A 56,318-nucleotide genomic window follows, 5' to 3' on the forward strand; every position below is an offset into this window, starting at 1 on the left:
ACGCCACTGACATGTCAAGCAACGCCCCCTCCCCCCGAGTTCGCCACGACTACTTGCTGCTGCACAAGCCTCTGATTTCAGCGCGTACAGCGTTGGAAGCGTTTGCGACCCCAGAGGGAGTTGAGGCATATCGCGGGTTTCCGAACCTCATTTCCAAAGCTCAGACACTGCTGCCGGACTTGCAGCAACTCATCGAGACGATGCCGCCGGAATTTGTGGCTGCCAGGGTCCGCATGGCACTGGACGGGGTGCCACTCATTGCACCGGTAGACCACGACATACCCACCGGCCTGATGGGGGATTGAAAAGCAACCTCTCAGAGAGCCAGGAGCTTTGCACGCCTGGACTCGTCCACGCGTTGACACAGACCGGGAGACTCCTCCTCGGCAACCGTCAACCATTGGCCTCGCGCGGCTTCATCGACCCAAACTCCTGCGAGGGCGGCCACCCAATCCATCCAAACCACTTCAATGCGGTCATCCATGAACATTTCCGCAGTGGTCTGGACGTTTTCCCAGCAAGGTGCAATGACCAACCCTTGCTGCTCCACAAAGAATGGCCAGACAGCATCGTCATCAACGACTTCCGTCACGGCGCCGAACTTCATTAGATGGCGCCTGATACCGAGGATGCCCAGGCCGTTTTTGCGTGAGGCAGCTGCGTTATTGGCAATCGGCAGGTGCTCCATGGACGGGAAGGGATTGGGTTGGCTGATCGGCTCTCCGGCGATGTACTCGACCAGGGTGCTCGCCAGGTACTTGACCTCTTCGCCTTTTTTACCGCCAGACCAGTTGGGTGCTGGTGGCGGCGGCTTCGACTGCTTGCGCCGTTTTTCAAGCGTGCTCACAGACATATCAAGCATCAGCGCAGCTTTGGCGGCTGATAGCAACTTGACCCGCCGTACTTCCGGCGAAAGTGCCATGACCTCGGCAAGCAGAGCGTTTTGCCCCGCATCCAAATTCTCAATGCTCACTGACTGCCTCCCCATCAAGTCTTGGCAGCACTGTGGCATGCCGGAGTATTTCGTCTTCTAGCTTCTGCATGTATCGGCGCAGGGTGTCCTGACTGGGCTTACCGTAGCGCGCGGTTACGTTGCCCATTTGCCCGTGATTCATGAGCTGCTGGACAACAGCATAAGGCATGCCCTCGATATTCACGGCGACGGTGCAAAAGGTCCGCCTGAGATCGTGCATGGTGAACACCCACTGGGGTCGGTATCTCCGCTCAAACTCCTCTTGGGCTTCTACTGACGCGGCAATCTCCGCACCCCGGCTTGCGGCGTAGTCACTCCAAGCCACCTGCATGCTCTTTTTTTCCAGCGTTGACCGAAGGGATGCGACGAACTCACGAGGGCTGTTGTAGTAGGCAGACTCGGTTTTTGGGTTTTTGGACGATGAAGGGAAAACGTAGAGCTGGTTCGGCTGCTCTTGCTGGCGCAATCTCATTAGCCAGGTGGCAAAGCGTCCAAGGGGAACACTGTGGGTGATGCCAGACTTCGTTCCCCTGAGAGTAACTTGGCCGCATTCCGCCCCCTCGGGCAGCGATAGCACGCTGAATTCCGTCTCGTCCAAGCCCTCCGCCAATAGCTGATCACGCCAAACCAGCTTGGCCGTCTCACTCTTGCGTGCACCCAGTAACAAGGTCAGAAGCATGTAGTCCACTGCATGGCGGTTGCTCTGGCGTTTTGCCCAGAGCGCATCAAGCCATGTTCCGAGCTTCTCGGGAGTGTTTTCCAGGGGGTTGCGGACTTTCCGGTCTTCGTACTCAGCTTCTAACTCTGCGCGCGTGCGCATGTGTCTGCGAGCAATATTGAACGGGTTGACCAACAGCTCGCCATCGAAGGATGCCCGGTTTCGGTTAGCCTGCTGGTCTTCAATGTGCACGTTAAACGCAGCGCGGCACCACATCAAGGTCTGTTCTGCTGCGGTGCGATGTCCCTGCTCCTTGGCAATGCGTTGCCAGATTTCTTGAACAGACTTCACGCCGATCGTGCGCAGTGACTTTCCAAGCCACGGTTTCAATCGCCGGATGGCCGCCTCAATGGCTTTCACGGAATTGGGCCGGGGGTCTTTCCCCTTCTTGTACTGCTCCAAGTAATTCGCCATGACGTGGCCCAGGGTGGTGGCCACAATTCCCCGCTCTTCGGCACGGAGTTCCTGAATGTCTTCACCCCGCTTCATCGAGAAACGCACATCCCCCGCAATCTGTCGAACATCTGTGAGGGGGTCGTCGGTGTTCACATTCAGCCGGGGATAGTCACCCAAGGCCACCTTGGTGACCTTTCCACCCACGCGGACTTGGAGGTAGAAGGTCTTGCGCTTCGTCCCCACATACAAGCACAGGCCTGGCGGCGTGTTGGGCGCACTGTCAGAGACAATGTAAGCCTTGGGCTCGTCAACGTCAGTTAGGCCGACCATCCTGCCGTTTTCCACCACAGGGCGCACGGACGGGGCCAGCTTTTTGAGGTTGTCGCGTGTGAAGATGAAGCGCATATACCCACCCAAAATTGCGTGATGAGGGTCTCTATTTTGCTACATTCTTGCTACGCAAAAGTGGTGGTTCTGTGTGGTTCTATGCGATTCATGGCAAAACAAGAAAGCTGAGCAGTGGAAAAAAATATAGAAAATTCAACAGCTTACGGACAAAAACCAGCCATGGAGAATGACTTCTCAAACCACACCCCCATGATGCAGCAGTACCTGCGCATCAAGGCCGACCACCCGGATACCCTGGTGTTCTACCGCATGGGCGATTTCTACGAGCTGTTCTTCGACGATGCGCGCAAGGCCAACCGCCTGATCGACATCACGCTGACGGTGCGCGGCCAGTCCGCCGGTCAGCCCGTGGTGATGGCCGGCGTGCCCGTGCATGCGCTCGACACCTACCTGGGCAAGCTGATCAAGCTGGGCGAATCCGTCGCCATCTGCGAGCAGGTGGGCGAGGTGGGCGCCTCCAAGGGGCCGGTCGAGCGCAAGGTGGTTCGGGTCGTCACGCCCGGCACGCTCACCGATGCCGAACTGCTGTCCGAGCGGGCCGATTCGCTGCTGGTATCCGTGGTGGTGCAGGCCACGCGAGCCAACTCGACCCGATCACCCGAGAACACGCCCTGCGCCCTGGCTTGGCTGGGCATGGCCAGCGGCACCCTGGGCATCACCGAATGCACGCAGCGCGACCTCGCTGGCTGGTTGGCCCGCCTGCAGCCCGCAGAGGTCATTTACGACCGCGACCGGGTGCCCCCAGCCTTGCTGGCCCTGATGTCGCAGCCACGTGGCACCGCCTTCACATCGCGGCCCAGTTGGCAGTTCGATGCCGGCCTGGGCGAACGCAAGCTGTGCGAGCAGCTCAAGGTGGCCAGCCTGAAGGCCTACCAGGCCGAAACACTGGCCCTGGCCCACAGCGCGGCTTCGGCGCTATTGAGCTATGCCGAACACACACAGGGCAGGGCGCTGGCCCACGTCGCCACGCTCAGCGTGCCGCGCAGCAGCGACCTGCTCGATCTGCCGCCCGCCACGCTGCGCAACCTGGAGCTCACCCAAACCCTGCGCGGCGAGGACGCACCCACGTTGCTGTCCCTGCTGGACACCTGCCGCACCGGCATGGGCAGCCGCGCCCTGCGCCACTGGATAACGCACCCCTCGCGTGACAAGCGCGTGGCTCAGGAGCGCCACGAAGCCATTGACCTGCTGCTCAACCCGCCCGCGCTGCACCAGGGGCACGAGAGCATGCGCGAAGCCCTGCGCCAGTTGAGCGATGCCGAGCGCATCACCTCCCGCATCGCGCTGCGCCAGGTGCGCCCGCGTGAGCTGGCCGGCCTGCGCGACACCCTTCGGGCCTTGCCCGAACTGCGCCTGCGCGTGCCCGAAGGCAGCCGACTGCTCGATGATGTGCACGCCAGCCTGCAACCCGACCCGGCCATCGCCGAGCGCCTGTTGCGCACCGTGGCCGAAACACCCGCCGTGCTACTGCGCGATGGCGGCGTCATCGCCACCGGCTTCGACCCGGATCTGGACGAGCTGCGCGCCATCTCGCAGAACTGCGACGCCTTCCTGCTCGACCTGGAAGTGCGCGAGCGCACCCGCACCGGCATCGGCAACCTGCGCGTGCAGTTCAACAAGGTGCATGGCTTCTACATCGAGGTCACGCAGAGCCATGTCGACAAGGTGCCGCTGGACTACCAGCGCCGCCAGACGCTCAAGAACGCCGAGCGCTACATCACGCCCGAGCTGAAGGCCTTTGAAGACAAGGCCCTGTCCGCGCAGGATCGCGCCCTGGCCCGCGAGAAGTTCTTGTACGACCAGTTGCTGGACGAACTGCAAGGCCACCTGGGCACGCTGGGCTCGCTGGCCCGCGCCCTGGCCAGCCTGGACGCTCTGGCGGCCCTGGCCGAGCGCGCCGCCACCCAGGGCTGGTGCCAGCCCGAGTTCGTCAGCATGCCCTGCATCGAGATCGACAAGGGCCGCCACCCCGTGGTCGAGGCCCGCCTGCTGGAATCCACCGGCGTGGCCTTCATCCCCAACGACTGCCGGCTGGACGCCAACCGCCGCATGCTGATCGTCACCGGCCCCAACATGGGCGGTAAATCGACCTTCATGCGCCAGGTAGCCCTGATCGCGCTGATGGCCTACATGGGCAGCTATGTGCCGGCCAGCGCCTGCCGCCTGGGCCCGATCGACGCCATCCACACCCGCATCGGCGCCGCTGATGATCTGGCCAACGCCCAGTCCACCTTCATGTTGGAGATGACGGAAGCCGCAGCCATCGTGCACACGGCTACCGAGCACTCCCTGGTGCTGATGGACGAGATCGGGCGCGGCACCTCTACCTTCGACGGCCTGGCCCTGGCCGGCGCCATCGCCAGCCACCTGCACGATCGCAACAAGGCCTTCACCCTGTTCGCGACGCACTATTTCGAGCTGACCACGCTGCCCGAAAAGCACCCCCGCGCCGCTAACGTGCACGTCGAGGTGGCCGAGGCGGGCGACAACATCGTCTTCCTGCATGAGCTGCAGCCCGGCCCCGCCAGCCGCAGCTATGGCGTGCAGGTGGCGCGCCTGGCCGGCATGCCGCCCAGCCTGATCCGCCAGGCCCGCACCGCACTGGACGTGCTCGAAACCCAGCAACGCCACAACGACGACCAAATCGACCTGTTCGCCGACATGGGCGCAGCCACCAGCCAGGGTGCCGCCTTGCCGGATGTGGACGTGCTGCTGGAACAGGTTTCCGGCAGCTCTGCGGGCAAGCCACACACCACAAGTCCGGCGGAATCCGCCACACTGTCGCTGCTGGTCAGCATCGACCCGGATCAGCTCACCCCACGCGAAGCGCTGGACGCGCTCTACAAACTCAAATCGGTGATCACGTCATGACTTACTGTGTCGCCATGCGGCTCAATGCGGGCCTCGTCTTCCTGTCGGATTCGCGCACGAACGCCGGCATGGACCAGATCAGCACCTTCCGCAAGATGACGGTCTACGAGAACGCCGGTGACCGCGTCCTGGTGCTGCTGTCTGCCGGCAACCTGGCCATCACCCAGGCCGTCAAGCAACTGCTGGGCAACGAGGTGATCGAGGGGCCGGATGGCGATCCGATCACCATCTGGACGGCCAAGAGCCTGTTCGACGTGGCCCGCATCGTGGGCAGCGCGGTGCGCAAGGTCTATGCGCGTGACGCCGAAGCCCTCAAGAAGCACGGCATCGACTTCAACTGCAGCCTGATCGTCGGCGGCCAGATAAAGGGCGAGCCGATGCGCCTGTTCAGCGTCTACGCCGCGGGCAACTTCGTCGAGGCCGGCATCGATGGCGTGTGCTACTTCCAGATCGGCGAATCCAAGTATGGCAAGCCGGTGATCGACCGTGTGGTCACGCCGCACACGCCGCTAGAAGAGGCCGCCAAATGCGCGCTGATCTCCATGGATTCCACGCTCAAGTCCAACCTGTCGGTGGGCCTGCCGCTGGACCTGCTGGTCTACCAGACGGATGCGCTCAAGGTCGACAAGCTGATCAACATCGACGAGACCAACGCCTACTTCCGCATGATTCGCAGCAGCTGGGGGCAACGCCTGCGCCAGGTGTTCGACTCCATCCCGGATCCAACCTGGAACGGCGACCAACCCGACCTGGCCGCCAGCAACGGCCATGCGCAACCGCAGGCCATGAACCCGCTGAGCAAGATCGCCGCCCCTCAGGGCTGACGAGCGGGCAGGGCGCCCGCCCGGCGCCCTCAATGCACTCAGGGCAGGATGACCAGGCCCTTGACGTCGATCTCGGGGCTGGACATGAATTCCTTCTCCACCTCGCCCCTGATCTGCACCTTCGTCTTCTCGCTGATTGGCGTGGGCGGGAAGTACTTGGCGCCCACCTCGACGCGGATCTCGGCGCTGCCGTCCGAGAAGATGTATTTTTCCTTGCCGACCTTGCGCAGCAGGTGGCCGCTCAGCACTACCACCGTGTCGTCCACGGGGTTCTTCAGGATCTCGGCGACGTTCTTGTAGTTGGTGGTGGTCGACGGGCCCACGTACTGGGCTTGGGCCACCGAGGCGCCCAGGCACAAGGCGGCCACCCTGGCCAGGGTGCTGATCGGGTGACGCAGGGATTTCATGATTTCGCCATTTCTCCAGGTGACATGACCCCGGTGTGAGGGCCCCACCCTGACTTGGTTTCATCGCTGAAGCAAGTTGTCCGCTTGTCCGGGCGCTTGTCCTCTTTGCGCCGGGCGGGCGTGCACGATCTGCATCAAAGGCTGGTGGCCTGGCGTGATATGCCTACAATGGGCCAGATCTTCTGGAGTCGCTGATGAGCATGAATCCCCGGACACGTCGACCTGCAGCCTCTGCCGAGGGCGCCCCAGAGGCCGCGCCTGGTGAAGGTGCGACGCCACCGTCCGGCTTGCGCACCATCAAGAAGTACCCCAACCGGCGCCTGTACGACACGCAGACCAGCAGCTACATCACGCTGGCCGACGTCAAGGACATGGTGATGGCGGTCGAACAGTTCATCGTGGTCGATGCCAAGACGGGTGAGGACCTCACGCGCAGCATCCTGCTGCAGATCATCCTGGAAGAAGAAACCGGCGGCGTGCCGATGTTCTCCACCCAGGCCCTGGCGCAGATCATCCGCTTCTACGGCCACACCATGCAGGGTGTGATGGGCAACTACCTGGAAAAGAACATCCAGAGCTTCATCGACCTGCAGTCGCGCCTGACGGAAAACTCCGTGGTCAACCTGCCGAACCCGATGCAGAGCTTCATGACCAGCTACGTGGAGCAGTCCAGCCAGATCTTCACGCAGATGCAGGAGCAGATGGCCAAGCAGGCCGAGACCCTGATGGGTGCGATCCAGCCCAAGAAGTAAGGCGCAGCAGGCCCCTGCGATGGGGCCGTGCAACGGTCAGAGCAGCGGCGCCAGCACCGGCCAGACGTTGTCCAGCATCACCGGGTGGGCCTTGGCCAGCGGGTGAATGCCGTCGGGCTGGAACCAGTCCCGGGCATCAGGGCGGTCCGCCACGCCCTTCAGGAAGAAGGGCACCACGGGCACCGACCTCGCCGAGGCCACAGCCGGGAAGATGGCGGCGAAATCCTCGGCATAGCGGCGTCCGAAGTTGGGCGGCATCATCATGCCCACCAGCACCACCTTCGCCCCGATGGCCTGGCACGAGCGCACCATCGCGTCCAGCGTCTCGCGCGTGGCCTTGAGCGGCAGGCCGCGCAGGGCATCGTTGCCCCCCAGTTCGATCACCACATGGGTGGGTTGATGCGTCTTGAGCAGGGCGGGCAGGCGCGCGGCGCCACCCGAGGTGGTGTCGCCACTGATGCTGGCGTTGACCACCTTGGCCGGCGTGCCAGAGCCAGCAGCCAGACGCTTTTCCAGCAGGGCGACCCAGCCGCTGCCCCGCACCAGGCCGTACTCGGCCGACAGGCTGTCACCCACGATCAGGATCGTGGCCGGGCCCTTGGCGGACTTGGATTTGGCCGGCGCGGCCCAGCCGGCCGAGGGTAGGACGAGGGCACAGGCCAGCGCTGCGGCCCAGTGCGCTGCGCCACTGAACCATTCGCGCCTGGCAGGACTCTGCACAAGGGCGGCGTCTCCCGAGGATGTTCGCCATCCTTTAGAGTGCATAGTGTGGCGCCTGGCGCGCTGCATCAGATTCATCCAACTGTTCATCCGCATGACCGTGGTTCGCAACAACAATGCCTCGACAGAGGTCGCCACCATCCTGAAAGTTCAAGGCCTGGACAAGACCGTGCAGGACAGCAGTGGCGCACTGACCATTTTGCAGGAGGTGAACTTCGAGCTGGCCTCGGGGCAATCCTTGGCGGTGGTGGGGGCATCGGGCTCGGGCAAGAGCACCTTGCTGTCCCTGCTGGCCGGGCTGGACACCCCCTCGCATGGCAGCGTGGTGCTGTCAGGGCAGGATATGTACTCGATGAACGAAGACCAGCGCGCGGCCCACCGGGCCCGCCACGTCGGCTTCGTGTTCCAGAATTTCCAGCTCATCGGCCACCTCACCGCGCTGGAGAACGTGATGCTGCCGCTGGAGCTCCGGGGCGAACGCCAGGCACGCCAGCTGGCGTCGGACATGCTGGCCCGGGTGGGCCTGTCCAAGCGCCTGGAGCACAAGCCGGCCCTGCTCTCGGGCGGTGAGCAGCAGCGCGTGGCCCTGGCGCGTGCCTTCGTGATGAAGCCCGACATCCTGATGGCCGACGAGCCCACGGGCAGCCTGGACCACGCCACCGGCCAGTCCATCATCGAACTAATGTTCGAGCTCAACCGAGAGGCCGGCACGGCCCTGGTGTTGGTCACCCACGACATGGGCCTGGCACAGCGCTGCGAGCGCCTGGTCCGCATCGAGGCCGGGCGCCTCAGCGAGATGGTGAGCGCCCTGGCCTGAGCAAGCGTTTCCCCCTGCACAGCCTGCCTGCGGTGGGCTAAGCTGTGCCCATGGATCGCCTGTTCATCGACCAACTCTTGATCGATCAACTGCTGCACTTGCTGGGCGCGGTGCTGGCCGGCGGGCTGATCGGGCTGGACCGCAGTTATCACGGCCGCCCGGCGGGCTTTCGAACCCACACCCTGGTGTGCATGGCATCCAGCCTGCTGATGCTCGTGTCCGTGTATCAGCACAAGTGGTTCCCGTCCGGCACCGGTGATGTCGTGCGCATCGACCCCACCCGCATGGCCCAGGTCATCATGACCGGCATCGGCTTCCTGGGCGCAGGCGTGATCTTCAAGGAAGGGCTGTCCGTCCGGGGCCTGACCACCGCGGCCTCCATCTGGATCACGGCCGCCATCGGCGTGCTGATCGGCATCGGGCTGTATTTCGCGGCGGGCACGGCCACCTTGCTCACCCTGGGCGTGCTGGGGCTGTTGCGCCGCATCGAAATGCTGATGCCCACCAATCGCTTCGCTCAGCTGGTGATCCGCTTCCGGCGCGATGCCGTGGTGGTGGAGCCCGCCCTGCGGGCCTTGCTGCGTGAGCATGGCTTCAGCATCGCCAACCGGCCTATCGACTCGATGCCGACGACCAGGCGTTTGAACACCGGATGATGCTGAGAACCGTCAAGGCCGACAATCTGCGGCTGCTATCGACAACCTTGCCGGGGCGGGCTGACGTGCTTGAATTCCGCATCTCGCCCACGGGCGACTGACGCTGCAGGCCCCGCCACCCGTGTAGGATGCCGCCCCATGAGTCTGAAACTGCTGTTCGGCTTCCATGCCGTGTCCGTGCGCCTGAAAGTCGCGCCCAAATCCATCCGCGAGTTGTACGTGGATGCCACCCGCCGTGACCAGCGCATGCGCCAGTTCCTGGCCAAGGCCGAGGAAGCGGGGCTGGAGCCCATCGAGGTCGACGATGACCGCCTGCAGAAGCTCTGCGGCACCCACCGACACCAGGGCGTGGCCGCCCGGGTCGAAGCGCTCAGCCAGGCCCGCTCCATCGATGATTTGCTCGACGAGCTGGGCAGCGAGCCGCCCCTGCTGCTGGTGCTCGATGGCGTGACCGATCCGCACAACCTGGGCGCCTGCCTGCGCGTGGCCGATGGTGCGGGTGCGCATGCCGTGATCGCTCCCAAGGACCACGCTGTGGGCGTGAACGCCACCGTGGCCAAGGTGGCCAGCGGCGCGGCCGAGACGGTGCCTTACTTCATGGTGACCAACCTGGCGCGCACCTTGAACGATCTCAAGGAGCGGGACATCTGGGTGGTCGGCACCTCTGATGACGCACCTGGCAACCTGTACCAGGCTGATTTCAAGCGCCCCACGGCCCTGGTGCTGGGCGCCGAGGGCAGCGGCATGCGCCAACTCACGCGCAAGCACTGCGACGAGTTGGTCAGCATCCCGATGATGGGCGCCGTGGAAAGCCTCAACGTGTCCGTGGCCAGCGCCGTCGGCCTGTACGAGGCGCGGCGCCAGCGCGGGTTCTGAAGGGCCAATCAGCCAGGGGCAACGCCCCGCGCATCCCGCCGGACCTGTTCGCGCTGAGCCCAATGGCTCAGCCCCCAGGCCACCAACATCCACATCAGCCCCAGCCAGTGCAGGTTGCCGTAGCCACCGGCGTGGTCCAGCACCCAACCGCCGCCTGAGGCGCCCACGGCATGCCCCAGGTAGATGCCTGAGGTGTTCAGCGCCATCAGCGCCGGCGCCAGCCGTGGCGACAAGCCACCCAGCCGCGCCTGCTGCCCCGAGTTGGTGGCAAAACCGCTGATGGCCCACGGCAGGAAGACCAGGGCCAGCAGGGGCAGGGTGGTGGCCAGCGGCCAGATCAGCAGGCTCAAGGCCATCAGGCTTAACGTAATCGTGACGGCCCGGGCTGCGCCAAAGCTGTCCACCACCCGGTTGAGCACCAGGTTGCCGGCCAGCGCCAGCCCGCCGAAGTAGGCAAACATCAGGCTGATCTGCTCCGGGTTGGCGCCAAAGCCGTTCTTGAAGTATGGCGCCGCATAGGCCAGCACGGTGAACTGCCCCGCGCTCTGGAAGGCCGTGACCAGCACCACCGCCATCAACAGGGGTGATTGCAGCACCTTGCGCCAGGCCCGCAGCGACAGCGCTGGCGGGCGGATGCCCTTGGGCATGCTGCGGTGAACCATGGCGGCGGCCACCAGCCCGCCCACGGCCACCAGGCCCATGGCCACGCGCCACCCCAGCCGTTCGCCCACCCAGGCGGCCATCGGCATGCCGGCCACCGAGGCGACCGACCAGCCCATGAACACGAAGGTGATGGCGCGCCCTCGATGGGCTGGCGTACTCATGAAGCCCATGGCGGCGGCGGCCTGCGGCGTGAACACCGCGGCTGACAGCACGGTCAGCGCCCGAACCGGCCAGAGCCACTCATAGCTGGGGGCCAGGGCGCACAGCGCGTGCCCCAGGGCGTACCACAGCATGGCCAGCGTCAGCAGCTTGCGCCGGTCGATGCCGGACACGATGGTGGCCAGCACCGGCGCGCCCACGCCCATCATCACCGCCGCGATGGCGATCAGGTGCCCGCCCTCGGTCACGCTGATGTTCAGCGAGCGGGTGAGGTCGTTGAGCGTGCCGCCCACCACCATCACCCCGCAACCGATGACGAAATTGCCCAGCAGCAGGGCCCACTGCGTCGACCTCAGGTGCTGCCTGGGCAGCGAACGTTCAGCTTCCATGGCCTGCTGCGCTCAATGCTGAACGCGCAAGGCCTCTGGATTGACGATGTTGCTGGGCGTGCCAGCGATGAAGTTCAGAAGGTTGTCGAAGGCCACGCTGAAATACTGCTCATAGCTGTCATGTTCGACGAAACCTATGTGCGGCGTGCACACGGCGTTCTCCAGGCGAAGCAGGGGGTGGCCCTGCAGGATGGGTTCGCTCTCGAACACATCCACCGCGGCCATGCCTGGGCGGCCACGGTTGAGCGCTGTCACCAGCGCGTTGTCTTCCAGCAGCTCGGCACGGGAGGTGTTGACCAGCAGCGCCGTGGGCTTCATGCGGTTCAGGTCTTCGAGCTTGATCAGGCCGCGTGTCTCGTCGGTCAGGCGCAGGTGCAGGCTCAGCACGTCGCAGGCCTCGAAGAAAGCCTCACGGTTGGGCGCCGGGATGCAGCCATCGGCCTGCGCCTTCTGGCGGGAGGCTTCGCTGCCCCACACCGTCACGTGCATGCCAAAGGCCTTGCCGTAGCCCGCCACCACCTGGCCGATCTTGCCGTAGCCCCAGATGCCCAGGGTCTTGCCCTTGAGCTGCATGCCCAGCCCGAAGTTGGTCGGCATGGAGGCCGATTTCAGCCCCGCCTGCTGCCAGGCCCCGTGCTTGAGGTTGCCGATGTACTGCGGCAGCCGGCGCATGGCGGCCATCACCAGGGCCCAGGTCAACTCGGCCGGGGCGATCGGCGAGCCCACGCCCTCCGCCACGGCGATGCCCAGGCGTGTACAGGCTTCCACATCGATGTGGTTGCCGACACGCCCGGTCTGGCAGATCAGCCGCAACTTGGGCAGCTTTTCGAGCAGGCCGCGCGGGAAGTGCGTGCGTTCACGGATCAGCACCAGCGCTTCGGCATCGCGAAGCCGCACGGAGAGCTGTCCGGTGCCCTTCACTGTGTTGGTGTAGACCTTGGCATTGAGGCCATCGAGCTTGCTGGCGCATTTGAGCTTGCGCACAGCGTCCTGGTAGTCGTCCAGAATGATGATGTTCATGGGTCTGCTGCGTAACAGACGCCATTGTGCAACGGTCTGAGGCTGCTTCGCCCGGCCAGGCGTCAGCACATCTGGGAACAGTGTCGCGGGATGTGACTGTGTCGGGTGCCGATCAGGCTCCGATGTCCGTCTTCACTAACCAATCATCAGCGCCGCCTCAAGGTCTCACCATTGTGAGACCTTGCTGGGCACCGGCTGGTCGCAGGCCGTGGTCACGCGCACAGGGAAGTGGCGGTTCAGGCTTTCCATGCGGCGGTAGGCTTCGGCCTGGCCGCGGTGGACGGCGATCACGCGGAACACGTCCGCACGCAGGTGCCACAGCTCGCGCAGCGAGCGGGCCTGCGAGATCGATTCACGCGCGCGGGTGGCCGTGTAGGACTGAAGATCCCACACCACGGACAGAAACTCGGTCTTGACCTGGTTCAGCCCCTGCAGCACGCGGGGGTGGTCTTCCAGATCCTGGTCATCCCACAACCAATGCCAGGCCGTGGCCACCCAGCGGCGCCATTGGGGTTGCGATCGGGCGAACAGGGCGGGGGGGCGGACTTCCTTGCGGAAGCTCGACGACGGCGCCCATTCGGTCGCCGGTACTTCCTGCGGCGCGGCCGAACTGGCCATCATGGATTCCCGAGCGACAGGGGTCGACGTTGCGCGCGCCGCCGTCTTGCGGGCGGCGCGCGCAGGGTGGTCATCGAGAAAGAAGAAAGAGGCCATGTCATTCCCCGTCAGGCACACGTCCCGCGACGATGCGAGACCCTGTGAGAGCTTTCGACAGAACAGGGGGTGACTTGAGGCCGAACTGGGCGGGTTTGCCCTGCCAATTCGTGAGGAAGAGGTGGCCCAGGCGTGACAAAGGCGCCGCAGGGGCGCCTTTTAAGGGGAGAAGAGAGGCCGTTCTGGCTGGCGACGCCTCAGGCGGCGGCCAAGGAGCCCATCATCACGATGGGGCGCTCAATCATGGCTTGCCCCTGCGCCTGCTCGAACACTTCACGTGCGCAGCTCTCGCAGCAGCCACAGCAGGTGGCCGCCCCCGTTTCGAACTGCAGTGCTTCAAAGGACGAGCACCCGTCACGCACTTGGCGCTTGATGTCACGGTCAGAGACTTTGTGGCAGACGCAAACGATCATGGGTGAAAGTTGAAGCAGGGAACGTAGCGACATTCTAAATGGGAATGATTCGCAGCAAACACCCTGTTCGAGTGCCCCTTCGCCATGAGGGGGCAAAAGCGGTCACATTTGGCGTGACGCGCTTGCGGCTGGGTGTTACTCCAGCTCGCCCATCTGCGATTGCAGATAGTTCTGCAAGCCCACCTGGTCGATCAGGTCCAGTTGGGTCTCCAGGAAATCGATGTGCTCTTCGGTGTCATCCAGGATGGCCTGCAGCAGATCGCGCGAAACGTAGTCACGCACGGATTCGCAGTAGGCAATGCCGTCCTTGATGGTGCCCTGGGCGCCGGATTCCAGCTTGAGGTCACACGACAGCAGCTCGGGCACGTCTTCACCGATCAGCAGCTTGCCCAGGTCTTGCAGGTTGGGCAGGCCGTCGAGCATGAAGATGCGGGCCATGAGCTTGTCGGCGTGCTTCATCTCGCCGATGGACTCTTCGTACTCCTTCTTGGCCAGCTTGTCGAAACCCCAGTGCTTCAGCATGCGGTAGTGCAGGAAGTACTGGTTCGTGGCCGTCAGTTCGTTTTTGAGTTGAGCATTCAAGTGCTCGATGACTTTGGGGTCGCCTTTCATGGGACTTCCTTCTGGTTGGAGTGGACTCTTGGGCACCCGAAACGGGGATGGGCGCCCAGGATAGGTTATACTCTACAGGTTTACCCGCAACCATCCCCGCCTAGCGAAACCCGACACGTTTCCTCCACCAGACTTGACCTGCGCGCTGCTTTGCGCACGCCCTTGCAAACACGGCTTGGACACGGATTCGCGCCGTGTCCATCCTGCAACAGGCGATCGCGTTGAATCAAAAGCGGGAGGCGGTCAGGGCAGAGCTGGGCGCGCACAACAACGGAGAAAAACCCCGTGCTGCCCGTACTGCCCCAAGCTCTTCTGGCCCTCGCAGACGGCACGGTCTTTCAAGGTGTCTCGATCGGCGCCGCCGGTCACACCGTCGGCGAAGTCGTGTTCAACACCTCGCTGACCGGCTATCAGGAAATCCTCACCGACCCGAGCTACTGCCAGCAGATCGTCACCCTGACGTATCCGCACATCGGCAACTACGGCGTCAACGCTGAAGATACCGAGGCCTCGAAAGTCCATGCCGCTGGTCTGATCATCAAGGATCTGCCGATCCTTGCCTCCAACTTCCGCCAGAACCAGACGCTGTCGCAGTACCTGCAGTCGCAGGGCACCGTCGCCATGGCCGGCATCGACACCCGCCAGCTGACCCGCCAGCTGCGCTCCAAGGGCGCCCAGAATGGCGTGATCGTCGGCTTGCCGGCCGGTCAGGCCATCACCGAGGCCGTGATCGCCGATGCGGTTGCCAAGGCCAAGGCCGCGCCCAGCATGGCCGGGCTGGATCTGGCCCAGGTGGTCAGCCGCGCCGACACCATCGAGTGGACGCAATCCGAGTGGCGCCTGGACAACGAACAGCTCGAAGGCCGCCCCGGCTTCGGCACGCTGACCAATCCGCGCTTCCACGTGGTCGCCTACGACTTCGGCGTCAAGTTCAACATCCTGCGCATGCTGGCCCAGCGCGGCTGCAAAGTCACCCTGGTGCCGGCCAAGACGCCCGCGGCCGATGTGCTCAAGCACAAGCCCGATGGCATCTTCCTGTCCAACGGCCCTGGTGACCCCGAACCTTGCGACTACGCCATCGCCGCAGCGAAAGAGCTGATCGAGACCGGCATCCCCACCTTCGGCATCTGCCTGGGCCACCAGATCATGGCCCTGGCCTCCGGCGCCAAGACCTACAAGATGCCTTTCGGCCACCACGGCGGCAACCACCCCGTGAAGGACCTGGACAACGGCCGTGTGAGCATCACCAGTCAGAACCACGGGTTCGCGGTCGATGCCAAAACGCTGCCCGCCAACCTGCGCGCCACGCACGTGTCGCTGTTTGACGGCACGCTGCAGGGCCTGGCCCGCACCGACAAACCCGCCTTCTGCTTCCAGGGTCACCCGGAAGCATCGCCCGGACCGCATGACATCAGCTACCTGTTCGACCGCTTCGTGGCATTGATGGAGAAGAACAATGCCTAAGCGCACAGACATCAAGAGCATCCTCATCATCGGCGCCGGCCCGATCATCATCGGCCAGGCCTGTGAGTTCGACTATTCCGGCGCCCAGGCCTGCAAGGCCCTGCGCGAAGAGGGTTACAAGGTCATCCTGGTCAACAGCAACCCTGCGACCATCATGACGGACCCGAACACGGCGGACGTCACCTACATCGAGCCCATCACCTGGCAGGTGGTCGAGCGCATCATCGCCAAGGAGCGCCCCGACGCGATCCTCCCGACGATGGGCGGCCAGACCGCGCTGAACTGCGCGCTCGACCTGCACAAGCATGGCGTGCTCGACAAGTACAAGGTCGAGATGATCGGTGCCAACGAGCATGCGATCGAGAAGGCCGAAGACCGCCTGAAGTTCAAGGACGCGATGACTTCCATCGGCCTGGGCTCGGCCAAGTCGGGCATCGCCCACACGCTGGAAGAAGCCTGGGCGGTGCAAAAGCGCATCCAGGCCGAGATCGGCGGCTCGGGCTTCCCGATGGTGATCCGTCCCAGCTTCACGCTGGGCGGCACCGGCGGCGGCATTGCCTACAACCCCGAAGAGTTCGAAGAGATCTGCAAGCGCGGCATCGACCTGTCGCCCACCAACGAGCTGCTGATCGAAGAGTCGCTCATCGGCTGGAAGGAATACGAGATGGAAGTGGTCCGCGACAAGGCGGACAACTGCATCATCGTGTGCTCGATCGAGAACCTGGACCCGATGGGCATCCACACGGGCGACTCGATCACTGTGGCCCCGGCCCAGACGCTGACCGACCGCGAGTATCAGCTGCTGCGCAACGCTTCTATTGCCATTCTTCGCGAGATCGGCGTCGAGACCGGCGGCTCCAACGTGCAGTTCTCGATCAACCCGGACAACGGCCGGATGATCGTGATCGAGATGAACCCGCGTGTGTCGCGTTCGTCGGCGCTGGCTTCCAAGGCCACCGGCTTTCCGATCGCCAAGATCGCGGCCAAGCTGTCGGTCGGCTACACGCTGGACGAGCTCAAGAACGACATCACCGGCGGCGCCACGCCCGCGTCGTTCGAGCCCTCGATCGACTACGTGGTCACCAAGATCCCGCGTTTCGCCTTCGAGAAGTTCCCGGCTGCTGACTCGCGTCTCACCACGCAGATGAAGTCCGTGGGCGAAGTGATGGCCATGGGCCGTACCTTCCAGGAATCGTTCCAGAAGGCCCTGCGCGGTCTGGAAACCGGCATCGACGGCTTGAGCGAAATCTCCACCGACCGTGAAGAGATCGTTCAAGAGATCGGCGAGCCCGGTCCTGACCGCATCCTGTTCCTGGGCGACGCCTTCCGCCTGGGCATGAGCCTGGAAGAGGTCTTCGAAGAAACGAAGATCGACCCGTGGTTCCTGGCCCAGATCCAGCAGATCGTGCAGGTCGAAGCCGACGTGCGCGCCCGCAAGCTGGACACGCTGACCGCCGCCGAGCTGCGCTACCTGAAGCAGAAGGGCTTCTCGGACCGCCGCCTGGCCAAGCTGCTGGGCACCAGCCAGCACGACGTGCGCAAGGCACGCCATGCCCTGAACGTGCGCCCGGTCTACAAGCGCGTGGACACCTGCGCAGCCGAGTTCGCCACGCAGACCGCCTACATGTACTCGTGCTACGAGGCCGAAGGCAGCGAGTGCGAGGCCGAGCCGACTGACAAAAAGAAGATCATGGTGCTGGGCGGTGGCCCGAACCGCATCGGCCAGGGCATCGAGTTCGACTACTGCTGCGTCCACGCCGCCCTCGCCATGCGCGAAGATGGCTACGAGACCATCATGGTCAACTGCAACCCCGAAACCGTCTCCACCGACTACGACACCTCCGACCGCCTGTACTTCGAGCCCGTGACGCTGGAAGACGTGCTTGAGATCGTGGCCAAGGAAAAGCCGGTCGGTGTGATCGTGCAGTACGGCGGCCAGACGCCTTTGAAGCTCGCATTGGATCTGGAAGCCAATGGCGTGCCCATCATCGGCACCACGCCCGACAGCATCGACATCGCCGAAGACCGCGAGCGCTTCCAGGCCCTGCTGCACACGCTGGGCCTCAAGCAGCCGCCCAACCGCACGGCGCGCACCGAAGAGGCCGCGCTGCAGCTGGCGCAAGAGATCGGCTACCCGCTGGTCGTGCGCCCGAGCTATGTGCTGGGTGGCCGCGCGATGGAAATCGTGCACGGTGACAAGGACCTGGAGCGCTACATGCGCGAGGCCGTCCGTGTCTCCGAGAAGTCGCCCGTGCTGCTGGACCGCTTCCTCAACGACGCGGTCGAGGTGGACGTGGACTGCATCTCCGATGGCGAGGGCACCATGATCGGCGGCATCATGGAGCACATTGAGCAAGCCGGCGTGCACTCCGGTGACTCGGCCTGTTCGCTGCCCCCGTACACCCTGAGCGCCGAGCTGCAGAACGAACTGCGCCGCCAGACCGCGCTGATGGCCAAGGCCCTCAACGTGGTCGGCCTGATGAACGTGCAGTTCGCCATCCAGGGCGACGTGACCAAGGGCCTGAACGACGCCACCGTCTACGTGCTGGAAGTGAACCCGCGCGCATCGCGCACGGTGCCTTACGTCTCCAAGGCGACCGGCCAGCCCCTGGCCAAGATCGCCGCGCGCTGCATGGCCGGCCAGAAGCTGTCCACGCAGAAGTCGCCCGATGGCAAGGCCCCGCGCGAAGTCGTGCCGCCTTACTTCACCGTCAAGGAAGCCGTCTTCCCGTTCAACAAGTTCCCTGGTGTGGACCCTGTCCTCGGCCCTGAAATGCGTTCGACCGGCGAGGTGATGGGCGTGGGCGAGACCTTCGGTGAAGCCATGCTGAAGTCGCAACTGGGCGCCGGTTCGCGCCTGCCCACCAAGGGCACGGTGTGCATCTCCGTCAAGGACGGCGACAAGCAACGCGCTGTTGGCGTGGCCAAGGACCTGGTCGAGCTGGGCTTCAGCGTCGTGGCCACCAAGGGCACCGCCGCAGCCATCGCGGCCGCTGGCATCCCCGTCAAGCCGGTGAACAAGGTCAAGGACGGCCGCCCGCACATCGCGGACGCCATCAAGGCTGGCGAGATCCAGCTGGTGTTCACCACGGTGGACGAAACCCGCACCGCCATCGCGGATTCGCGCAGCATCCGTCAGGCAGCACTGGCCAACCGGGTGACCTACTACACCACCATGGCCGGCTGTGAAGCCGCCGTCGAGGCGCTCAAGCACCAGGACGATCTGGTGGTGTACTCGCTGCAGGAACTGCACGCCAAACTGCACTAAACTGCACCTCATCGCCCTGGGCTGACCCCCGGGGCACTTGAGACGACGTGGGCCGCGCCCGGCACTCACCCCTCACGGTGGGCACAGGGCAGCGGCTCCGTTTCCTTTTGAGACATCCAATTTCGAGAGACGAGCCTATGTCGACCATTCCCATCACCAAGCGCGGCGCCGAGAAGCTGAAGGAAGAACTGCAGCGCCTCAAGCATGTGGAACGCCCGGCCGTGGTGATCGCCATCGCCGAGGCCCGCGCCCAGGGTGACCTGTCGGAAAACGCCGAGTACGACGCCGCCAAGGACAAGCAGGGCTTCATCGAAGGCCGCATCCAGGAGATCGAAGGCAAGCTGTCGGCCGCCCAGATCATCGACCCCGCCGCGCTGGACGCGGGTGGCCGCGTGGTGTTCGGCGCCACGGTGGATCTGGAAGAGGAAGAATCCGGTGATCCCGTCACCTACCAGGTGGTGGGCGACGACGAAGCCGACATCAAGCAAGGCCTGATCTCGATCAGCTCGCCCATCGCCCGCGCCCTGATCGGCAAGGAAGCCGGTGACGTGGCCGCAGTGCAGGCCCCCGGTGGCGTGCGCCACTACGAGGTCATCAAGGTCCGCTACGTCTGATCAGGCCATGAGCAACCGCACCTTGCGTTTCGAGACCTGGCTGGCGGGCATCTGGGCCGGCATCATCGTCGGCGTGGGCGCGGTATCGGCGCCCAGCCTGTTCGCCGTGCTGGATCGCCCGTTGGCGGGTGCCGGGGCAGGGCGCATCTTCGCGACTGAGGCCGTGGTGAGCCTGGTGATCGCCATCGTGCTGTTCGTGGCCGAGCGCGGCCGGGTGCGTGACCGCATCGAGGCGGGCGAGACGCTCTCCGTGATGTCCGGGCCGCTGCTGATCATCCTGGGCGCGCTGTTCCTGACGGTGTTCGGCCATTACGCGATCACGCCAATGATCCAGGCGGCCAAGGCCGGCCAGCCCACCAAGTTGTCCTTCGGGGCGCTGCACGGGATCTCGGTGGTGCTGTTCTGGATCAAGGGCCTGCTGGTGCTGACCCTGGCCTGGCGGCTGGGCGCCTTGCACGATTCGGCAGCCGCGTCCCCTGCGCAAGCGTGACGACGACTGGTCAGCCATGAAAAAAGCGGCCTGTGCAGGCCGCTTGTGCTGAGTGGTGGGGCCTTGCTTGATCAGCCCGACTTCTTGGTGCTGGCCACGCGCTTCTTGGCGCGCTTGATCAGGCCGCCGGCGGTGACGCGCTCGTTGCCCTTGACCTGCACCTTCTTGATCTCCGGCCGGCCAGAGCCGTTCTTGGAGAATTTGAAGAGCTTGATCTCGCGCACGCCTGAGCCCTTGCGGCCATCCTTGTCCTCCGAGGCTTGTTTCTCGGGGATGGGGCGCCACAGCACCAGCAGCTTGCCGATGTGCTGGATGGGCGCGGCGCTGAGCTTGTCGCACAGTTGGGCGTAGATGTCTTCGCGCACGGCGCGGTCATCGCCGAGCACGCGTACCTTGATCAGGCCGTGGGCCTTGAGCGCGGCATCGGCTTCCTTGACCACGGCGGGGGTCAGGCCGTCGCCCCCGATCATGACGACGGGATCAAGATGGTGAGCGTCGGCCCGGTGGACCTTGCGCTCGGCAGTAGTGAGTTCAATCGCTGGCATCCCTCTATTATCGAGGCATATGAAAGTTAAAAGCAAAAGCAAGAAGATCAACAAGGCGTGGCTGAATGACCATGTCAACGATCCCTATGTGCGCCTGGCACAGAAGGAAGGCTTTCGCTCGCGTGCGGCCTACAAGTTGAAAGAGATCGACGAGACCCTGCGCCTGATCCATCCCGGGCAGGTGGTGGTGGACCTGGGCGCTGCCCCCGGCGCCTGGAGTCAGTATGTGCGCCGCAAGTTCGCGCCGAAGGATTTGGGCGCTGGCGGCGCGGCCGTGGGCGAACTCAATGGCACCATCATCGCGCTGGACCTGCTGGATTTCGAGCCCATCGAAGGTGTGACCTTTATCCAGGGTGATTTCCGGGAGGACGAGGTGCTGCACCAGTTGCTGGATATGGTGGGTGATCGCCTGGTGGATGTCGTGATTTCCGACATGGCGCCCAACCTGAGCGGCATCGAGTCATCGGACGCCGCCCGCATCGAGCACCTGATCGAACTGGCAGTGGATTTCTGCCAACACCACCTCAAACCCCAGGGGGCCCTGGTGTGCAAGGTGTTCCACGGCAGTGGTTACAGCCAGCTCGTCGAACTGTTCAAAAACTCTTTCCGTGTTGTGAAACCCATCAAACCCAAGGCATCGCGCGACAAGTCTTCCGAAACTTTCCTGGTGGGAATGGGTCTGAAATCCCGCTGATAGCCCATGCCGGATGCCCGAAACCGATGAATTTTCTCGATCACGGTCATAACCCCGGCGTTTTTGCCCCTGTTCACGTGCTTGTAACACCATGCGAAACCCTTCGACGGGTCTTGACTGTTCTAGAATGATCCTCACATACCGCGAAGGCTGGCGCCTCCACGTTCAGGAAGCGGGGTCGGATTCAACCGGGGCAATGGTCGCCCAGGTGGTGGTTATGAAGGAGCCGCGGTGAACAACAATCAATGGTTTTCGAAGATCGCTGTCTGGCTGGTGGTAGCACTCGTGCTGTTCACCGTGTTCAAGCAGTTTGATCGCAGCACGTCCGGCGGCACTCAGGTCGGCTACTCTGATTTCCTTGAAGAGGTCCGCGCCAAACGCATCAAGAGCGTGACCATCCAGGAAGGCTTGGGCGGCTCCGAGATCGTGGCCGTCACCACGGACGACAAACGCCTGCGCAGCACCGCCACCGCGATGGACCGCGGCTTGGTCGGCGATCTGATCAACAACGGCGTCAAGTTCGACGTCAAGCCGCGCGAAGAGCCGTCGCTGCTGATGAGCCTGCTGTGGTCCTGGGGCCCCATGCTGCTGCTGATCGGCGTGTGGATCTATTTCATGCGCCAGATGCAGGGCGGCGGCAAGGGCGGGGCGTTCAGCTTCGGCAAGAGCCGCGCGCGCATGCTCGACGAGAACAACAACACCATCACCTTCGCCGACGTCGCCGGTTGCGACGAGGCCAAGGAAGAGGTGAAGGAACTCGTCGACTTCCTGCGCGATCCGCAGAAGTTCCAGAAGCTGGGCGGCCGCATCCCCCGTGGTGTGCTGCTGGTCGGCCCTCCGGGTACCGGCAAGACGCTGCTGGCCAAGTCCATCGCGGGCGAAGCCAAGGTGCCGTTCTTCACCATCTCCGGCTCCGACTTCGTTGAAATGTTCGTCGGCGTGGGCGCAGCCCGCGTGCGCGACATGTTCGAGCAGGCCAAGAAGAACGCTCCCTGCATCATCTTCGTCGACGAAATCGACGCCGTGGGCCGCCATCGTGGCGCGGGCCTGGGCGGCGGCAACGACGAGCGCGAGCAGACCCTCAACCAGATGCTGGTCGAGATGGACGGTTTCGAGACCAACCTGGGCGTGATCGTGGTGGCGGCCACCAACCGCCCGGACATCCTCGACCCGGCCCTGCTGCGCCCCGGCCGCTTCGACCGCCAGGTCTATGTCACGCTGCCTGACGTGCGTGGCCGCGAGCAGATCCTGAACGTGCACATCCGCAAGGTGCCCGTGGGCCAGGACGTCCGCGCCGACATCCTGGCACGTGGTACCCCTGGCTTCTCTGGTGCTGATCTGGCCAACTTGGTCAACGAGGCCGCGCTGTTTGCCGCCCGCCGCAATGCGCGCGTGGTCGACATGCAGGACTTCGAGAAGGCCAAGGACAAGATCATGATGGGCCCCGAGCGCAAGTCCATGGTCATGCCCGAGGAAGAGCGCAAGAACACCGCTTACCACGAGGCCGGTCATGCCCTGGTCGCGCGCCTGCTGCCCAAGACCGACCCGGTGCACAAGGTCACCATCATTCCGCGCGGCCGTGCGCTGGGCGTGACGATGCAGTTGCCCGAGGGTGATCGCTACAGCATGGACAAGATCCGCATGCTGGACACGATCTCGGTGCTGTTCGGCGGCCGTATCGCTGAAGAAGTCTTCATGGACCAGATGACGACGGGCGCCAGCAACGACTTCGAGCGCGCCACCGCCATCGCCCGCGACATGGTCACCCGCTACGGCATGACCGACGAGCTGGGCCCCATGGTCTATGCCGACAACGAAGGCGAGGTCTTCCTGGGCCGGTCGATCACCAAGACGACCAACATGTCCGAGGAGACCATGCAGAAGGTCGACCAACAGATCCGCAAGATCATCGACGAGCAGTACGCCCTGGCGCGCAAGCTCATCGAGGACAACAAGGACAAGATGCACGCGATGGCCAAGGCCCTGCTCGAGTGGGAAACCATCGACGCGGACCAAATCGACGACATCATGGCCGGCCGCGATCCGCGTCCTCCCAAGGATTGGACGCAGCCGTCCAACCGTCCCAGCGGTGGCCCCAAGCCGCCGGTGAGCACGGACGGTGCACCGGCCGCTGTCTGATCGCTGGCCAGTCCATCCAGAACGGGGCACAAGCCCCGTTTTTCATTGTGTCGCCTCCTGATATCTCCCCTTGTTCTGGCATACCACGCGCTTTTGCATCGATCTGAGCCTGCCGAAGGTGATGGGCATCGTCAACGTAACGCCGGACTCCTTCTCCGATGGCGGGCAGCATGCGGATGTTGCCGGGGCCCTGGCGCACTGCGAACGCCTGATCAAGGAAGGCGTGGACATCCTGGACATCGGCGGCGAATCGACCCGCCCGGGTGCCGACATCCTGCATCCGGACGAGGAATGGCGCCGGCTGCAACCCGTGCTCACACAGGCGATCACGCTGGGCGTGCCCGTATCCGTCGATACCTGCAAGGCCGGGCTGATGCAACGCGCACTGGACCTGGGCGTGGACATCATCAACGATGTGCATGCCTTGACCGGCCCCGGCTGCGAACAGGTGGTGGCGGCGCACACCGCTTGCGGCATCTGCCTGATGCACATGCGCGGTGATCCGGCCACCATGCAGTCGCAAACCGACTACGACGACGTGGTGCTGGAGGTGGCCGACCACCTGCAGGCGCGGCTGGCCCGGATGCAAGCCCTGGGCGTGGCGGATGAGCGCATCACGCTGGACCCGGGCATCGGCTTTGGCAAGACGCCGCAGCAGAACCTGGATCTGTTGCGTCGGCAAGGCGAACTGTTGGCGCTGGGCAGGCCCTTGCTGGTGGGCTGGTCCCGCAAATCGACGCTGGGCGCTGTCACAGGGCGCCCCGTGGGCGAGCGTCTGCCGGCCAGCCTGGCGGCCGCACTGGCCTCGGTGGTCAATGGCGCCCGCGTGGTGCGGGTGCACGATGTGGCCGCCACGGTGGATGCCCTGACGGTGTGGCAGGCTGCCGGTGGCGCGTTGACGTCGACGCGATAATCACGCCTTCATCCTTTCGGGGCAGGGTGTCCCGTACAACGACAAGAGTTCACCATGAGCAGACGGTATTTCGGCACGGACGGCATTCGCGGCACCGTGGGCCAATCCCCCATCACCCCTGACTTCATGCTGCGCCTGGGCCATGCGGTGGGGCAGGTGCTGCGCCGCACCGAAAGCCGCCCGACGGTGCTCATCGGCAAGGACACGCGCATTTCGGGCTACATGCTTGAATCCGCGCTGGAGGCGGGCTTCGCCTCGGCCGGTGTCGACGTGTTGCTGACCGGCCCTCTGCCCACCCCGGGCGTGGCCTACCTGACGCGTGCCCTGCGCCTGAACCTGGGTGTGGTGATCAGCGCTTCGCACAACCCCTTCGCGGACAACGGCATCAAGTTCTTCTCCGCCAAGGGCGAGAAGCTGCCGGACGAGTGGGAGCTGGACGTGGAGGCCGCGCTGGACCAGCCGCCCACCTGGGTGGCCTCGCGCGAACTGGGCAAGGCCAAGCGCCTGGACGATGCGCGCGGCCGCTACGTGGAGTTCTGCAAGAGCACCTTCGATTCCGCCTTGTCGCTCAAGGGCCTGAAGCTGGTGGTCGATGGCGCCCATGGGGCCGCCTACCACGTGGCCACGCACGTGTTCCACGAACTGGGCGCCGAGGTGCACGCCATCGGCTGCGCGCCCGATGGTTTCAACATCAACGAAGGTGTCGGCGCCACGCACCCTGAGGCGCTGATCCGCGCCGTGAAGGCCAACCACGCCGATTACGGCATCGCGCTGGACGGTGATGCAGACCGCCTGCAGTTGGTGGACAAGCAAGGCCGCCTCTACAACGGCGATGAAGTGCTCTACATGATGGTGGCCGATCGCCTGGGCCGCGGCGAAGCCGTGCCGGGCGCCGTGGGCACCTTGATGACCAACATGGCGGTCGAACTGGCCCTGCAGGCCCGTGGCGTGCCTTTTGTGCGCGCCAAGGTGGGTGACCGCTATGTGCTCGAAGAGCTGATCAGCCGTGGCTGGCAACTGGGCGGCGAGGGCTCGGGCCACCTGATCGCGCTGGACCGCCACACCACGGGTGACGGCATCGTCAGCGCCCTGCAGGTGCTGCAAGCGGTGGTGCGCAGTGGCCGCTCGATGGCGCAGTGGCTGGAGGATGTCCAACTGTTCCCGCAGCGCCTGATCAACGTGCGCCTGCAGCCGGAGCAGGATTGGAAGTCCAGCGAGGCGCTCAAGGCCGCGCAGGCGGCCGTGGAGCAGGAACTGGTGGGCAAGGGGCGGGTGCTGATCCGCGCCTCCGGCACGGAGCCCTTGCTGCGCCTCATGGTCGAAGCAAAAGATCAGGGCCTGGCCGATCGCTGTTGCGAGCAACTGGCGCAGGCCCTGAGGGGCTGATGGTGTCCTGAGTGGCCCGGCGCGGCGGCCGCCCCGGGCCGGACACGCATTACTTCTTCGGCGGGGTGAGCACGCGGTCGATCACGTGCACCACGCTGTCGCCGGCGGCCACGTCGGCCTTGGTGACCATGGCATCGTCCACGGTCACGAAATCACCAGCACGCGACAGGGCCAGCTTGGCGCCGTTCACGGTGGCGGGGGTGCTGTTTTCCGCGACGGCGGAGGCAGCGGTCTTGCCCGACAGCACATGGTAGGTCAGCAAGGCCTTCAGTTGCTCGGGATCCTTAGCCAGGGCGTCCAGCTTGTCGGCGGGCACGGCCTTGAAGGCGTCGTCGCTGGGGGCGAACACGGTGAAAGCACCGCTGCTCAGGGTGCTGTCCAGACCGGCTTGTTTCACCAGGCGGGAGAACGTGGACAGTTCCGGGCTCTGGGCGGCCACGGACACCACGGTGTCGGCAGCGTGGGCCAGGCCGGAGATGGACAGGGTGGCCAGGGCCAGGCAGGCGGCGGCCAGGGGGTGGCGCAAGGACATGTTCATGGAAGGACTTTCCTATGGAAGGTTGTTCAAGCCGCTTTGTTGGCGGACTGGCGGACACCTTAGACTTGTCACATGACAGTCATGTGTCATAAGAATGACGCCTCCGTCATTCTGAATGGGTCATTCGCCTTCCATGCACCGAAAGCTTTATGACAACGCTTCTGGGGCGTGTCATGAGATGGTCACAATCGACGCCTAAAGTCCGCAGCGTCCAACTTTGTTGTCACTCGACCCCTGAAAGGCGAAGAATGAAATTTCACATGATCCGTACCGCTGTGGCCGCTGCACTCACCCTGGCTGCTTCCGCTGCCATGGCCCAAGACGTGACCGGCGCGGGCGCCACCTTCCCGGCCCCCGTCTACTCCAAGTGGGCTGATGCCTACAACAAGGCCACCGGCGTGCGCATCAACTACCAATCCGTCGGCTCCGGCGCTGGTCTGAAGCAGATCAAGGCCAAGACCGTGGACTTCGGTGCTTCCGACATGCCCCTGAAGGACGAAGACCTGGCCAAGGACGGCCTGGTCCAGTTCCCCACCGTGATCGGTGGCGTGGTGCCCGTGATCAACGTCAAAGGCATCACCCCGGGCCAGCTCAAGCTGAACGGCCAGGTGCTGGGCGACATCTACCTGGGCAAGATCAAGAAGTGGAACGACGGCGCCATCGCTGCCCTGAACCCCGGCGTGGCTCTGCCTGACGCCGCCATCGCCGTGGTTCGCCGCGCCGACGGTTCCGGCACCAGCTTCATCTTCACGAACTACCTGTCCAAGGTGAACGCCGAGTGGAAGTCCAAGGTCGGTGAAGGCACCGCCGTGAACTGGCCCACGGGCGCGGGCGGCAAGGGCAACGAAGGCGTGTCGGCCTTCGTGCAGCGCCTGCCCAACTCGATCGGCTACGTGGAGTACGCCTACGCCAAGCAGAACAAGATGTCGCACGTGGCCCTGCAGAACGCTGCCGGCACCTACGTGCAGCCCAACGACGACGCCTTCAAGGCATCGGCTGCCAGCGCTGACTGGGCCAAGAGCTTCTACCAGATCCTGACGAACCAGGCTGGCAAGGAAGCCTGGCCGATCAGCGGCGCCACCTTCATCCTGCTGCAGAAGTCGCAGGACAAGCCGGCCCAAGGCGCTGCCACCCTGAAGTTCTTCGACTGGACTTTCGTCAACGGTGACAAGACCGCTGCCGATCTCGAATACGTTCCTCTGCCCACGTCCGTGAAGGATCTGATTCGCAAGCAGTGGGGCACCGTGGTGGACACCGCTGGCAAGCCTGTTTCCTACAAGTAAAGAGAAAACTGGTCAGAAAGACCATCGCCGGGGCCCTGCCGACAGGGCTCCGGCCTTTTGTTGACACGAACATAGTCCTTCAAAGGCCTGGACGGAGGTTGACCATGAGTGCCACCTTGCCGGCGGATACCGAAGATTTCGGATCCGCCTCTCGACAAAAACGAACCTCACCCATGAGCAATCCCCCTCCACGCCGCGGACCGGCCCCCTGGGCCGACACCCTGTTTGCGCTGCTGGCCCGTTCGGCAGCCATCCTGACGCTGTCACTGCTGATCGGCATCATCATTTCCCTGATCGTGGGCGCCTGGCCCGCGATCGAAAAGTACGGCCTGGGCTTCCTGACCAGCACCGAATGGGATCCCGTGCAGGAGTCCTACGGTGGCCTGGTGATGATCTACGGCACCCTGATGACCTCGGCCATCGCGCTGCTGATCGCCGTGCCCGTGAGCTTCGGCATCGCCATGTTCCTGACCGAGCTCTCGCCGGCCTGGCTCAAGCGCCCGCTGGGCATCGCAGTGGAACTGCTGGCGGCCGTGCCCTCCATCGTGTACGGCATGTGGGGCCTTCTGGTGTTCGGCCCGATCCTGGCCACCTACGTGCAGCAACCGCTGCAGAACGTGACGGCCGGCGTGCCCATCCTGGATACCTTCTTTTCCGGCCCGCCCGTGGGCATCGGCATCCTGTCGGCTGGCATCATCCTGGCCATCATGATCATCCCCTTCATCGCCTCGGTGATGCGTGACGTGTTCGAAGTGACCCCGCCGCTGCTGAAGGAGTCGGCCTACGGGTTGGGTTCCACCACCTGGGAAGTGGTCAGCAAGGTCGTTCTGCCCTACACCAAGACCGGTGTGGTCGGCGGCATCATGCTGGGCCTGGGCCGCGCCCTGGGCGAGACCATGGCCGTGACCTTCGTCATCGGCAACATGAACCAGCTCAACTCGCTGTCGGTGTTCGAAGCCGCCAATAGCATCACCTCGGCCCTGGCCAATGAGTTCGCCGAAGCCGGCGAGGGCCTGCATCAGGCCTCGCTGATCTATCTGGGCCTGGTCCTGTTCTTCATCACCTTCGTCGTGCTGGCCTTCTCCAAGGTGCTGCTGGCCCGCCTCAAGAAATCCGAAGGAGCCCGTTCGTGAGCACCTCCGCCACCCTGCAGGCCACGCGCCTGAAGAAACACGCGGCCCGCAAGCGCATCAATGCGCTGGCCCTGACCCTGTCGCTGGGGGCCATGGCCTTCGGCCTGCTCTGGCTGATCTGGATCCTGATCGAAACCGTCCGTCTGGGCATTGACGGTCTGGCCCTGGCCACCTTCACCCAGATGACGCCGCCGCCGATGGACGCCGGTGGCCTGGCCAACGCCATCATGGGCTCGTTCATCATGGTGGGCCTTGCCACGCTGATCGGCACCCCCGTCGGCGTGATGGCTGGCATCTACCTGGCCGAGTACGGTCAGAAGGGCTGGCTGGGCAGCGTGACCCGCTTCATCAACGACATCCTGCTGTCGGCACCGTCCATCGTGGTGGGCCTGTTCATCTACAGCGTCGTGGTCGCCAAGATGAAGTCCTTCTCGGGCTTTGCCGGTGTGTTGGCCCTGGCGCTGATCGTGGTGCCGGTGGTCATCCGCACCACCGAGAACATGCTGGTGCTGGTGCCTGCTGCGCTGCGTGAAGCTGCCTACGCCCTGGGCACGCCCAAGTGGCGCGTGATCGGCACGATCACCCTGAAGTCGGCCCGTGCCGGCGTCATCACCGGCATCCTGTTGGCGGTTGCCCGCATCTCGGGTGAGACGGCACCGCTGCTGTTCACCGCGCTGTCCAACCAGTTCTGGACGACGGACCTGAGCCAGCCGATGGCCAGTCTGCCGGTGACCATCTTCAAGTTCGCCATGAGCCCGTACGAGAACTGGCAGAAGCTGGCCTGGGCAGGCGTGTTCCTGATCACCGTTGGTGTGCTGGCCCTGAACGTCATCGCCCGCACGATGTTCCGCCAACGCTGAACACCTACTGATTTCAAATATTCGCATCCCTTAGAAAGCCCATCATGGACGCCAAGGTGCAAAACTCGACTCCTGCCAAGGCCAAGCTGGCCGTGCGCAACATGAACTTCTACTACGGTAAGTTCCATGCGCTCAAGAACATCAACATGGAATTGCCCGAGAAGAAGGTCACCGCCTTCATCGGCCCTTCGGGCTGCGGCAAGTCCACGCTGCTGCGCACCTTCAACCGCATGTTCGAGCTCTACCCCGAGCAGCGCGCCGAAGGCGAGATCCTGCTGGACGGCCAGAACATCCTCAAGAGCAAGGAAGACGTCTCCCTGATCCGTGCCAAGGTGGGCATGGTGTTCCAGAAGCCCACGCCGTTCCCCATGTCGATCTACGACAACATCGCCTTCGGCGTGCGTCTGTTCGAGAACCTCTCGCGTTCGGAAATGGACGAGCGCGTGGAGTGGGCCCTGAAGAAGGCCGCCCTGTGGAACGAAGTCAAGGACAAGCTCAACCAGAGCGGTTCGGGCCTGTCCGGTGGCCAGCAGCAGCGTCTGTGCATCGCCCGCGGCATCGCCATCAAGCCCGAGGTGTTGCTGCTGGACGAGCCCTGCTCGGCGCTGGACCCGATCTCCACCGGCAAGATCGAAGAGCTGATCCACGAGCTCAAGGACGACTACACCGTGCTGATCGTGACCCACAACATGCAGCAGGCCGCGCGTTGCTCGGACTTCACCGCCTACATGTACCTGGGCGAGCTGATCGAGTTCGGCCCCACGTCCGACCTCTTCATGAAGCCCAAGAAGAAGGAGACCGAAGACTACATCACGGGTCGCTTCGGCTGAACAACAACACAGGAGCAAACAACATGGTCGAAAAACATCTGTCCACCCAGTTCGACAACGAACTCAGCGGCATCTCCACACGCGTGCTCGAAATGGGCGGCCTGGTCGAATCCCAGGTGGCCCAGGCCATCTACGCCCTGACCAACTTCGGTGGCGACGTGGCCACGCAAGTGCTGCAACTCGAAGAGAAGGTCAACCAGATGGAAATGGAGATCGATGCCGATCTGTCTACCATCATCGCCCGCCGTCAGCCCACGGCGCGTGACCTGCGCCTCTTGATCGCCATCTCCAAGACGATCGGCAACCTCGAGCGCGTGGGCGACGAAGCCGCCCGCATCGCGCGCACGGTGCAGCGCCTGATCAACACCGGTGTCTCCAGCCGCCTGCGCCTGCCGGTGAGCGATGTGTCCTTCGAAGCCAACCTGGCCACCGCCTCGCTGCGCAAGGCCCTGGACGCTTTTGCCCGCCTGGACGTGGGCGTGGCCCTGGAAGTGATCAAGAGCGACAACGAGATCGACGCCGAGTTCGACGGCCTGATGCGCAAGCTGATCACCTACATGATGGAAGATCCGCGCACCATTTCGGCCTCGATCGACCTGGTGTTCGTGGCGAAGGCCATCGAGCGCGTGGGCGACCACGCCAAGAACCTGGCCGAGCAGGTGATCTACATCGTCAAGGGCACGGACGTGCGTCACAACACGCCCGAAGCCGTGGCCAACATCATCAAGTGATCGACGGGAGTGCCTATGAGCCGAGTGCTGGTCGTTGAAGACGAGGCTGCGATCGCCGAACTGATCGCACTCAACCTGCGCCATGCGGGGTTCGAGGTGGTGTTGGCGCCTGATGGCGAGGCCGCCCAGAACGAGGTGGACCGCGTGCTGCCGGATCTGGTCCTGCTGGACTGGATGCTGCCGGGCACCTCCGGCCTGAACCTGGCCAAGCGCTGGCGTGGCCAGCAGCGCACCAAGGATCTGCCGGTGATCATGCTGACCGCCCGCGCCGAGGAAACCGACAAGGTGGCCGGCCTGGACGCCGGGGCGGATGACTACCTCACCAAGCCGTTCTCCACGCAGGAGCTGATGGCCCGCGTGCGTGCCGTGCTGCGCCGCAAGGCCCCTCAGGCACTGGATTCGGCGGTGGAGATCGCCGGCCTGCGCCTGGATCCGGCCACGCGCCGTGTCAGCTGCGACGAGCAGGACGTCAAGATCGGCCCGACCGAGTTCAAGCTGCTGCACTTCTTCATGACGCACCCGGAGCGCGTGCACAGCCGTGCGCAACTGCTGGACCGCGTCTGGGGCGACCACGTCTTCATCGAAGAACGCACGGTCGATGTGCATGTGAAGCGGCTGCGTGAAGCCCTCTCGTCGGTGCAGCGCTCGCAGATGATCGAGACGGTGCGTGGCGCCGGCTACCGCCTGACGCAGCAACTGGCCAACGCGGCCTGAGCATCCGGCTGGCGACACAGCCAGCCCCACAACAGCGATTCCGCTCGTGATCGATACCAACAAGTCGTGGCTGCCGTCACGCATCGGCCTGCGCTTGCTTCTGGGCTCCGTCGGAGCCGGGGCAGGGTGGTGGATAGGCCACAGCATGGGATACCCCACGCGCATGGCCTTGCTGGGCGGGGCCCTGGCAGCGGTCGGTGTGTCTGTGCTGGACACCCTCAAAGGGCATGAACTGCTCGACTGGCTGCGCAACCCCGAGCCGCCGCCCCCTCAGTTGCCCGGCATCTGGGGCGAGGTGGCGCACCGCGTGCACCGCGTGATCCGTCAGCGCGAGCAGGGCACGGCCAGGGAGCGTGACCGCCTGCAGCAGTTCCTCTCGGGCATTGATGCCTCGCCCAATGGGGTGATGATGATCGACGGCAGCGAGCACATCACCTGGATCAGCAGCGTGGCCGCCTTGCACTTCGGGCTGGACCCCGTGCGTGACCTGGCACAGCGTGTGACCAACCTCGTGCGCATGCCGACCTTTGTGCAGTACCTGGCTGCTGGCGACTATGCAGAGCCCGTCAAGGTGCCCATGCGCAACGGCCAGGGCACCTTGTCGATCACGGTGCGCGCCTATGGTGAAGGTTTGCGCCTGGTGCTGTCGCAGGACGTGACCGAGCGGGAGCGTGCCGAGGCCATGCGCCGCGACTTCGTGGCCAATGTCTCGCATGAGATCCGCACGCCACTGACGGTGCTGACGGGCTTCATCGAAACGCTGGCCAGCCTGCCCCTCACCGAGGTGGAGCGCAAGCGTGTGCTGACCTTGATGGCGCAGCAGTCGGACCGCATGCAGACCCTGGTGTCGGACCTGCTGATGCTGGCGCAGATAGAGGGCAGCCCGCGCCCGTCGGCAGACAAGTGGTGCCAGGTGTCGGCGCTGATGCAGCGCATCGAGAACGATGGCCGGGGCCTGTCTCAGGGTCGGCATGAACTGGTGGTCAGCGAATCACCGGCGGACAAGCCAGCCGAGATCGCGGGCGTGGACAGCGAGTGGCTCAGCGCCATGGGCAATCTGGTGTCCAACGCGATCCGCTATACCCCGGAAGGCGGCCGCATCGAGGTGTGCTGGAGGCTGATGTCCGACGGCAGCGGCGAGTTCTCGGTGAAGGACAGCGGCATCGGCATCGATGCTGAGCACATCCCCCGCCTCACGGAGCGCTTCTACCGTGTCGATGGCAGCCGCTCGCGGGACACAGGGGGCACGGGCCTGGGCCTGTCCATCGTGAAGCATGTGGTGCAGCGCCACGACGGCGTCCTGCGCATCACCAGCGAGAAGGGCAAGGGCTCGGTGTTCACGCTGATCGTGCCTGCGGCCCGTGTGCGGCTCAGGCATGCTTGAGATCAGGGCTCTCGACGGTAGATCGCAACCGATTCCGAGTTCTGCGTCCGCTGGCGCTCACGCGAGACAAAAGTCCAACCCGGCGGCACGGGCTCGGTCTGGCGTGATGTGAGGCTCAGCATCAGCACAGTGCAGCGCGGAGGCGGATAGCGCTCCACACCTGTCTGGCCATAGACCGTGTGGTTGCCGAAATACTCCAGTGCAGTGAGCAGTCCGGCCGAGGCATTGGGCGCCAGCACGCATTGGCCGGGGCGCACGTGAGTGGCCACCCGATCCATCAGCAGCCGGTAGCTGCGGGCCTGGTCCAGCGGCTGCAGCAGCAGGCTCATCAGCAGCAGCCACAGCAGTGCCACGCCGCCGGCCGGCAACACCAGGCTCTTCCACAGTGCTGCCCGGTGGCGTGCCGTGCGCCAACGTACCAGCGCCAGCCAGGCCAGGGTGCCTAGCGCGGCAAATGCCAGCGACACCCAGGACACCTCGGCCGTGTAGCCGGGCACCAGCTTGGCCACGTTGGCTGCTGTCTTGGCCGGCCAGCCGGTGTGCATGGCCGCGTAGACCACCCAGATCACCAGCGCTACGATGGTGAAGAAGAACACCGAGAACCAATCAATGGCGCCACTCAGGCCACGCTTGAGCGCGGGCAGTGCAAAGGCAGCCAGCACCGCCAGCGGGGGCAGCGAGTGCAGCAGGGCGCGGTCATTGCCGCCCATGCCCAGGCATACCAGAATGCCGACCAACGCGGAACACACGGGCACCGCGATATGCCGGCGCAGCAACTGGCGTCGCCACTTCCAGACGGTTATGGCGGCCAGCGGCAAGGTTGGCCACGTGAACCAGATCAGCAGCTTGAGCAGGGGCCCGAAGTGCGTATCGTCCGTTACGCCCCAGTTCCAGCCGGATAGGTGCGCCATCGTCAAGCCGGTGGCCAGTGCGGCGCCCAGCAGGCCGGCGCCCGCCACCCACCAGCGGTGCTGGCTCAGGTGTTCGTCTTCCGATTGCCAGCAGACCAGCAACCCCACGCCCGTGAGCATCATGGCCACGGAGGGGCTGCCGCTGGTGGCCAGCAACGCCACGCTGCCCACAGTGGCCAGACGGGCCTTCAGCGTGCGGGTAGGCGCTGCCGCCAGCCCATACATGAACAGGGCACTGCCGGTGAGCTGCAGCAGTTCGGGTGTGGTCTCATGCCCCAACTGGAGCAGGCCCAGGGTAGCGACCAGTGCCAGCAAGGCGCCATCGGCCAGAGCGCGGGCATAGTCCGCCGCAGGCGCCTCACCGCCGAAGGCCAGGGGCAGCGGTTGGGCCGCATCCGTGCGGGCCAGGTGGTAGGTGGTGTACCAGGTCAACGCCAGCACGGCAGCCAGCAACAGTGCAAAGGGCACGCGTGCGGCCAGGGCCGGGTCCATCACAGGGCTGAGCGCCGCGATGAAGCTGCCCCCAAGCCAGTAGGGCAAGATGCCGCCGCCAGCGGGCGACACGCCGCCCACATGGGGCGCCCACCACGAGGCCTGGCCCAGCGCAAGGCTCCACATCTGCCCGAACGAGGCGATGTCGGCGTTCTTCCAGGGGTCGCGCCCGAACAGGCCGGGCAGCACGTACGCGGCGCAGAAGGCCCACAGCGCCCAGCGGGGAAGGCGCCGCACGGCTTTCTCGGTCACCAGCGCGGGTGTGACGAAGGCTTTGTGCTCTTGTTGCATGCGGCGGCGATCTTACAGGCAAAGAAAAAGGGCAGCCTGAGCTGCCCTTCGATGATCCGCCTGGGCGGAGCAGAAGAATTACTTCTTGAGGTGCGCAAACTTGTTGCGGAACTTCTCGACGCGGCCACCCAGGGTGTCCACGCTCTTTTGCTGACCTGTGTAGAAGGGGTGCGATTCCGACGAGGTTTCCAGCTTGAACAGCGGCAGATCACGGCCGTCGTCGGCCTTGCCGGTTTCCTTCGTGGGCACGCACGAACGCGTCACGAACTTGAAGCCGTTGGACAGATCCACGAACAGGACGTCGCGGTAATCGGGGTGAATGCCGTCTTTCATAGAAACCTCATGCTGTTTGCATCATCGGCAGCCACGTGGGCACCATGCCCGCGCACTTTCCGACAGCCGGAAAACCTTGGAGTATAGCACGATTTTTGCCTGAAAAGCAAAAAGCAGCCCGAAGGCTGCCTTTCGCGAGCGCCTGACCGAGGGGTCAGCCACCACGACGCATCATGTCGAAGAAGTCGTGGTTGTTCTTGGTCGAGCGCATCTTGTCGAGCACGAACTCCATCGCCTCGATCTCGTCCATCGGGTAGAGCAGCTTGCGCAGGATCCAGCTCTTTTGCAGGATCTCGGGCTTGAGCAGCAGCTCTTCGCGGCGGGTGCCGGACTTGTTGATCAGGATTGAGGGGTACACGCGCTTTTCGGCCATGCGGCGATCCAGGTGGATTTCGCAGTTGCCGGTGCCCTTGAACTCTTCGTAGATCACTTCGTCCATGCGGCTGCCGGTGTCGACCAGGGCGGTGCCGATGATGGTCAGTGAGCCGCCTTCTTCGATGTTGCGGGCCGCGCCGAAGAAGCGCTTGGGGCGCTGCAGGGCGTTGGAATCCACACCGCCGGACAGCACCTTGCCGGAACTGGGCAGCACGTTGTTGTAGGCGCGCGCCAGTCGGGTGATCGAGTCCAGCAGGATCACCACGTCCTTCTTGAGTTCCACCAGGCGCTTGGCGCGCTCGATCACCATTTCGGCGACCTGCACGTGGCGCTGGGCGGGTTCGTCGAACGTGGAACTGATGACCTCGCCGCGCACGGTGCGCTGCATTTCGGTCACTTCTTCAGGGCGCTCGTCGACCAGCAAGACGATCAGGTGCACTTCCGGGTGATTGGCCACCAGGGCGTGCGCCAGGTTCTTCATCATCACCGTCTTGCCGCTCTTGGGCGGCGCAACCAGCAGGGCGCGCTGGCCTTTGCCGATAGGGGCGATCAGGTCGATGATGCGGCTGGTGATGTTGTCGTCACCCTTGATCTCACGCTCAAGCTTGAACTGCTCGGTCGGGAACAGCGGCGTCAGGTTCTCGAACAGGATCTTGTTCTTGTTGACCTCGGGCGAGAGGCCATTGACGCGGTCAACCTTGACTAGGGCAAAGTAGCGCTCGCCATCCTTGGGCACGCGCACTTCGCCTTCGATCATGTCGCCGGTGTGCAGGTTGAAGCGGCGCACCTGAGTGGGCGACAGGTAGATGTCGTCGGTGCTGGCCAGGAAGCTGGCGTCAAGGGCGCGCAGGAAGCCGAAGCCGTCCGGCAGCACCTCGAGGACGCCATCGCCGAAGACCTGCTCGCCGGCCTTGGCGCGCTTCTTCATGATCGCGAACATCAGCTCCTGCTTGCGCATGCGGGCGACGTTTTCGATCTCCAGGCCTTCGGCCATTTCGACCAGCGTCGAAATGTGCAGCGCCTTCAGTTCGGAAAGATGCATGGATCTGTACCTTGTACAAGACCGGTCTCGGTGCAGGTGTGCTTGCGCGTAGGGCCTGGCGAGCCGACGTTGTTGCGGTGGGAAAGGTAGGGGAGTGAAGCAACCGTTGAACGGGTGCCGTTTTGTCCGGGCAATCGCGATGGTGGACGCCTGGCCTTGCAAGCCAACCCCTGGCTGGGTGCTGGCTCTGGCAGCTAGTCGGTGACATCACCGAGCAGCTACCTGGTGCAAGTATAAGGGCTGTTGCAGCCCTTTTTCAGATCACAGGTTGGCGTCGATGAACGCCGTCAGCTGGGCCTTGGAGAGGGCGCCAACCTTGGTCGCGGCCAGTTGGCCGGACTTGAAGATCATCAGCGTGGGGATGCCGCGGATGCCGAACTTGGCGGGCACGTTGCGGTTTTCATCCACGTTCATCTTGGCGATGGTGACGCGGCCGTCGTAGGTGTTGGCCACCTCGTCCAGGATGGGCGCGATCATCTTGCAAGGGCCGCACCATTCAGCCCAGTAATCCACCAGCACGGGGGTGGCGGCTTGCAGCACGTCGGCGTCGAACGACGCGTCGCTCACATGTTTGATCAATTCGTTGCTCATGAGACTGTCCTTGAGGCGAAGCCCTTTTTCAGGGTGGCTGGTATAAATTTTGACACACAACCCTGCAGCCTTATCTGGTGTGGGTGCATGATTTATCAATGACCAAGATAGCCACAAAACTCACACTGTCCCTTGCAGAGTGAAAAATGCCCGGTGTTCACAGGGTCTGATCCTCGGTTCGGGTGTCCGGATTTGCGTTTAAATGTATCTGTGTCATTCATGCGCCCGTGGGGCGTGTGCATGGCGATGTTTTTTGGGTTCGATATTTGATGGATGGGTTTGTCGTCAATGGACTCGGCTGATGTGATGCCCCCCAGCGCGTCTCCGGCTCGGCGTTTTGGACGTTTCGAGTTGCGTCAGCTATTGAGCAAGAACACGATGTCGTATGTGTGGGTGGCACACGACACCGGCAACCAGGCCGATGTGCTGCTGTGCGTGCCCCGGGCCCAGCCCAAGACGGACGCCGAGCGTGATGCCTGGAGCCAGGAGGTGCTGTTGGCCTCGCGCCTGAAGCACCCCAGGCTGGCGCAGGTGCTCGATGTGGGCATCCACGAAGGTTGGCCTTATGCCGCCTATGAGCGTGGCACCTTCCTGACGCTGCATGAGCGCATGCAGCCCAGCCACCCCTTGCCGACGGTGCTGGACATCGTCAACTGGACGACCGAGCTGCTCGAAGCCCTGGCCTATGCGCATGAAGCCGGCGCCGCCCACAAGGACTTGGCCCTGGTCAATGTGATGCTGGACGGGGCAGGGCATGTGCGCGTGGCCGGACTGGCCGTGGGCCTGGCCTTGCCGCGCCCTGGTGTGGTGTCTGGCGACCCGACGGCGGGCAGCAACAGCTCGCGCCAGGCGCAGCGGGTGTGGGCCGAACGCGACGTGCTGATGGCCGGCTTGCTGCTGCACCGCCTGCTGGCCGGGCATCCGGCGCTCGATGATCCGGACCTGTCCAGCGCCTCCACGCGTGTGGGGCCCGAGATCGTGCGCCTGCCGTGGAACACGCCGCAGCCCATCGCGGAAACACTGCGCGCCATCGTCAATCGTGCCACCGATCGGCAGCAACGCCAGCGTTACCTCAATGCACGGACGCTGATCAGCGCGCTGCAGGGCTGGGTCAAGACCAACAGCCAGGAATCATCCGGGCCGCTGGCCCTGATCATGGACCGGCTGGAGACGGTGGGTCACCTGCCCAGCCGCTCCCGTGACATGGGGGGCATCCTCAAGGTGTTCACGCGTGAAGAGTTGCGCGTGGACGACATGGTCAACCAGATCGTGCTGGACCCTGCCTTGTGCTGGGAACTGCTGCGTTCGGTGAACACCGCGCGCTACCAGACCGGCGGCAACGAGGATCCCTCCTGCAGCCTGAGCCGGGCGATCGTGCTGCTAGGGCAGCAGGGCCTGCGCAAGGTGTGCGGTGCGCTGCGCACCTGGCCTGGCGTGCTGCAGGCCGCGAGCAGCCTGCAGGGCTCGGATGCGGGGCAAGTCGCCGAAGCCGCGCTGGAAACCGAACTGAAGCGCGCCTGCATCGCTGCATTGGCGGCCCGTTGGCTGCGCCCCTTCAACATCGGTGATGAAGAGGCCATGATGGTGGCGATGTCGCAGCATCTGGGCCGGCTGCTGATCCTGTACCACTTCCCGGAAGAGTCCGCGCAGATCAACCGCCTGACGATGCCCGGTCCGCCCACGGAGCTGGAAGGCAAGCCGGCTGCGGGGATGACCCTGGAGGCCGCCACAGGGGCCGTGCTGGGCGTCAACCCGGACGAACTGACAGCAGCGGTACTGCGCTACTGGGGCTTCCCGGAATACTTCATCCAGGCGGCCAGGCCCTTGAGCCAGAACGTGCCGCCGCGGCGGCCGGAAGGCCCGAACGACTGGCTGCGGCTTACCGCCAGCCTGGCCAATGAGCTGTGCGAGCTGGTCGAGCAACCCGCCGTGCGCCAGAACGCGATGCTGACCAAGCTGATGTCGCGCTATGCGCGCCCGGCCTTGACCAGCCAGAAGGAGCTGGTCGAAGCGCTGCAGCGGTCGGTCAAATCCGTGGATCTGGGGCTGTACCGGCGCACGTTCAGCAACGTGCAGGAGCCAGGTGTGGCCACACCGGTGGCACAAGGTCAGCGCTGAGCCTCGGTGCCGGAGGAGGAAGCGTCAGGCCTTGAGGGCGCGGGCGCAATCCTCGACCAGGCCCGGGCCTTCGTAGATCAGGCCGGAGTAGATCTGCACCAGGTCGGCCCCGGCCTCGCGCTTGGCGCGGGCATCCGCGCCGCTGAACACGCCGCCCACGCCGATGATGGGGAAGCGCGGGCCCAGGGCCGCACGCAACTGGCGGATCACCTGGTTGCTGGCCTCGAACACGGGGCGGCCGCTCAGGCCACCGGGTTCCTCGCCATGCTGCAGGCCCTTCACGGCATCGCGTGACAGGGTGGTGTTGGTGGCGATCACGCCATCCAGACCGTTTTTCTGCAAGGTGGCGGCGATCACGCCCACTTGCGTCTCGCCCAGATCAGGAGCGATCTTCACGAACATGGGCACGGTGCGGCCATGGCGCTGGATCAGCGTCTGGCGGTGCTCCTGCAACTGGCCGAGCAGCGCATCCAGCGCTTCGTCGCTCTGCAGGCTGCGCAGGTTCTTGGTGTTGGGCGAGGAGATGTTGACAACCACGTAGTCGGCATGCGGGTAGACGCCGTCCAGGCAGAGGATGTAGTCGTCCACCGCGTTCTCGATGGGCGTGGCCGCGTTCTTGCCGATGTTGAGGCCCAGCAGGCCGCCGCTCTGGCGGTAGCGCGCCTTTTTGACGTTGGCCACGAAGGCGTCCAGCCCCTCGTTGTTGAAGCCCAGGCGGTTGATCAGGCCCTGCGCCTCCGGCAGGCGGAAGATGCGCGGGCGCGGGTTGCCCGGCTGGCCCTTGGGCGTGACGGTGCCCACCTCGACGAAGCCGAAGCCCATGGCGCCCAGGCCATCGATCACGCGGCCGTTCTTGTCCAGGCCGGCGGCCATGCCGATGCGGTTGGGAAAGCGCAGCCCGGCCAGTTCCACAGGGTCCTCCACGCGGCGGTTGCCCCACAGGCAGGCCAGCGGCGTGTTCTGGAAGGCGGCCAGCGAGTTCATGATGAGCTCGTGCGCATCCTCCGGGTCCATCTTAAAGAGCACGGATTTGGAGAGGGCGTAGGGGATCAGGGCCATGGTGGAAGCGGGAAATTCAGACGCGAAGCAAACCTCGTATTGTCGCTGATCGCGCGGGCCTGCGGCGCGGGCTCGCTGTGGCAAACTGCGCCCCCTCTTGACCCGCTTCACAAGGCCTTCGCTTTGGACAAGATCCTGATGCAACTGGCGGCCGAACTCAAGGTTCGCCCCGCCCAAGTCAAAGCCGCCGTCGACCTGCTGGACGGCGGAGCCACCGTGCCCTTCATCGCCCGCTACCGCAAGGAGGCCACCGACGGCCTGGACGACACGCAGCTGCGTGACCTTGAGGCCCGCCTGGGCTACCTGCGCGAGCTGGAAGAACGCCGCGCCGCCGTGCTCAAGAGCATCGACGAGCAGGGCAAGCTCACGCCCGAGCTGCGTGCCGCCATCGAGACCGTGCCCACCAAGCAGGAACTGGAAGACCTCTACCTGCCCTACAAGCCCAAGCGACGCACCAAGGGCATGATCGCCCGCGAAGCCGGCCTGGAGCCGCTGGCCGACAAGCTCTTCGCCGATCCGACGCTGGATCCGAGCGCGGAGGCTGCCGCTTTCATCAACGCCGAGGGCGGTTTCGCCGACGCGTTCGCCGTGCTCGACGGCGTGCGTGATCTGCTGTCCGAGCGCTGGGCCGAAGACGCCGCGCTGGTCGGCAAGATGCGCGACTGGCTGTGGCAGGAGGGCCTGTTCAAGTCCAAGCTGATGGACGGCAAGGACGAGAACAACCCCGACGTGGCCAAGTTCCGCGACTACTTCGACTACGACGAGCCGATCCGCACCGTGCCCTCGCACCGCGCGCTGGCCGTGTTCCGTGGCCGCACGCAGGAGATCCTGGACGCCAAGCTGGTGCTCGATGAAGAAGCCGTGCCCGGCAAGCCCACGATGGCCGAGGGCCGCATCGCCATCCACCTGGGCTGGAGCCACGGCAAGCGCCCGTCCGACGACCTGATCCGCAAGACGGTGGCCTGGACCTGGAAGGTCAAGCTCTCGCTCAGCCTGGAGCGTGATCTGTTCACCAAGCTGCGCGAGGCCGCCGAGGCCACCGCCATCAAGGTGTTCGCCGAGAACCTGCGCGACCTGCTGTTGGCCGCGCCGGCCGGCAAGCGTGTGGTGATGGGCCTGGACCCCGGCATCCGCACCGGCGTGAAGGTGGCCGTGGTGAGCGACACCGGCCGCGTGCTGGACACCTCGACCGTGTACCCGCACGAGCCGCGCAAGGACTGGGAAGGCTCGATTCACACGCTGGGCCGCCTGTGCGCCGCCCATGGCGTCAACCTGATCGCCATCGGCAACGGCACCGCCAGCCGCGAAACCGACAAGCTGGCCGCCGACCTGATCAAGCGCATCCAGCAGATGGCGCCCGGCACCCACATCGAGAAGGTGGTGGTGAGCGAGGCGGGTGCGTCGGTGTACTCGGCCTCCGAGTTCGCCAGCAAGGAGTTGCCTGAGCTGGACGTGAGCCTGCGCGGTGCCGTGTCCATCGCCCGCCGCCTGCAGGATCCGCTGGCCGAGCTGGTCAAGATCGATCCCAAGAGCATCGGCGTGGGTCAGTACCAGCACGACGTCAACCAGAGCGAGCTGGCCCGCACGCTGGACGCGGTCGTGGAAGACTGCGTGAATTCCGTTGGCGTGGACCTGAACACAGCTTCGGCGCCGTTGCTGTCGCGTGTGTCGGGCCTGAGCAGCGCCGTGGCCAGCAGCATCGTGCGTTGGCGCGATGCCAACGGCGCGTTCAAGAGCCGCAAACAACTGATGGACGTGTCGGGCCTGGGCGCCAAGACCTTCGAGCAGGCCGCAGGCTTTTTGCGCATCCGCGATGGCGACAATCCGCTGGACATCTCGGGTGTGCACCCCGAGACCTACCCGGTCGTGCAGAAGATGCTGGCGCAAACCGGCAAGGCCATCGGCGAGCTGATCGGCAAGAGCGACGTGCTGCGCACGCTCAAGCCCGAGCTGTTCGCCGACGACAAGTTCGGCGTCATCACCGTCAAGGACATCCTGGGCGAGCTGGAAAAGCCGGGACGTGACCCGCGCCCGGACTTCAAGGTGGCCCGCTTCAACGATGGCGTCGAGGACATCAAGGACCTGCAAGAAGGCATGGTGCTCGAAGGCACCGTGAGCAACGTGGCCCAGTTCGGCGCCTTCGTGGACCTGGGCGTGCACCAGGATGGGCTGGTGCACGTGAGCCAGCTCTCCAACAAGTTCGTGACCGACGCGCGCGAGGTGGTCAAGACCGGCGACATCGTCAAGGTGAAGGTGCTGGAGGTCGACATGGCCCGCAAGCGCATCTCGCTGACCATGAAGCTGGACACGGCTCCGGGTGCCCGCAGCGGTGGTGGCGCGCGCGACAACGGCTTCAAGCCCGCGGCACGCAATGAACGTATCAGCAGCGGTGGGGCAGGGCGTGGCGCGCCGCAGCCGCAAGGTCAATCGGCCATGGCCGCCGCCTTTGCCAAGCTGCAGACAAAGCGCTGAGCAACACGGCGCGCAAGCGCTCAAATATGCGCAGATCTACCCATTCGCGGGGTGGATTTCCGCATGACGGGGGCGGACAAGGGGAAAGGCAGCAGGTATGCTGCTTTCATCCCCTTGTCGTTCGAAGTAGAAGTGCCCCATGGAGCCGGCCGGCCTGACCCTGTTCACCTTTGCGATGTCGCACTACAGCGAGAAGATCCGCTGGGTGCTGCAGGCCAGTCGCTTGCCGTTTCGCGAAGTGATGCTCACGCCCGCCTTCCACATGCTGCCGGCCTTGCGCATGGGTGGCCAGGGCCAGACCACGCTGCCAGTGCTGCGCGAGCAGCGCCTGAACGGCCGCCAGGTGCACGTGCAGGACAGCACCCGCATCCTGCTGTGGCTGGACGAACGCCACGGCCCGCTGGATCTGCTGCCGCAAGGCTCCGATCTGCGCGATGAATGCCTGTCCATCGAAGACCGCTTCGACAACATCGGTCGGGATGTTGCGCGCTTCCTGTACCTCGATGCCTTCCGCCATGACGACAAGATCCTGGCGATGTGGACCGCGCAGGCCTCGCCCTGGCAGCGGCGGCTGGTGCGCCTGGGCTACCCGCTGATCAAGGGCGTCTTCAAGTTCCGCCTGAATATCACGCCTGCGGCCGCCAAGCGCTCCGAGCAGCGCATCTTGCAGGCGCTGGCCTGGCTGGAAGGCCGCCTGAGCGACGGGCGCCTGTACCTGGTCGGCTCGCGCCTGTCGGTGGCCGACATCACCGCAGCCTCGCTGCTGGCGCCGCTGGCCTGCCCCTCGCAGCATCCGGTCTACTCCACGCCGGATTACGTGCAGACGCTGCGTCCCCGAACGATTGCCTTGGAGATGAACCGCCCGGCCCTGGCCTGGGTTCGAAAGCTGTACGATCTGCACCGAGGTGATCTGCCGCAGTTCCGGCAGGCCGCCTGATTCGCTTTCCGTTACACGATCGACACCATGCAGGCCTTGCACATCCATGCAGGACCCCGGGCGTTGGGGCACATCCGGCAGCAGGGCCTCGCGCCCGCTGATGTGCGCCTGGTGCCCGCGGCCGCCGGCGGGCCCAAGGGCCTCATCCTCACCCACCTTGACAGGCATCTGTTCGGGCGTTGGCTGCCCCAAGCCGACGAGAGCCACCGCCTGGACCTGGTCGGCGCCTCCATCGGCGCCTGGCGCATGGCTGCTGCGCTCATGCCCGATCCGGCCAAGGCCTTCGACCACCTGGCCCAGGTGTACATCTCGCAGCGCTATGACCCGGAACCCGGGCGCAAGCGCCCCTCGCCGCAGCGCGTGAGCAGCGATTTCGCCAAGGCGCTGGACAGCTTCTTCACCGCCTCGCTGGCCGGCATGCTGGCCCACCCACGCTGGCGCCTGCACATGGTCACCTCGCGTGGGCTCGGCATACTGCGCCGCGCAGGCCCCATGGGCACGCTGGCGGGCTTTGCCGGCCTGGTGCTGGGCAACGCCGTGTCGCGCCGTGCCGTGGGCAGTTGGCTGGAGCGCACCGTGTTCTCGGTGGCCGGCCAGCCGCCTTTCAAGCTCGACGACCAGCCCACGCGGGTGATCCCCTTGAGCGAGCAGAACTTCCTGCCGGCGCTGCAGGCCTCGTGCAGCATCCCCTTCGTGCTCGACCCGGTGCACGACATCCCTGGCTGCCCCGCCGGTGCCCACTGGGATGGCGGCATCGTGGATTACCACTTTCACTGGCCCTTCGCCTCCGCCATGTCGCAAGGCGTGGTGCTGTACCCGCACTTCCAGCAGCAGGTGATCCCGGGCTGGCTGGACAAGGCGTTCAAAAGCCGCCACCGCGCCACGCCGGCGCTGGACAACATGGTCCTGCTGGCGCCCAACCCGGCCTGGGTGGCCACCTTGCCGGGCGGCAAACTGCCCGATCGCAACGACTTCAAGACGCTGAACAACGACACCCGCATCACCCACTGGCGGCAGGCCGTGTCCGAGTGCGAAAAGCTCGCCGATGAATGGCAGGGCTGGCTGGACCAGGGCTGCCCGGCCGACCGGGTCAAGCCACTGTGAAGTTGCGCTGAAGCCGTTGCAAGGCCGCCCCTGCGGCCAGTGCCAGGCCACGGGACACGAGCCCAATGGCTACACTTGCTGACATGGAACCCACCGAAAGCCTGCTGCTCATCGCCTTGCTGATCGGCCTGAGCGCCTTGTTCTCGATGGCCGAACTCTCCGTGGCGGCATCGCGCCGCCTGCGCCTGCGCCAGTTGCTGGACCAGGGTGACCGTCGCGCCCAGGCCGTCATGAATGTGCAGGACGAACCCGGCGACTACTTCACCGTCATCCAGATCGGGCAGAACACCGTGGCCATCCTGGCTGGCCTGGTGGGTGAGGGCGCCTTCTCACCCGCGATGGGTTCGCTGCTGCGCATGGCCAGCGTCGACCCGCTGTCCGCCGAGCGCTGGGGCTGGGTGCTGTCCTTCCTGCTGGTGACCAGCCTGTTCATCATGCTGGCCGATCTGCTGCCCAAGCGCCTGGGCATGGCCGCGCCGGAGCGCGTGGCCGTGAACGTGGTGGTGCCCATGCAGTACTTCGCCACGGTGTTCATGCCGGTGGTGTGGTTCTTCAAGCGCCTGACGGACCTGCTCTCGCGCCTGCTGGGCCTGCCGGACCGTCGCGACGACAAGATCACCCCCGACGACATTCTGGCCATGGCCGAAGCCGGAGCTGAAGCCGGCATCCTGGCGCGGACCGAGCACCAGGTCATCGAAAACGTGATCGAGCTGGACACCCGCCTGGTCACCACCTCCATGACAGGGCGCGAGCGCATCGTGCACTTCCTGCTGGACGACAGCGAGGCCCTGATCCGCGCTCGCATCGCGCAGTATCCGCATTCCACCTACCTGGTGTGCGATGGCAGCATCGACCAGGTGCTGGGCTATGTCGATTCGAAGCACCTGCTCAACCGTGTGCTCAATGCGCAGCCCATCTCTCTCAAGGCCGAGGGGCTGATCAACAAGGTGCTGATCGTGCCCGACCGGCTCACCTTGTCGGAGATGCTGGCCCAGTTCCGCCAGGCGCATGAAGACTTCGCCGTCATCGTCAATGAGTACAGCCTGGTCGTGGGCATCATCACCATCAACGACGTGATGAACACGGTGATGGGCGAGTTGGTCTCGCCGCTGGATGAAGAGCAGATCGTGCGCCGCGACGAGAACTCCTGGCTGATCGACGGCATGACCACCATCCCGGATGTGATGCGCGCCATCGACCTGTGGGAACTGCCGCACCAGGAGGAGTACGACACGCTGGCGGGCTTCCTGATGGTGATGCTGCGCCGCATCCCGCGCAAGACGGACACGGTGGAATGGGGCGGTTTCCGCTTCGAGGTGATGGACGTGGACAGCTTCAAGATCGACCAGGTGATGGTCAGCCGGCTGGTGCCGATTACCACGCCTCAGGCGGCCGACGCGGGCTGATGCAGCGCCGGCGTTGATGGCGCAATGGCCTGCGGGCTGAACAGCGGGATGTGCTCGCTCGTCCAGCACCACTTCGAAGCCCTGGCCGCGCCACCGGGGCCGGCATTCCACGAACGACCATTCAAGCTCACCCGCGGCCCAGCGTGATGGGTCCGCACGCAGCGGGCCGATCGTTATCCGTCCGATCAGCCCGAAGGCGTAGTACTTGAAGGTGGGCAGGTTCCGATAGGCCATGCCGAAGCACAAATCGCCCATGGAGTAGGCCGCCAGGCGCTGCAGGCCGTTCGTGCGCGCTGCACCGTGATGGGCTGCGGGGTGTGGCTGTGGTGGCCGATCACGACATCGAAAGCCGTCAGCCATTGCGTCGTCTGCGCGGCCACATCGTTGCGGGGATAGACCTCCAGCTCATAGCCCCCCCAGTGGGGGTAGAGCACGTGAAGGCGCCAGGGCGCGCCCATGGCGCGGGATCTTTCAGCCAGGCCAGGTGCTGCCCCTCGCGGTTGTTCCACCGCGTGCCCGTTACCACGCGGAGGTGCTCGCCCAGGTCGATAAAGGGGCTCTCGACCAGGCCGAAGGCGGCAAAACCTTCGGCCTGGAGCAGCGCCAGGCTCTGGCGGCGCGCCGCCTCGCCAAAATCGCCGGTGTGGTTGTTGGCCAGTGACAGCACCAACTTGTCGCGCGGCGCCAGGCCGTCCAGCGCCTGCAGGATGGGGCGGGTGTGCTTCTGGTCCGGCGAGATCTGCCGCCGATCCGTGATCACGCCCTCGAAGTTCAGTAGCACACGGTCGCAGGGCTGGAAGAACGCGGCCACCGCCGGATCGAACACCAGCGGCTTGCCGAACATGGACATCACATTGCCCCCGAAACCCTGCGTGAGCCGTGGCTCGATGGGATTGAGCAGCGTGTGCCTGGGCACGAAGCGCAGGCCCTGCGGGTTGCGAAAGCTCGCGACGGCCAGGTTGCGTCAGATGAGGCCCAGCGCCTCACGGGGCGGGCAGGGCTTGGCGGTGAAGGCTCTGATCCAGTCCAAAAGCAGTGGTCAGTGGGCGTGTGATGGCCGCTACGCTAGTGCGCCTTGGGCGATGCGCGGCAGAGGGCAATACCGCAGCCCCAGGGCCCTGACACCACTCATTTAGAGGGTTGTGTCTAAAAACGCCGTCACCCGAGTCGGGCACATCGCTTAGGATACGCGCCGAGCATGAAACGGACGTTTGAAACATCCGTAGGCCTCGCAGACGTATGCCGCAAGCCTCTACCAAACTGTCGCCCCAGGACACCAAGTCGCGCATCCTCGATGCCGCCGAAGAACTGTTCATCTCGGGCGGCTTCGATTCGCTGTCGATGCGGCAGATCACCAGCGCCGCCGGTGTCAACCTTGCCGCGGTGAACTACCACTTCGGCAGCAAGGATGCGCTGATCCAGTCCGTGCTGGCGCGCAAGCTCGATCCGCTGAACGAGCAGCGTATCAGCATGCTGGACACCTTCGAGCAGCAGTTCGGCGCGCAGATGACCTGCGAGCACGTGCTGGCGGCCTTGTTCCTGCCTGCCGTGCGCCTGTTCCGCGACGACACCGGCCCGCGCGCCGGCAGCTTCCTGCAGTTCCTGGGCCGCGCTTACACGGAGCCATCGCCCGTGGTGCGCGACTTCATCAACACACACTACATCCAGACGTTGGGCCGCTTCTTCAGCGCCTTCCAGCGCTCCCTGCCGGATCTGGACCGCCACGACCTGGGTTTCCGCCTGAACTTCGCCATGGGGGCCCTGTCGGGCATCCTGGCTGGCGGCAACACCCAGCGCCTGATCAAGGATTTCACACGCGGGCAGGGCGACGAAGTGCTGCTGCTGTCACGCCTGTCGGCCCTGATGGTCGCGGCCCTGCGTGCGCCGTTGCCCGAAGCCGGTCAGTCCACCCTGTTCAGCGACATTGCCCGCGCTTCCCAAGCCCTGGAGCCCGTCGCCGCTACAACCCCATCTGCTACCGAGACCACTGCCTGAGCGATCGGCCTCCTGTTCTTTCCCTGTCGGGGCACCGATGCGGTGTCCCGGTTTTGCAAACCAGGCCTGTTGCCGGCTGTTCACGCCCCAGGCCCCACTACTGTGTAGAGATCCGCATGAAAGACGGTTACCTTGACTTTGCCAACTCCCCGATGGGAGCCAAGCTGGTGAACGCGCTGGGGCTGCCCAAACCCCTGCCGCTGGAGCGTTACAAGCCCGGCCAGCCTGTCGTTCAAGGCACCGTCCTGGTCGGCGGCAGCGCCGATTCGCAGATCCTCGAAGCCCTGGCCACGGTGTTCAAGTCCATCGGTGCGCAGACCCTGGCCCACGAGCGCGTGCCGCAGTGGGTGGCCACGGCCAACAAGGTGGGCCTGACCACCGGCCGCTGGGGCAGCAACGGCCAGCCCGGCGAGAAGGTCAAGGCCCTTGTGTTCGACGCCACCGGCCTGGCCGACAGCACGCAGAGCGACGCCCTGTACTGGTTCTTCCACGATGCCGCCCGCTCGGTGCTGCCTTCCGGCCGCGTGGTCATCATCGGCCGCCCGCCTGAAGAGTGCAGTTCGCCCCGCAAGGCCACCGTGCAGCGCTCGCTCGAGGGCCTGAGCCGCTCGCTGGGCAAGGAACTCAAGAAGGGCGCCACCGCCCAGCTGGTCTACGTGTCCGAAGGCGCCGAAGCCAACCTGGAATCGACGCTGCGCTTCCTGCTGTCGGCCCGCTCCACCTACGTGTCGGCCCAGGTCGTGCGCGTGGGCAAGCCCGTGAGCGATGTGGTCGTGCCCGCCGACTGGGCCAAGCCTCTGGCCGGCAAGAAGGTGCTGGTCACCGGCGCTTCGCGCGGCATCGGTGCCGCCATCGCCGAAGTGATGGCCCGAGACGGCGCCGACGTGATCGCGCTGGACGTGCCCCAGGCCCAGGAAGGCCTGAACGAGGTCGCCAAGAAGCTGGGCGGCAAGGCCATTGCGCTGGACATCGGCGCCGCCGATGCGCCTCAGAAGCTGGTGGAAGCCGCCCGCGCCGATGGCGGCTGGGATGTCATCGTGCACAACGCCGGCATCACCCGCGACAAGACCATCGCCAACATGAAGGAACACCTCTGGCAGTTGGTGGTCAATGTGAACCTGTCGACGCAGGAACGCATCAACGACGCGCTGGTCGAATCGGGCGCGCTGCGCGCCGGCGGCCGCATCGTCTGCGTGTCGTCGATCTCAGGGCTGGCCGGCAACATGGGCCAGACCAACTACGCCGTCTCCAAGGCCGGTGTGGTCGGCATGGTGCAGTTCAATGCCCCGATCTATGCGCAAAAGGGCATCACCATCAACGCCGTGGCCCCGGGCTTCATCGAAACCGCGATGACGGCCGCCATCCCCTTCGCCATCCGCGAAGCCGGCCGCCGCATGAACTCCATGAGCCAGGGCGGCCAGCCGGTCGACGTGGCCGAGGCCATCGGCTGGTTTGCCAGCCCGGCCTCCAGCGGCCTGACGGGCAACACCATCCGCGTCTGCGGCCAGAGCCTGATCGGCGCCTGACGGCTGACGCGGGGACTCCGACATGAAGTTCATCGAAGTCAACAAGCTGCCCAGCGCCCTGTCGCTCAACATCGGTGCGCTGCGCTCCAGCAGCAAGCGCCCCGGTGTGGTCGAAGCGCTGCCGCAGGTCACCTATGTGCGGCCCAAGGTGGTGATCGAGGCCAAGGATGTGGTCAAGTACGCCAAGGTCTGCGGCTTCACCAAGGCGCACGGCGTGCCCATGCTGTACCCGCACCTGCACGCCTTTCCGCTGGCCATGATGCTGTTCGGCTCGCGGCGCTTTCCGTGGCCGGCCATGGGCCTGGTGCACCTGGCCAACAGCGCCAGGCTGCTCAAGCGCATCGACGTGGGTGACGAACTGCGCATCGAGATGACCACCGGTGATCTCTTCGCGCACGACAAGGGCCAGGTCTTCACGCTCAATGCCCGCGCCCTGCGCGCTGGCGAGGTGGTGTGGGAAAGCACCTGGACCCTGCTGCGCATGGGCGTGCGCAACCCCAAGGGGCAGCCCTACACCAGCGCACTGATCGACGAGACGCCGATCTCGCACCAGGCCGACTTCTTTGCCCCGGCGGGCATCGGCCGGCGCTACGGGCTGGTCTCGGGTGACGTCAACCCGATCCACATGTCCGCGCTCACGGCCAAGTTCCTGGGCTTTCGCAAGGCCATCGCGCATGGCATGTGGACCAAGGCCCGCACCCTGGCCATGCTGATGCCGCGCGAGGCTGTCGATCACGCCGAAGTGATCGTCGAGTTCAAGACACCGCTGTTCCTGCCGGCCAAGGCCTCGCTGTGGGCCGCCCGCCAGGAGTCGGGCTCCCTGTTCGAGGTTCGCAATTCCAAGGGCGACAAGCCTCACCTGCGCGGCCGGGTCACCTACTGATCCCACCGGCCGCCCCCATCTGACGTTCCCAATACACATCGATTCCAGGATTCAAACATGAGCAGCACCATCCGTCGCGTCGCCATCCTCGGTGGCAACCGCATCCCTTTCGCCCGGTCCAACACCGTCTACTCGCACGAGTCCAACCAGGACATGCTGACCGCTACGCTGCAAGGCCTGGTCGATCGCTTCAACCTGCATGGTGAGCGCCTGGGCGATGTCGCCGCTGGCGCCGTGATGAAGCACTCGCGTGACTTCAACCTGGTGCGCGAATCGGTGCTGTCGACCACCCTGTCGCCCCAGACCCCGGCCTACGACCTGCAGCAGGCCTGCGGCACCGGCCTGGAAGCCATCATGCTGGTGGCCAACAAGATCGCCCTGGGCCACATCGAGGTGGGCATCGGCGGCGGTGTGGACACCACGTCGGACGCCCCCATCGGCGTCAACGAGAAAATGCGCAAGATCCTGCTGGAAGCCAACCGTGGCAAGAGCACCGGCGCCCAGCTCAAGACGCTGTCCAAGATCCGCCCCTCGATGCTGGTCAAGCCCAACATCCCCAAGAACGGCGAGCCGCGCACCGGCTTCTCCATGGGTGAGCACGCCGAGCTGATGGCCCGCGAGTGGGGCATCCCGCGTGAAGAGCAGGACCAGTTGGCCCTGGCCTCGCACCAGAACCTGGCCCGTGCCTACAAGGAAGGCTTCTTCGCCGACCTGATGACTCCGTACAAGGGCGTCACGAAGGACAACAACCTGCGCGACAGCATCACCATCGAGAAGCTGCGCACCCTCAAGCCCTGCTTCGACAAGAAGGTCGCGCCCGGCCAGGGCACGCTCACGCCCGCCAACTCCACGCCCCTGACCGACGGCGCCTCCGCCGTGCTGCTGGCCAGCGAGGAATGGGCCAAGGCCCACAACCTGCCCGTGCTGGCCTACATCACCTTCAGCGAAGTGGCCGCGGTGGACTTCTTCGGCCCGCAGAAAGAAGGCCTGCTGATGGCCCCGGCCTACGCCGTGCCGCGCATGCTGGCCCGCGCCGGCATCAGTCTGCAGGATTTCGATTTCTACGAGATCCACGAAGCCTTCGCCGCGCAGGTGCTGTGCACGCTCAAGGCCTGGGAAGACGCCAAGTACTGCAAGGAAAAACTGGGCCTGGACGCGCCCCTGGGCTCGATCGACCGCAGCAAGCTCAACATCAACGGCTCCTCGCTGGCCGCGGGTCACCCCTTCGCTGCCACCGGTGGCCGCATCGTGGCCACGCTGGCCAAGATGCTGAACCAGCGCGGCTCCGGCCGTGGCCTGATCTCCATCTGCGCCGCAGGTGGCCAGGGCGTTGTTGCCATCCTGGAGCGCTGAGCCAGTCGCGCTTGGTACCCCAGGGTTCCACCTAGATGGAAACCCTGGGTTGTTCGCGTAAATTTGCTTATTTTGCGGCTTGTTACGTGACGTTCCCTGCGTGAAGGGTCCAACTCGCAACAGCCGACAAGGCCACAACAAGGGTTCTGCAGGTACCCGAGGAGACACAGATGAGCCAAGCAGCCGCGGCCGTTGAGCCCACGCCCCAATCGATCGTCAACCCGGACGGCACCACCAACCGGATCTGGCTCTCGTCCTACGTCAAGGGCGTGGTCCACGACATCGATCTGGACAAGTACCAATCGCTCAACGATTACTTCGACGAGTGCATCGACAAGTTCCGCGACCGTCCGGGCTTCGTCAGCATCGGCACGGAGATGTCGAACGACCTGTTCGACCGCCGCGTGAAGGCCTTCACTGGCTACCTGCAGAGCATCGGCGTGAAGAAGGGCGATCGCGTCGCCATCATGCTGCCCAACACGCTGCAGTACCCGGTCACGCTGTTCGCCGTGCTGCGCCTGGGCGCCGTGGTGGTGAACGTGAACCCGCTGTACACGGCGCGTGAACTGAACCACACGCTGAACGATTCCGGCGCCGAAGTCATCATCGTGATGGAGACCTTCGCCAAGACGCTGGAAGAAGCCCAGAAGGGCACCAAGCTCAAGCACGTGGTGCTCACGCAGATCGGTGACCTGCTGGCCGAAGGCTGGTTCAACCCCAAGGGCTGGGCCCTGAACTTCGTGTTGCGCAATGTGCAGAAGATGGTGCCGGCCTACAGCCTGCCCGGCGCCACCTGGTACCGCGATGCGCTCAAGACGGGGGCCCAGGTGCAGGTCAAGCCCGTGAAGGTGGTGCCGGATGACCTGGCCTTCCTGCAGTACACCGGCGGCACCACCGGCGTGGCCAAGGGCGCCATGCTCACGCACCGTAACATCCTGGCGAACTGCCAGCAGGCATTGGCCTTCGCCGAAGGCCAACTGACGGGTGAGACCGAGACCGTGGTCACGCTCATCCCGATGTACCACATCTTCTCGCTGACGGTGAACGGCCTGATCTTCATGGCCCTGGGTGGCCGCAACATCCTGGTGGCCAACCCGCGTGACACCAAGCGCGTGATGATGATCCTGAAGAACGAGAAGTTCTCCGGCATCACCGGCGTGAACACGCTGTTCGCGTCCTTCCTCGATGACCCGGCCTTTGCCAAGCTGGATTTCTCCAAGCTCAAGCTGTCGATCGCGGGCGGCATGGCGCTTCAGCGCGGCGTGGCCGAGCGCTGGAAGCAGGTCACGAACACCTCCATCGTCGAAGGCTATGGCCTGACGGAATGCTCGCCCATCGTGTCGCAAGCCCCCGTGGACCTGTCCGTGGAGGCGCCGACCTTCACCGGCTCCATCGGCGTGCCCGTGCCATCGACCGAAGTGCGCTGCCGCCGTGACGACGGCACCTGGGCCAACATCGGTGAGCCGGGCGAGCTGTGCGTGCGCGGCCCACAGGTGATGAAGGGCTACTGGAACCGCCCCGAAGCCACGGCCGAGGTCATCGACCAAGACGGCTGGTTGGCCACCGGCGACATCGCCGTGATGGACGAGAAGGGCTTCCTGAAGATCGTGGACCGCAAGAAGGACATGATCCTGGTCTCGGGCTTCAACGTGTACCCGAACGAGATCGAAGACGTGGTTGCCATGCACCCGGACGTCAAGGAAGTGGCCGCCATCGGCGTGCCCGATTCCGTGGCCGGCGAGCGCGTGAAGGTCATCATCGTGCCGCGCAACGCCAGCCTGACCAAGGAAAGCGTGATCGAGCACTGCCGCAAGAACCTGACCGGCTACAAGATCCCCCGCATCGTCGAGTTCCGCAGCACCGAGCTGCCGAAATCGCCCGTGGGCAAGATCCTGCGCCGCGAACTGCGCGACGGCAAGTGATGCCGGGCTGACAGAGCAGGGGCCTGCAAGCCCTTGTCCGGTTGAGCCAGTTCAAGCCAGATGCAACCCGCCATGCCTTCACCGGCTGGCGGGTTTATTCATTGGGTTTGGCCACACAATCAGGCCATGGCCCAACGAGAAGATTTCCCTTTCATCCACCGGCTGCGCGTGCGTTGGCAAGAGGTCGACGCCCAGAAGGTGGTCTTCAACGGACACTACCTGAGCTACCTGGATGTGGCGATGTCCGAGTACTGGCGCGCTGCCGGCCTGCCATACCCGGAAGGCATGAGCCACCATGGCGGCGACATGTACGCCCGCCAGCACACGCTGGCCTACCACGCCCCTGCCGTGCTCGATGACCTGCTGGACATCGGCGTGCGCTGCGATCACATCGGCAACTCGTCGATGAAGCTGGCCTGGGCGGTGTGGTCGGATCACCGGCTGCTGGTCACGGGTGAGGTCATCTACGTGCACACCTCGCTGGCCACGCGCCGGCCTGATCCCGTGCCGGCCAGCGTGCGTTCGCAGATCCAGGCGCAGGCCGAAGGCCGACCGGTGACGCAACTGCGCCTGGGCCGCTGGGATGAACTGGGCACCGCGGCGAAGGCCGTGCGTGAGGTGGTTTTCATCGGCGAACAGAACATCCCGGCCCATGAGGAGTGGGATGCGGATGATGCCCAGGCCCTGCATGCCGTGGTGCTCAATGGCGCGGCCCTGGCCCTGGCCACGGGAAGGCTGATCACCATGGGCCAGCCAGCGGGGCAGGCGCGCATCGGCCGCATGGCGGTGCTGCGCTCCATGCGCGGCTCAGGCCTGGGGCGGCAGATCCTGCAGGCGCTGGTGGATGCCGCCCGCGCGCAAGATGTGCGCACCGTGACCCTGCACGCACAGACGGCGGCGCGGCGCTTCTACGAATCGCTGGGTTTCACCGCGGAAGGCGCAGCCTTCGACGAGGTCGACATCCCCCACATCCTCATGCGGCAGGATCTGCGCCGCTGAACTCAGTCGGGGCGGCGGCTGCGGCTGCTCTTGATCAGGCTGCGCGCGCGGGTCTTGCGCACGGGCTCGGCCAGGGCGTGGTTGTCTTCTTCCTGCACGTCGCTGCTTTCGAAGCGATCGTCCTGGCGCAGCGTGGCCGGGGTCAACGTCTGCTCCAGCTTGGCCAGTTGCTCGGCCTGCATGGTGTGGCGCGGCGGCCAGTTCTTGAGCGTGACGCGGCGCAGCAGCGCCATCTTGGCACCCACGCTGTAGGTGCGCTCGAACACGTGCGTCACCAGGCGTTTGTTGACGCGCTCGGTGATCACCAGCGTCGAGCATCGCGTGCTGTAGCTGCCATCCGGCGTGCGGATGAAGGCGGGCGACAGGATGCGCTCCCATTCGATGGACACGCCGGTCTGCGGCAGTTCATCGTCAGGCGCCACGGTGGGATCGGCCAGGGCCTCGAACAGCAGGTTGGCCAGTTCGTCCACCGAATCGGCATCGGCCAAAGCGGCCTTGGTGCGGGCCTTGAGCTGGTTCACCTTGGGCCAGTGCGAGTTCAAATGCCCGTTGGACAGGCCGTAGACACCCTTTTCAAGGCGCTGGGGGTAGCGGGCGGTGTTGGACACCCAGAAGGCCTCGCCCTGCGCGAAATCCAGCGCCATCAGGTTGAAGCCGTTGTAGCCGCTCATGGCCAGTTGGGGCCACAGGCGCTCCATCGTGTGCTGGCCGCGCAGCCACAGGGGCACGATCTCACCGCGGGAAGGCGCTTCGCGGTCTTCCTTGCGAGGGTTGCGGTAGTTGGTGACCACGGCCAGGCGCCCCTGGGCGGTCAGGCCCATCCAGGTGCCGCCAGCCTGCAGGTCACGCCCGCCGAGGATGGCCTGGCCGGTCGAATCCTCCCACCAGCCCAGTCGGGCGGTGGGGCGGGCCATGAACTCATCCCGGTTACCGGCCAGGACGAAAGGGAAGCGGCTGCTGAGGTCCAGGGCGAGGCTGGCCAGACACATGGGTCACTCCTTGCGGGACGATGTCGCGGCAGGGGCTGCCGGCAGGGGGCTGAACGCCTCGGCATGCCGATCGCCGTCGATGCCTTCGGGCAGTGTGCGCAGTTCACGCGCCAGCGCGCCGTGGAAAGATGCCCAGGCACGCTGAT

General features: G+C 64.9%; 52 protein-coding genes (1 of these 52 running past the window's edge). 33 read left to right on the top strand and 19 right to left on the bottom strand.

Annotation, left to right across the window (positions count from 1 at the left end; genetic code table 11):
• Window positions 1-11 precede the first annotated feature (11 nt).
• Window positions 12-305 (top strand): hypothetical protein, encoded by a 294-nt coding sequence (locus WAQ08_RS20225; RefSeq protein WP_422194192.1) that lies wholly within the window; start codon window positions 12-14, stop codon window positions 303-305.
• An 11-nt stretch (window positions 306-316) separates the two neighbouring features.
• Here WAQ08_RS20225 and WAQ08_RS20230 read toward each other — a convergent pair whose 3' ends face one another.
• Both WAQ08_RS20230 and WAQ08_RS20235 read right to left on the bottom strand, forming a co-directional pair.
• A complete protein-coding gene (locus WAQ08_RS20230) occupies window positions 317-973 on the bottom strand; it encodes a hypothetical protein (protein WP_422194193.1) in 657 nt (218 codons plus the stop codon).
• Window positions 963-2,492: an integrase arm-type DNA-binding domain-containing protein gene (locus tag WAQ08_RS20235; RefSeq protein ID WP_422194195.1), complete on the bottom strand. Its 1,530-nt coding sequence runs from the start codon at window positions 2,490-2,492 to the stop codon at window positions 963-965. The genes WAQ08_RS20230 and WAQ08_RS20235 overlap by 11 nt, the downstream gene beginning before the upstream one ends.
• A 162-nt stretch (window positions 2,493-2,654) precedes the next feature.
• Here WAQ08_RS20235 and mutS point away from each other — a divergent pair, with 162 nt between their 5' ends.
• A complete protein-coding gene (mutS, locus tag WAQ08_RS20240) occupies window positions 2,655-5,366 on the top strand; it encodes a DNA mismatch repair protein MutS (RefSeq protein ID WP_422194197.1) in 2,712 nt (903 codons plus the stop codon).
• The gene (locus WAQ08_RS20245; protein WP_422194199.1) at window positions 5,363-6,190 is read left to right on the top strand and encodes a peptidase; all 828 of its coding nucleotides are present in this window, start codon (window positions 5,363-5,365) and stop codon (window positions 6,188-6,190) included. The genes mutS and WAQ08_RS20245 overlap by 4 nt, the downstream gene beginning before the upstream one ends.
• 38 nt (window positions 6,191-6,228) lie before the next feature.
• Here WAQ08_RS20245 and WAQ08_RS20250 read toward each other — a convergent pair whose 3' ends face one another.
• Window positions 6,229-6,597, bottom strand: a complete 369-nt coding sequence (locus WAQ08_RS20250) for a NirD/YgiW/YdeI family stress tolerance protein (protein WP_422194201.1) — start codon at window positions 6,595-6,597, stop codon at window positions 6,229-6,231.
• A 200-nt stretch (window positions 6,598-6,797) separates the two neighbouring features.
• Here WAQ08_RS20250 and phaR point away from each other — a divergent pair, with 200 nt between their 5' ends.
• Window positions 6,798-7,349, top strand: coding sequence for a polyhydroxyalkanoate synthesis repressor PhaR (gene phaR, locus WAQ08_RS20255; RefSeq protein WP_422194310.1), 552 nt, complete (start codon window positions 6,798-6,800; stop codon window positions 7,347-7,349).
• A 36-nt stretch (window positions 7,350-7,385) separates the two neighbouring features.
• On the opposite strand, the gene WAQ08_RS20260 is transcribed toward phaR, so the two are convergent.
• Window positions 7,386-8,069, bottom strand: a complete 684-nt coding sequence (locus WAQ08_RS20260; protein WP_422194203.1) for an arylesterase — start codon at window positions 8,067-8,069, stop codon at window positions 7,386-7,388.
• A 94-nt stretch (window positions 8,070-8,163) separates the two neighbouring features.
• On the opposite strand from WAQ08_RS20260, the gene WAQ08_RS20265 reads away from it, so the two are divergent.
• From WAQ08_RS20265 to rlmB, 3 genes are all read left to right on the top strand, one after another.
• Window positions 8,164-8,886 (top strand): ABC transporter ATP-binding protein, encoded by a 723-nt coding sequence (locus WAQ08_RS20265; RefSeq protein ID WP_422194204.1) that lies wholly within the window; start codon window positions 8,164-8,166, stop codon window positions 8,884-8,886.
• A gap of 50 nt (window positions 8,887-8,936) precedes the next feature.
• Window positions 8,937-9,542 (top strand): MgtC/SapB family protein, encoded by a 606-nt coding sequence (locus WAQ08_RS20270; RefSeq protein WP_422194205.1) that lies wholly within the window; start codon window positions 8,937-8,939, stop codon window positions 9,540-9,542.
• A 138-nt stretch (window positions 9,543-9,680) separates the two neighbouring features.
• Window positions 9,681-10,418: a 23S rRNA (guanosine(2251)-2'-O)-methyltransferase RlmB gene (rlmB, locus tag WAQ08_RS20275; RefSeq protein WP_422194207.1), complete on the top strand. Its 738-nt coding sequence runs from the start codon at window positions 9,681-9,683 to the stop codon at window positions 10,416-10,418.
• Window positions 10,419-10,426: 8 nt separating this feature from the next.
• Here rlmB and WAQ08_RS20280 read toward each other — a convergent pair whose 3' ends face one another.
• The 5 genes from WAQ08_RS20280 to bfr form a co-directional block, all read right to left on the bottom strand.
• Window positions 10,427-11,629: an MFS transporter gene (locus WAQ08_RS20280; RefSeq protein WP_422194209.1), complete on the bottom strand. Its 1,203-nt coding sequence runs from the start codon at window positions 11,627-11,629 to the stop codon at window positions 10,427-10,429.
• Between the two features lie 12 nt (window positions 11,630-11,641).
• Entirely contained in the window at window positions 11,642-12,649 is a 1,008-nt protein-coding gene (locus WAQ08_RS20285; RefSeq protein WP_422194211.1) for a D-2-hydroxyacid dehydrogenase family protein, read from the bottom strand.
• A gap of 165 nt (window positions 12,650-12,814) precedes the next feature.
• Window positions 12,815-13,363 (bottom strand): hypothetical protein, encoded by a 549-nt coding sequence (locus WAQ08_RS20290; protein ID WP_422194213.1) that lies wholly within the window; start codon window positions 13,361-13,363, stop codon window positions 12,815-12,817.
• A gap of 197 nt (window positions 13,364-13,560) precedes the next feature.
• Complete coding sequence (locus WAQ08_RS20295) at window positions 13,561-13,809, bottom strand: (2Fe-2S)-binding protein (protein ID WP_422194215.1); 249 nt, start codon at window positions 13,807-13,809, stop codon at window positions 13,561-13,563.
• A gap of 102 nt (window positions 13,810-13,911) precedes the next feature.
• On the bottom strand, window positions 13,912-14,388 hold the full coding sequence (gene bfr, locus WAQ08_RS20300; RefSeq protein ID WP_422194217.1) for a bacterioferritin: 477 nt from the start codon (window positions 14,386-14,388) through the stop codon (window positions 13,912-13,914).
• Between the two features lie 285 nt (window positions 14,389-14,673).
• On the opposite strand from bfr, the gene carA reads away from it, so the two are divergent.
• The 4 genes from carA to WAQ08_RS20320 all read left to right on the top strand — a co-directional run bounded on the left by carA (window position 14,674) and on the right by WAQ08_RS20320 (window position 20,224).
• Entirely contained in the window at window positions 14,674-15,852 is a 1,179-nt protein-coding gene (gene carA / locus WAQ08_RS20305) for a glutamine-hydrolyzing carbamoyl-phosphate synthase small subunit (RefSeq protein ID WP_422194220.1), read from the top strand.
• On the top strand, window positions 15,845-19,120 hold the full coding sequence (gene carB / locus WAQ08_RS20310; RefSeq protein ID WP_422194222.1) for a carbamoyl-phosphate synthase large subunit: 3,276 nt from the start codon (window positions 15,845-15,847) through the stop codon (window positions 19,118-19,120). Before carA ends, carB begins: the two co-directional genes overlap by 8 nt.
• 137 nt (window positions 19,121-19,257) lie before the next feature.
• Window positions 19,258-19,734 carry a transcription elongation factor GreA gene (gene greA / locus WAQ08_RS20315; protein ID WP_422194224.1) on the top strand — a complete coding sequence of 159 codons (477 nt, stop codon included), beginning with the start codon at window positions 19,258-19,260 and terminating at the stop codon, window positions 19,732-19,734.
• Between the two features lie 7 nt (window positions 19,735-19,741).
• Complete coding sequence (locus WAQ08_RS20320) at window positions 19,742-20,224, top strand: DUF4149 domain-containing protein (protein WP_422194226.1); 483 nt, start codon at window positions 19,742-19,744, stop codon at window positions 20,222-20,224.
• 71 nt (window positions 20,225-20,295) lie between these two features.
• Here the strand turns inward: WAQ08_RS20320 and WAQ08_RS20325 are convergent, their stop codons facing one another.
• Entirely contained in the window at window positions 20,296-20,769 is a 474-nt protein-coding gene (locus WAQ08_RS20325) for a YhbY family RNA-binding protein (RefSeq protein WP_422194227.1), read from the bottom strand.
• A gap of 19 nt (window positions 20,770-20,788) precedes the next feature.
• Between WAQ08_RS20325 and WAQ08_RS20330 the strand changes: the two genes are divergently transcribed.
• The 4 genes from WAQ08_RS20330 to glmM all read left to right on the top strand — a co-directional run bounded on the left by WAQ08_RS20330 (window position 20,789) and on the right by glmM (window position 25,901).
• Window positions 20,789-21,463 carry an RlmE family RNA methyltransferase gene (locus WAQ08_RS20330; RefSeq protein WP_422194229.1) on the top strand — a complete coding sequence of 225 codons (675 nt, stop codon included), beginning with the start codon at window positions 20,789-20,791 and terminating at the stop codon, window positions 21,461-21,463.
• 231 nt (window positions 21,464-21,694) lie between these two features.
• Window positions 21,695-23,602 (top strand): ATP-dependent zinc metalloprotease FtsH, encoded by a 1,908-nt coding sequence (gene ftsH, locus WAQ08_RS20335; protein WP_422194230.1) that lies wholly within the window; start codon window positions 21,695-21,697, stop codon window positions 23,600-23,602.
• 70 nt (window positions 23,603-23,672) lie between these two features.
• Window positions 23,673-24,515: a dihydropteroate synthase gene (folP, locus tag WAQ08_RS20340; RefSeq protein WP_422194232.1), complete on the top strand. Its 843-nt coding sequence runs from the start codon at window positions 23,673-23,675 to the stop codon at window positions 24,513-24,515.
• Window positions 24,516-24,569: 54 nt separating this feature from the next.
• Window positions 24,570-25,901: a phosphoglucosamine mutase gene (gene glmM, locus WAQ08_RS20345; protein WP_422194233.1), complete on the top strand. Its 1,332-nt coding sequence runs from the start codon at window positions 24,570-24,572 to the stop codon at window positions 25,899-25,901.
• Window positions 25,902-25,950: 49 nt separating this feature from the next.
• On the opposite strand, the gene WAQ08_RS20350 is transcribed toward glmM, so the two are convergent.
• Window positions 25,951-26,439 (bottom strand): fasciclin domain-containing protein, encoded by a 489-nt coding sequence (locus WAQ08_RS20350; RefSeq protein ID WP_422194235.1) that lies wholly within the window; start codon window positions 26,437-26,439, stop codon window positions 25,951-25,953.
• A gap of 248 nt (window positions 26,440-26,687) precedes the next feature.
• Here WAQ08_RS20350 and pstS point away from each other — a divergent pair, with 248 nt between their 5' ends.
• The 7 genes from pstS (at window position 26,688) to phoR (ending at window position 33,374) form a co-directional block, all read left to right on the top strand.
• Window positions 26,688-27,722: a phosphate ABC transporter substrate-binding protein PstS gene (gene pstS / locus WAQ08_RS20355; RefSeq protein ID WP_422194236.1), complete on the top strand. Its 1,035-nt coding sequence runs from the start codon at window positions 26,688-26,690 to the stop codon at window positions 27,720-27,722.
• A gap of 104 nt (window positions 27,723-27,826) precedes the next feature.
• A complete protein-coding gene (gene pstC / locus WAQ08_RS20360; protein ID WP_422194238.1) occupies window positions 27,827-28,855 on the top strand; it encodes a phosphate ABC transporter permease PstC in 1,029 nt (342 codons plus the stop codon).
• Window positions 28,852-29,715, top strand: coding sequence for a phosphate ABC transporter permease PstA (pstA, locus tag WAQ08_RS20365; RefSeq protein WP_422194240.1), 864 nt, complete (start codon window positions 28,852-28,854; stop codon window positions 29,713-29,715). Before pstC ends, pstA begins: the two co-directional genes overlap by 4 nt.
• 44 nt (window positions 29,716-29,759) lie before the next feature.
• Window positions 29,760-30,545, top strand: coding sequence for a phosphate ABC transporter ATP-binding protein PstB (pstB, locus tag WAQ08_RS20370; protein ID WP_422194241.1), 786 nt, complete (start codon window positions 29,760-29,762; stop codon window positions 30,543-30,545).
• A gap of 23 nt (window positions 30,546-30,568) precedes the next feature.
• Window positions 30,569-31,276 carry a phosphate signaling complex protein PhoU gene (gene phoU, locus WAQ08_RS20375; protein WP_422194243.1) on the top strand — a complete coding sequence of 236 codons (708 nt, stop codon included), beginning with the start codon at window positions 30,569-30,571 and terminating at the stop codon, window positions 31,274-31,276.
• Between the two features lie 15 nt (window positions 31,277-31,291).
• Window positions 31,292-31,990: a phosphate regulon transcriptional regulator PhoB gene (gene phoB / locus WAQ08_RS20380; protein ID WP_422194245.1), complete on the top strand. Its 699-nt coding sequence runs from the start codon at window positions 31,292-31,294 to the stop codon at window positions 31,988-31,990.
• A 46-nt stretch (window positions 31,991-32,036) separates the two neighbouring features.
• A complete protein-coding gene (phoR, locus tag WAQ08_RS20385; protein WP_422194247.1) occupies window positions 32,037-33,374 on the top strand; it encodes a phosphate regulon sensor histidine kinase PhoR in 1,338 nt (445 codons plus the stop codon).
• Window positions 33,375-33,376: 2 nt separating this feature from the next.
• Here phoR and WAQ08_RS20390 read toward each other — a convergent pair whose 3' ends face one another.
• The 4 genes from WAQ08_RS20390 to trxA all read right to left on the bottom strand — a co-directional run bounded on the left by WAQ08_RS20390 (window position 33,377) and on the right by trxA (window position 37,409).
• Window positions 33,377-35,068, bottom strand: coding sequence for a hypothetical protein (locus WAQ08_RS20390; protein ID WP_422194249.1), 1,692 nt, complete (start codon window positions 35,066-35,068; stop codon window positions 33,377-33,379).
• A gap of 78 nt (window positions 35,069-35,146) precedes the next feature.
• Window positions 35,147-35,401, bottom strand: a complete 255-nt coding sequence (locus WAQ08_RS20395; RefSeq protein ID WP_422194251.1) for a type B 50S ribosomal protein L31 — start codon at window positions 35,399-35,401, stop codon at window positions 35,147-35,149.
• A gap of 154 nt (window positions 35,402-35,555) precedes the next feature.
• The gene (gene rho / locus WAQ08_RS20400) at window positions 35,556-36,818 is read right to left on the bottom strand and encodes a transcription termination factor Rho (RefSeq protein WP_422194253.1); all 1,263 of its coding nucleotides are present in this window, start codon (window positions 36,816-36,818) and stop codon (window positions 35,556-35,558) included.
• A gap of 261 nt (window positions 36,819-37,079) precedes the next feature.
• Entirely contained in the window at window positions 37,080-37,409 is a 330-nt protein-coding gene (gene trxA, locus WAQ08_RS20405; RefSeq protein WP_422194255.1) for a thioredoxin TrxA, read from the bottom strand.
• A 378-nt stretch (window positions 37,410-37,787) separates the two neighbouring features.
• Here trxA and WAQ08_RS20410 point away from each other — a divergent pair, with 378 nt between their 5' ends.
• On the top strand, window positions 37,788-39,527 hold the full coding sequence (locus tag WAQ08_RS20410) for an HDOD domain-containing protein (RefSeq protein ID WP_422194256.1): 1,740 nt from the start codon (window positions 37,788-37,790) through the stop codon (window positions 39,525-39,527).
• A 24-nt stretch (window positions 39,528-39,551) separates the two neighbouring features.
• On the opposite strand, the gene WAQ08_RS20415 is transcribed toward WAQ08_RS20410, so the two are convergent.
• Window positions 39,552-40,586, bottom strand: coding sequence for a quinone-dependent dihydroorotate dehydrogenase (locus WAQ08_RS20415; RefSeq protein WP_422194258.1), 1,035 nt, complete (start codon window positions 40,584-40,586; stop codon window positions 39,552-39,554).
• Between the two features lie 123 nt (window positions 40,587-40,709).
• Here WAQ08_RS20415 and WAQ08_RS20420 point away from each other — a divergent pair, with 123 nt between their 5' ends.
• From WAQ08_RS20420 to WAQ08_RS20435, 4 genes are all read left to right on the top strand, one after another.
• Window positions 40,710-43,058, top strand: a complete 2,349-nt coding sequence (locus tag WAQ08_RS20420; protein WP_422194259.1) for a Tex family protein — start codon at window positions 40,710-40,712, stop codon at window positions 43,056-43,058.
• 139 nt (window positions 43,059-43,197) lie between these two features.
• Entirely contained in the window at window positions 43,198-43,995 is a 798-nt protein-coding gene (locus WAQ08_RS20425; protein WP_422194260.1) for a glutathione S-transferase family protein, read from the top strand.
• Window positions 43,996-44,022: 27 nt separating this feature from the next.
• Entirely contained in the window at window positions 44,023-45,099 is a 1,077-nt protein-coding gene (locus WAQ08_RS20430) for a phospholipase (RefSeq protein ID WP_422194262.1), read from the top strand.
• 83 nt (window positions 45,100-45,182) lie between these two features.
• The gene (locus WAQ08_RS20435; RefSeq protein ID WP_422194264.1) at window positions 45,183-46,505 is read left to right on the top strand and encodes a hemolysin family protein; all 1,323 of its coding nucleotides are present in this window, start codon (window positions 45,183-45,185) and stop codon (window positions 46,503-46,505) included.
• A gap of 352 nt (window positions 46,506-46,857) precedes the next feature.
• Here the strand turns inward: WAQ08_RS20435 and WAQ08_RS20440 are convergent, their stop codons facing one another.
• Window positions 46,858-47,421, bottom strand: a complete 564-nt coding sequence (locus tag WAQ08_RS20440) for a CapA family protein (protein WP_422194266.1) — start codon at window positions 47,419-47,421, stop codon at window positions 46,858-46,860.
• A 323-nt stretch (window positions 47,422-47,744) separates the two neighbouring features.
• Here WAQ08_RS20440 and WAQ08_RS20445 point away from each other — a divergent pair, with 323 nt between their 5' ends.
• From WAQ08_RS20445 to WAQ08_RS20470, 6 genes are all read left to right on the top strand, one after another.
• Window positions 47,745-48,500, top strand: coding sequence for a TetR/AcrR family transcriptional regulator (locus WAQ08_RS20445; protein ID WP_422194268.1), 756 nt, complete (start codon window positions 47,745-47,747; stop codon window positions 48,498-48,500).
• A gap of 116 nt (window positions 48,501-48,616) precedes the next feature.
• Window positions 48,617-50,026, top strand: coding sequence for a 3-oxoacyl-ACP reductase (locus WAQ08_RS20450; RefSeq protein ID WP_422194270.1), 1,410 nt, complete (start codon window positions 48,617-48,619; stop codon window positions 50,024-50,026).
• A 22-nt stretch (window positions 50,027-50,048) separates the two neighbouring features.
• A complete protein-coding gene (locus tag WAQ08_RS20455) occupies window positions 50,049-50,909 on the top strand; it encodes a MaoC/PaaZ C-terminal domain-containing protein (RefSeq protein ID WP_422194272.1) in 861 nt (286 codons plus the stop codon).
• Window positions 50,910-50,966: 57 nt separating this feature from the next.
• On the top strand, window positions 50,967-52,262 hold the full coding sequence (locus tag WAQ08_RS20460; RefSeq protein WP_422194273.1) for an acetyl-CoA C-acetyltransferase: 1,296 nt from the start codon (window positions 50,967-50,969) through the stop codon (window positions 52,260-52,262).
• A gap of 170 nt (window positions 52,263-52,432) precedes the next feature.
• Window positions 52,433-54,184 (top strand): AMP-binding protein, encoded by a 1,752-nt coding sequence (locus WAQ08_RS20465; RefSeq protein WP_422194274.1) that lies wholly within the window; start codon window positions 52,433-52,435, stop codon window positions 54,182-54,184.
• 126 nt (window positions 54,185-54,310) lie between these two features.
• Window positions 54,311-55,183, top strand: a complete 873-nt coding sequence (locus WAQ08_RS20470; protein ID WP_422194276.1) for a YbgC/FadM family acyl-CoA thioesterase — start codon at window positions 54,311-54,313, stop codon at window positions 55,181-55,183.
• A gap of 2 nt (window positions 55,184-55,185) precedes the next feature.
• Here WAQ08_RS20470 and WAQ08_RS20475 read toward each other — a convergent pair whose 3' ends face one another.
• Both WAQ08_RS20475 and WAQ08_RS20480 read right to left on the bottom strand, forming a co-directional pair.
• On the bottom strand, window positions 55,186-56,172 hold the full coding sequence (locus WAQ08_RS20475; protein ID WP_422194278.1) for an NRDE family protein: 987 nt from the start codon (window positions 56,170-56,172) through the stop codon (window positions 55,186-55,188).
• A gap of 3 nt (window positions 56,173-56,175) precedes the next feature.
• Window positions 56,176-56,318: the 3' portion of a DUF4936 family protein gene (locus WAQ08_RS20480; protein ID WP_422194279.1), read on the bottom strand. Its footprint extends 208 nt past the window's final position; the window shows 143 of its 351 coding nt (coding positions 209-351); its start codon lies off the right edge, out of view — the gene reads right to left on this strand; its stop codon occupies window positions 56,176-56,178.

This window comes from Aquabacterium sp. (assembly GCF_049274795.1).
Classification (GTDB): Bacteria; Pseudomonadota; Gammaproteobacteria; order Burkholderiales; family Burkholderiaceae_C; genus Aquabacterium.

What these genes read in the sequence shown, in the direction of transcription:
- WAQ08_RS20225 (WP_422194192.1), top strand. Translation starts at nt 12, where the DNA reads ATGTCAAGCAACGCCCCCTCCCCCCGAGTTCGCCACGACTACTTGCTG.
- WAQ08_RS20235 (WP_422194195.1), bottom strand. Translation starts at nt 2,492, where the DNA reads ATGCGCTTCATCTTCACACGCGACAACCTCAAAAAGCTGGCCCCGTCC.
- mutS (WP_422194197.1), top strand. Translation starts at nt 2,655, where the DNA reads ATGGAGAATGACTTCTCAAACCACACCCCCATGATGCAGCAGTACCTG.
- WAQ08_RS20245 (WP_422194199.1), top strand. Translation starts at nt 5,363, where the DNA reads ATGACTTACTGTGTCGCCATGCGGCTCAATGCGGGCCTCGTCTTCCTG.
- WAQ08_RS20250 (WP_422194201.1), bottom strand. Translation starts at nt 6,597, where the DNA reads ATGAAATCCCTGCGTCACCCGATCAGCACCCTGGCCAGGGTGGCCGCC.
- phaR (WP_422194310.1), top strand. Translation starts at nt 6,798, where the DNA reads ATGAATCCCCGGACACGTCGACCTGCAGCCTCTGCCGAGGGCGCCCCA.
- WAQ08_RS20265 (WP_422194204.1), top strand. Translation starts at nt 8,164, where the DNA reads ATGACCGTGGTTCGCAACAACAATGCCTCGACAGAGGTCGCCACCATC.
- WAQ08_RS20270 (WP_422194205.1), top strand. Translation starts at nt 8,937, where the DNA reads ATGGATCGCCTGTTCATCGACCAACTCTTGATCGATCAACTGCTGCAC.
- rlmB (WP_422194207.1), top strand. Translation starts at nt 9,681, where the DNA reads ATGAGTCTGAAACTGCTGTTCGGCTTCCATGCCGTGTCCGTGCGCCTG.
- WAQ08_RS20280 (WP_422194209.1), bottom strand. Translation starts at nt 11,629, where the DNA reads ATGGAAGCTGAACGTTCGCTGCCCAGGCAGCACCTGAGGTCGACGCAG.
- WAQ08_RS20285 (WP_422194211.1), bottom strand. Translation starts at nt 12,649, where the DNA reads ATGAACATCATCATTCTGGACGACTACCAGGACGCTGTGCGCAAGCTC.
- WAQ08_RS20290 (WP_422194213.1), bottom strand. Translation starts at nt 13,363, where the DNA reads ATGGCCTCTTTCTTCTTTCTCGATGACCACCCTGCGCGCGCCGCCCGC.
- WAQ08_RS20295 (WP_422194215.1), bottom strand. Translation starts at nt 13,809, where the DNA reads ATGTCGCTACGTTCCCTGCTTCAACTTTCACCCATGATCGTTTGCGTC.
- bfr (WP_422194217.1), bottom strand. Translation starts at nt 14,388, where the DNA reads ATGAAAGGCGACCCCAAAGTCATCGAGCACTTGAATGCTCAACTCAAA.
- carB (WP_422194222.1), top strand. Translation starts at nt 15,845, where the DNA reads ATGCCTAAGCGCACAGACATCAAGAGCATCCTCATCATCGGCGCCGGC.
- greA (WP_422194224.1), top strand. Translation starts at nt 19,258, where the DNA reads ATGTCGACCATTCCCATCACCAAGCGCGGCGCCGAGAAGCTGAAGGAA.
- WAQ08_RS20320 (WP_422194226.1), top strand. Translation starts at nt 19,742, where the DNA reads ATGAGCAACCGCACCTTGCGTTTCGAGACCTGGCTGGCGGGCATCTGG.
- WAQ08_RS20325 (WP_422194227.1), bottom strand. Translation starts at nt 20,769, where the DNA reads ATGCCAGCGATTGAACTCACTACTGCCGAGCGCAAGGTCCACCGGGCC.
- WAQ08_RS20330 (WP_422194229.1), top strand. Translation starts at nt 20,789, where the DNA reads ATGAAAGTTAAAAGCAAAAGCAAGAAGATCAACAAGGCGTGGCTGAAT.
- glmM (WP_422194233.1), top strand. Translation starts at nt 24,570, where the DNA reads ATGAGCAGACGGTATTTCGGCACGGACGGCATTCGCGGCACCGTGGGC.
- WAQ08_RS20350 (WP_422194235.1), bottom strand. Translation starts at nt 26,439, where the DNA reads ATGAACATGTCCTTGCGCCACCCCCTGGCCGCCGCCTGCCTGGCCCTG.
- pstS (WP_422194236.1), top strand. Translation starts at nt 26,688, where the DNA reads ATGAAATTTCACATGATCCGTACCGCTGTGGCCGCTGCACTCACCCTG.
- pstC (WP_422194238.1), top strand. Translation starts at nt 27,827, where the DNA reads ATGAGTGCCACCTTGCCGGCGGATACCGAAGATTTCGGATCCGCCTCT.
- pstB (WP_422194241.1), top strand. Translation starts at nt 29,760, where the DNA reads ATGGACGCCAAGGTGCAAAACTCGACTCCTGCCAAGGCCAAGCTGGCC.
- phoU (WP_422194243.1), top strand. Translation starts at nt 30,569, where the DNA reads ATGGTCGAAAAACATCTGTCCACCCAGTTCGACAACGAACTCAGCGGC.
- phoB (WP_422194245.1), top strand. Translation starts at nt 31,292, where the DNA reads ATGAGCCGAGTGCTGGTCGTTGAAGACGAGGCTGCGATCGCCGAACTG.
- WAQ08_RS20390 (WP_422194249.1), bottom strand. Translation starts at nt 35,068, where the DNA reads ATGCAACAAGAGCACAAAGCCTTCGTCACACCCGCGCTGGTGACCGAG.
- WAQ08_RS20395 (WP_422194251.1), bottom strand. Translation starts at nt 35,401, where the DNA reads ATGAAAGACGGCATTCACCCCGATTACCGCGACGTCCTGTTCGTGGAT.
- rho (WP_422194253.1), bottom strand. Translation starts at nt 36,818, where the DNA reads ATGCATCTTTCCGAACTGAAGGCGCTGCACATTTCGACGCTGGTCGAA.
- trxA (WP_422194255.1), bottom strand. Translation starts at nt 37,409, where the DNA reads ATGAGCAACGAATTGATCAAACATGTGAGCGACGCGTCGTTCGACGCC.
- WAQ08_RS20410 (WP_422194256.1), top strand. Translation starts at nt 37,788, where the DNA reads ATGTCGTATGTGTGGGTGGCACACGACACCGGCAACCAGGCCGATGTG.
- WAQ08_RS20415 (WP_422194258.1), bottom strand. Translation starts at nt 40,586, where the DNA reads ATGGCCCTGATCCCCTACGCCCTCTCCAAATCCGTGCTCTTTAAGATG.
- WAQ08_RS20425 (WP_422194260.1), top strand. Translation starts at nt 43,198, where the DNA reads ATGGAGCCGGCCGGCCTGACCCTGTTCACCTTTGCGATGTCGCACTAC.
- WAQ08_RS20430 (WP_422194262.1), top strand. Translation starts at nt 44,023, where the DNA reads ATGCAGGCCTTGCACATCCATGCAGGACCCCGGGCGTTGGGGCACATC.
- WAQ08_RS20435 (WP_422194264.1), top strand. Translation starts at nt 45,183, where the DNA reads ATGGAACCCACCGAAAGCCTGCTGCTCATCGCCTTGCTGATCGGCCTG.
- WAQ08_RS20445 (WP_422194268.1), top strand. Translation starts at nt 47,745, where the DNA reads ATGCCGCAAGCCTCTACCAAACTGTCGCCCCAGGACACCAAGTCGCGC.
- WAQ08_RS20450 (WP_422194270.1), top strand. Translation starts at nt 48,617, where the DNA reads ATGAAAGACGGTTACCTTGACTTTGCCAACTCCCCGATGGGAGCCAAG.
- WAQ08_RS20455 (WP_422194272.1), top strand. Translation starts at nt 50,049, where the DNA reads ATGAAGTTCATCGAAGTCAACAAGCTGCCCAGCGCCCTGTCGCTCAAC.
- WAQ08_RS20460 (WP_422194273.1), top strand. Translation starts at nt 50,967, where the DNA reads ATGAGCAGCACCATCCGTCGCGTCGCCATCCTCGGTGGCAACCGCATC.
- WAQ08_RS20465 (WP_422194274.1), top strand. Translation starts at nt 52,433, where the DNA reads ATGAGCCAAGCAGCCGCGGCCGTTGAGCCCACGCCCCAATCGATCGTC.
- WAQ08_RS20470 (WP_422194276.1), top strand. Translation starts at nt 54,311, where the DNA reads ATGGCCCAACGAGAAGATTTCCCTTTCATCCACCGGCTGCGCGTGCGT.
- WAQ08_RS20475 (WP_422194278.1), bottom strand. Translation starts at nt 56,172, where the DNA reads ATGTGTCTGGCCAGCCTCGCCCTGGACCTCAGCAGCCGCTTCCCTTTC.